The organism is Streptomyces sp. NPDC020490 (assembly GCF_044335305.1).
In the GTDB taxonomy this organism is placed as follows: Bacteria; Actinomycetota; Actinomycetes; order Streptomycetales; family Streptomycetaceae; genus Streptomyces.
Genome location: NZ_JBIRUY010000002.1, coordinates 220282 through 277952 on the forward strand (window position 1 = coordinate 220282; position 57671 = coordinate 277952).

The 57671-nt window shown below is 73.7% G+C and carries 42 protein-coding genes (3 of these 42 cut by a window edge); 16 read left to right on the forward strand and 26 right to left on the reverse strand.

From position 1 onward, the window contains the following. Positions 1–7, reverse strand: the start of a protein-coding gene (locus tag ACH4ZX_RS04485; RefSeq protein WP_398267330.1) for a restriction endonuclease subunit S. It extends 1190 nt beyond the left edge of the window; the window shows 7 of its 1197 coding nt (coding positions 1–7); its start codon is at positions 5–7; its stop codon lies beyond the left edge, outside the window. Beyond that, positions 1–1622, reverse strand: partial view of a type I restriction-modification system subunit M gene (locus tag ACH4ZX_RS04490; protein ID WP_398267333.1) — the 5' portion only. It extends 1 nt beyond the left edge of the window; the window shows 1622 of its 1623 coding nt (coding positions 1–1622); the start codon lies at positions 1620–1622; the stop codon is cut by the window's left edge — 2 of its three bases fall inside, at positions 1–2. Before ACH4ZX_RS04490 ends, ACH4ZX_RS04485 begins: the two co-directional genes overlap by 8 nt. A gap of 17 nt (positions 1623–1639) precedes the next feature. Beyond that, positions 1640–3787 (reverse strand): hypothetical protein, encoded by a 2148-nt coding sequence (locus tag ACH4ZX_RS04495; RefSeq protein WP_398267336.1) that lies wholly within the window; start codon positions 3785–3787, stop codon positions 1640–1642. A gap of 240 nt (positions 3788–4027) precedes the next feature. On the opposite strand from ACH4ZX_RS04495, the gene ACH4ZX_RS04500 reads away from it, so the two are divergent. The 4 genes from ACH4ZX_RS04500 to ACH4ZX_RS04515 all read left to right on the forward strand — a co-directional run bounded on the left by ACH4ZX_RS04500 (position 4028) and on the right by ACH4ZX_RS04515 (position 9181). After that, positions 4028–4663, forward strand: a complete 636-nt coding sequence (locus tag ACH4ZX_RS04500; protein WP_398267339.1) for a hypothetical protein — start codon at positions 4028–4030, stop codon at positions 4661–4663. Positions 4664–4921: 258 nt separating this feature from the next. Further along, complete coding sequence (locus tag ACH4ZX_RS04505) at positions 4922–5566, forward strand: hypothetical protein (RefSeq protein WP_398267342.1); 645 nt, start codon at positions 4922–4924, stop codon at positions 5564–5566. A 170-nt stretch (positions 5567–5736) separates the two neighbouring features. Next, complete coding sequence (locus tag ACH4ZX_RS04510; RefSeq protein WP_398267345.1) at positions 5737–6498, forward strand: hypothetical protein; 762 nt, start codon at positions 5737–5739, stop codon at positions 6496–6498. A gap of 67 nt (positions 6499–6565) precedes the next feature. Continuing rightward, complete coding sequence (locus tag ACH4ZX_RS04515) at positions 6566–9181, forward strand: NACHT domain-containing protein (protein ID WP_398267348.1); 2616 nt, start codon at positions 6566–6568, stop codon at positions 9179–9181. Here ACH4ZX_RS04515 and ACH4ZX_RS04520 read toward each other — a convergent pair. The 7 genes from ACH4ZX_RS04520 to ACH4ZX_RS04550 form a co-directional block, all read right to left on the reverse strand. Next, positions 9170–11428 carry a hypothetical protein gene (locus tag ACH4ZX_RS04520; protein ID WP_398267351.1) on the reverse strand — a complete coding sequence of 753 codons (2259 nt, stop codon included), beginning with the start codon at positions 11426–11428 and terminating at the stop codon, positions 9170–9172. The two genes, ACH4ZX_RS04515 and ACH4ZX_RS04520, sit on opposite strands and share 12 nt — an antisense overlap. Positions 11429–11431: 3 nt before the next feature. Further along, positions 11432–13015, reverse strand: a complete 1584-nt coding sequence (locus ACH4ZX_RS04525) for a hypothetical protein (RefSeq protein WP_398267354.1) — start codon at positions 13013–13015, stop codon at positions 11432–11434. Positions 13016–13020: 5 nt separating this feature from the next. Next, positions 13021–14112: a hypothetical protein gene (locus tag ACH4ZX_RS04530; protein WP_398267357.1), complete on the reverse strand. Its 1092-nt coding sequence runs from the start codon at positions 14110–14112 to the stop codon at positions 13021–13023. A 26-nt stretch (positions 14113–14138) separates the two neighbouring features. Beyond that, a complete protein-coding gene (locus ACH4ZX_RS04535; protein ID WP_398267359.1) occupies positions 14139–16766 on the reverse strand; it encodes a hypothetical protein in 2628 nt (875 codons plus the stop codon). 69 nt (positions 16767–16835) lie between these two features. Next, on the reverse strand, positions 16836–18410 hold the full coding sequence (locus ACH4ZX_RS04540; RefSeq protein WP_398267361.1) for an Hsp70 family protein: 1575 nt from the start codon (positions 18408–18410) through the stop codon (positions 16836–16838). 117 nt (positions 18411–18527) lie between these two features. Further along, on the reverse strand, positions 18528–19022 hold the full coding sequence (locus ACH4ZX_RS04545) for a nucleotide exchange factor GrpE (RefSeq protein ID WP_398267364.1): 495 nt from the start codon (positions 19020–19022) through the stop codon (positions 18528–18530). Positions 19023–19701: 679 nt separating this feature from the next. Next, on the reverse strand, positions 19702–20625 hold the full coding sequence (locus ACH4ZX_RS04550) for an NADP-dependent oxidoreductase (RefSeq protein ID WP_398267367.1): 924 nt from the start codon (positions 20623–20625) through the stop codon (positions 19702–19704). Between the two features lie 155 nt (positions 20626–20780). On the opposite strand from ACH4ZX_RS04550, the gene ACH4ZX_RS04555 reads away from it, so the two are divergent. The 3 genes from ACH4ZX_RS04555 to ACH4ZX_RS04565 all read left to right on the forward strand — a co-directional run bounded on the left by ACH4ZX_RS04555 (position 20781) and on the right by ACH4ZX_RS04565 (position 26111). Continuing rightward, on the forward strand, positions 20781–21845 hold the full coding sequence (locus ACH4ZX_RS04555; protein ID WP_398267650.1) for a GlxA family transcriptional regulator: 1065 nt from the start codon (positions 20781–20783) through the stop codon (positions 21843–21845). A gap of 471 nt (positions 21846–22316) precedes the next feature. Then, positions 22317–22991, forward strand: a complete 675-nt coding sequence (locus ACH4ZX_RS04560; RefSeq protein ID WP_398267370.1) for a hypothetical protein — start codon at positions 22317–22319, stop codon at positions 22989–22991. Positions 22992–23456: 465 nt separating this feature from the next. Next, complete coding sequence (locus tag ACH4ZX_RS04565) at positions 23457–26111, forward strand: glycosyl hydrolase (protein WP_398267373.1); 2655 nt, start codon at positions 23457–23459, stop codon at positions 26109–26111. 587 nt (positions 26112–26698) lie between these two features. On the opposite strand, the gene ACH4ZX_RS04570 is transcribed toward ACH4ZX_RS04565, so the two are convergent. The 3 genes from ACH4ZX_RS04570 to ACH4ZX_RS04580 are packed head-to-tail and all read right to left on the reverse strand — an operon-like array spanning position 26699 to position 31187. Next, positions 26699–29326 (reverse strand): DUF2309 domain-containing protein, encoded by a 2628-nt coding sequence (locus ACH4ZX_RS04570; RefSeq protein ID WP_398267376.1) that lies wholly within the window; start codon positions 29324–29326, stop codon positions 26699–26701. Next, positions 29323–30957, reverse strand: a complete 1635-nt coding sequence (locus tag ACH4ZX_RS04575; RefSeq protein ID WP_398267379.1) for a proton-conducting transporter membrane subunit — start codon at positions 30955–30957, stop codon at positions 29323–29325. The genes ACH4ZX_RS04570 and ACH4ZX_RS04575 overlap by 4 nt, the downstream gene beginning before the upstream one ends. Next, the gene (locus ACH4ZX_RS04580; protein WP_398267382.1) at positions 30954–31187 is read right to left on the reverse strand and encodes a hypothetical protein; all 234 of its coding nucleotides are present in this window, start codon (positions 31185–31187) and stop codon (positions 30954–30956) included. The genes ACH4ZX_RS04575 and ACH4ZX_RS04580 overlap by 4 nt, the downstream gene beginning before the upstream one ends. 291 nt (positions 31188–31478) lie before the next feature. On the opposite strand from ACH4ZX_RS04580, the gene ACH4ZX_RS04585 reads away from it, so the two are divergent. The 6 genes from ACH4ZX_RS04585 (at position 31479) to ACH4ZX_RS04610 (ending at position 36159) form a co-directional block, all read left to right on the forward strand. Continuing rightward, complete coding sequence (locus ACH4ZX_RS04585) at positions 31479–31799, forward strand: helix-turn-helix transcriptional regulator (RefSeq protein ID WP_398267385.1); 321 nt, start codon at positions 31479–31481, stop codon at positions 31797–31799. Further along, positions 31796–32671 (forward strand): DUF6671 family protein, encoded by an 876-nt coding sequence (locus tag ACH4ZX_RS04590; RefSeq protein WP_398267388.1) that lies wholly within the window; start codon positions 31796–31798, stop codon positions 32669–32671. The genes ACH4ZX_RS04585 and ACH4ZX_RS04590 overlap by 4 nt, the downstream gene beginning before the upstream one ends. Positions 32672–33202: 531 nt before the next feature. Next, on the forward strand, positions 33203–34039 hold the full coding sequence (locus tag ACH4ZX_RS04595; RefSeq protein WP_398267391.1) for a DUF4397 domain-containing protein: 837 nt from the start codon (positions 33203–33205) through the stop codon (positions 34037–34039). Between the two features lie 380 nt (positions 34040–34419). Next, complete coding sequence (locus ACH4ZX_RS04600; protein ID WP_398267394.1) at positions 34420–34821, forward strand: class F sortase; 402 nt, start codon at positions 34420–34422, stop codon at positions 34819–34821. Beyond that, complete coding sequence (locus tag ACH4ZX_RS04605) at positions 34818–35438, forward strand: RNA polymerase sigma factor (RefSeq protein ID WP_398267397.1); 621 nt, start codon at positions 34818–34820, stop codon at positions 35436–35438. The genes ACH4ZX_RS04600 and ACH4ZX_RS04605 overlap by 4 nt, the downstream gene beginning before the upstream one ends. Next, complete coding sequence (locus tag ACH4ZX_RS04610; RefSeq protein WP_398267400.1) at positions 35422–36159, forward strand: anti-sigma factor; 738 nt, start codon at positions 35422–35424, stop codon at positions 36157–36159. Before ACH4ZX_RS04605 ends, ACH4ZX_RS04610 begins: the two co-directional genes overlap by 17 nt. Positions 36160–36670: 511 nt before the next feature. Here the strand turns inward: ACH4ZX_RS04610 and ACH4ZX_RS04615 are convergent. The 5 genes from ACH4ZX_RS04615 to ACH4ZX_RS04635 form a co-directional block, all read right to left on the reverse strand. Then, complete coding sequence (locus ACH4ZX_RS04615; protein WP_398267403.1) at positions 36671–37075, reverse strand: hypothetical protein; 405 nt, start codon at positions 37073–37075, stop codon at positions 36671–36673. A gap of 236 nt (positions 37076–37311) precedes the next feature. Then, on the reverse strand, positions 37312–38505 hold the full coding sequence (locus tag ACH4ZX_RS04620) for a VWA-like domain-containing protein (protein WP_398267406.1): 1194 nt from the start codon (positions 38503–38505) through the stop codon (positions 37312–37314). A gap of 11 nt (positions 38506–38516) precedes the next feature. Further along, positions 38517–39722 (reverse strand): sigma 54-interacting transcriptional regulator, encoded by a 1206-nt coding sequence (locus ACH4ZX_RS04625; protein WP_398267409.1) that lies wholly within the window; start codon positions 39720–39722, stop codon positions 38517–38519. Then, positions 39719–41518 (reverse strand): ankyrin repeat domain-containing protein, encoded by a 1800-nt coding sequence (locus ACH4ZX_RS04630; RefSeq protein ID WP_398267412.1) that lies wholly within the window; start codon positions 41516–41518, stop codon positions 39719–39721. The genes ACH4ZX_RS04625 and ACH4ZX_RS04630 overlap by 4 nt, the downstream gene beginning before the upstream one ends. Then, on the reverse strand, positions 41515–42648 hold the full coding sequence (locus tag ACH4ZX_RS04635) for a gala protein (RefSeq protein ID WP_398267415.1): 1134 nt from the start codon (positions 42646–42648) through the stop codon (positions 41515–41517). Before ACH4ZX_RS04635 ends, ACH4ZX_RS04630 begins: the two co-directional genes overlap by 4 nt. Before the next feature lie 557 nt (positions 42649–43205). On the opposite strand from ACH4ZX_RS04635, the gene ACH4ZX_RS04640 reads away from it, so the two are divergent. Then, a complete protein-coding gene (locus ACH4ZX_RS04640; RefSeq protein WP_398267417.1) occupies positions 43206–44411 on the forward strand; it encodes an RICIN domain-containing protein in 1206 nt (401 codons plus the stop codon). A gap of 40 nt (positions 44412–44451) precedes the next feature. On the opposite strand, the gene ACH4ZX_RS04645 is transcribed toward ACH4ZX_RS04640, so the two are convergent. From ACH4ZX_RS04645 to ACH4ZX_RS04660, 4 genes are all read right to left on the reverse strand, one after another. After that, positions 44452–45099 (reverse strand): thymidine kinase, encoded by a 648-nt coding sequence (locus ACH4ZX_RS04645; RefSeq protein ID WP_398267420.1) that lies wholly within the window; start codon positions 45097–45099, stop codon positions 44452–44454. Between the two features lie 52 nt (positions 45100–45151). Next, positions 45152–46369 carry an alkaline phosphatase family protein gene (locus tag ACH4ZX_RS04650; protein ID WP_398267423.1) on the reverse strand — a complete coding sequence of 406 codons (1218 nt, stop codon included), beginning with the start codon at positions 46367–46369 and terminating at the stop codon, positions 45152–45154. Then, a complete protein-coding gene (locus ACH4ZX_RS04655) occupies positions 46369–46956 on the reverse strand; it encodes a DUF5998 family protein (protein ID WP_324785150.1) in 588 nt (195 codons plus the stop codon). Before ACH4ZX_RS04655 ends, ACH4ZX_RS04650 begins: the two co-directional genes overlap by 1 nt. Before the next feature lie 102 nt (positions 46957–47058). Next, positions 47059–49899 carry a GNAT family N-acetyltransferase gene (locus tag ACH4ZX_RS04660; RefSeq protein WP_398267426.1) on the reverse strand — a complete coding sequence of 947 codons (2841 nt, stop codon included), beginning with the start codon at positions 49897–49899 and terminating at the stop codon, positions 47059–47061. A 188-nt stretch (positions 49900–50087) separates the two neighbouring features. On the opposite strand from ACH4ZX_RS04660, the gene ACH4ZX_RS04665 reads away from it, so the two are divergent. Beyond that, the gene (locus tag ACH4ZX_RS04665; RefSeq protein WP_398267429.1) at positions 50088–50369 is read left to right on the forward strand and encodes an HPr family phosphocarrier protein; all 282 of its coding nucleotides are present in this window, start codon (positions 50088–50090) and stop codon (positions 50367–50369) included. A 1350-nt stretch (positions 50370–51719) separates the two neighbouring features. On the opposite strand, the gene ACH4ZX_RS04670 is transcribed toward ACH4ZX_RS04665, so the two are convergent. From ACH4ZX_RS04670 to ACH4ZX_RS04685, 4 genes are all read right to left on the reverse strand, one after another. Continuing rightward, a complete protein-coding gene (locus ACH4ZX_RS04670; RefSeq protein WP_398267432.1) occupies positions 51720–52415 on the reverse strand; it encodes a GntR family transcriptional regulator in 696 nt (231 codons plus the stop codon). A 237-nt stretch (positions 52416–52652) separates the two neighbouring features. Continuing rightward, positions 52653–53417, reverse strand: a complete 765-nt coding sequence (locus ACH4ZX_RS04675) for a M23 family metallopeptidase (protein WP_398267435.1) — start codon at positions 53415–53417, stop codon at positions 52653–52655. Positions 53418–53814: 397 nt separating this feature from the next. After that, entirely contained in the window at positions 53815–55203 is a 1389-nt protein-coding gene (locus tag ACH4ZX_RS04680; protein WP_398267438.1) for a M16 family metallopeptidase, read from the reverse strand. Beyond that, a complete protein-coding gene (locus ACH4ZX_RS04685) occupies positions 55200–56588 on the reverse strand; it encodes a M16 family metallopeptidase (protein ID WP_398267653.1) in 1389 nt (462 codons plus the stop codon). Before ACH4ZX_RS04685 ends, ACH4ZX_RS04680 begins: the two co-directional genes overlap by 4 nt. Before the next feature lie 330 nt (positions 56589–56918). Between ACH4ZX_RS04685 and ACH4ZX_RS04690 the strand changes: the two genes are divergently transcribed. Beyond that, positions 56919–57671 carry the beginning of a DNA topoisomerase (ATP-hydrolyzing) subunit A gene (locus ACH4ZX_RS04690; RefSeq protein WP_398267441.1) on the forward strand. Its footprint extends 1704 nt past the window's final position, so 753 of the gene's 2457 nt are visible here — the first part of the coding sequence; it begins with the start codon at positions 56919–56921; the stop codon falls past the right edge of the window.

Genomic DNA, 57671 nt, shown 5'->3' on the forward strand with positions numbered 1-57671 from the left:
CAGACACCGATTCCCCCCAACTGCTCGCGCACCGTCTTCTCCAACTCCGCCGACTTGTCAAACAGCTCGTACAGTTCCTCGGTCAGCTTGCTGATTCGGTCGACAACAGCCTCCGTGTCCTCCTCCTCCGCCTCGACGGCCCCCACATACCGCCCCGGCGTCAGTACATACCCGTGCTCCCGTACCTTCTCCAGGTCGGCCGAGTAGCAGAAGCCAGGCACGTCCTCGTAGGTCAGCCCCGCCTCGCGCGCCGAAGCCGTGCCACGCCACGCGTGATAGGCGTCGGCGATCTTCCGGACGTCGGCCTCCGTGAAGATGCGTTCCGTGCGGTCGGCCATCTCGCCCACTGACCGGGCGTCGATGAACAGGATCTCGCCCCGCCGGTCGTCCAGCCGTCGCGCGCCCTGCGGCGACTTGTCCTTGGACAGGAACCACAGGCACGCCGGGATCTGCGTCGTACGGAAGAGCTGCGACGGCAGCGCCACCATGCACGCCACCAGGTCGGCCTCGACCAGCGCCTGCCTGATCTCCCCCTCCCCGCTCGACTGGGAGCTCATCGAGCCGTTCGCCAGGACGATGCCGGCCGTTCCCCTCTCCCCCAGCTTGGAGATCATGTGCTGGAGCCAGGCGTAGTTGGCGTTGTTCTTCGGCGGGACCCCGTACTTCCACCTCGGGTCGGTCTCGTCCCTCGCCCAGTCCTTGATGTTGAAGGGCGGGTTGGCCATCACGTAGTCGGCCTTGAGGTCCGCGTGCTTGTCGTCGGCGAAGGTGTCGCCCCAGCGGGCGGCGAGGTTGCCGTCGATGCCGTGGATGGCGAGGTTCATCTTGGCCAGGCGCCAGGTGCGCTCGTTCAGCTCCTGGCCGAAGATCGAGATGTCGGTCTTGTGGCCCTTGCCTCGGTGCGCCTCGATGAACTTGGCCGCCTGGACGAACATGCCGCCCGAGCCGCACGCCGGGTCGTAGACCCGCCCCTCGTACGGCTCCAGGATCTCGACGATCAGTCGGACGACGGAGCTCGGCGTGTAGAACTCGCCGCCCCGCTTGCCCTCCGCCCGCGCGAAGTTGCCGAGGAAGTACTCGTACACCTCGCCCAGCAGGTCCTGCGCCGGCTTGTCCTCGCTGCCGCCGAAGCGGGCGTCACTGATCAGGTCGACGAGTTCACCGAGGCGCTTCTGGTCGACGCGGTCCTGGTTGAAGATCTTGGGGAGGACGCCGGTGAGGGAGGCGTTCTCCCGCATGATGGCGTCCATCGCCTCGTCCAGGAGCTTGCCGACGCCCTGGGCCTTGGCGTTGGCGGCGATCCAGGACCAGCGGGCGGTCTCCGGGACCCAGAAGACGTGGGCGCCGGTGTACTCGTCGCGGTCCTCCAGGAAGTCGTCGAGACGGTCCTCGGAGATGCCGTCCTCGACGAGTTCCTTGGCCAGTTCGGTGCGGCGCTCCTCGAAGGCGTCCGAGACGTACTTCAGGAAGATCAGGCCGAGGACGAACTCCTTGTACTGGGCGGCGTCGATGGAGCCGCGCAGTTTGTCGGCCGCCTTCCAGAGGATGTCCTGGATCTCCTTGGCGGTGGAGGCGGTGAACAGCTCCGCCTGATCGGCGGGCTTCTTCTGGCGTGGAGGCATCGGGTGGGCCGTCTCCTTCAGTGGGTGTCGTTGTGCGGGAGGTGCTGGATGGTGAGCGTGCCGTCGGCCATGCCGGCCGCCATCACGCGGGTCAGGTCGTCGAGCGCGGCGGTCTGCTCGCGCAGCAGCGCCGCCCGGTTCTCGATCTCGGTGAGGACGGCCTCGTACAGGTCGGCCTCGGCCCGGCTCAGGTCGGGGACGACCAGGTCCTCGATACGGCGCGACGCGCGGACGGCGCCGCTGGTGCGGGCGTGTTCGGCGGCGGCCGCCCGCAGCAGCGCGGCCAGCACCCGGGGTCGTACGGGCGGGTCGGCGTCGGGGTGGACGCGCAGGATGCGGGCCGGGGCCGCGACCAGGGAGACGCCCTCCGTGTCGACGTGGACGCCGAAGTGCGGGTGCGCGGTGACCACCAGGTCGCCGGGCTCGGTGAACTGGGCGTGCTCGTAGGCGGTCAGGAGGATGCCGCGGTCCATGCGGCGGCTTCCGATGCGGGCGGTGCCGAGGATCTCCTCGGGGGTGAGGACCGGGTAGTGGCCGTCGGGGGTGAGGTGTTCGGGGGCGAAGCGGTGGCCGGGGCGGCGGCGCAGGCGGCGGGTGCGCAGGAGGCTGCCGACGGACGTACGGCGTACCGGCCGGCTCTCGGGGCGCAGCTCCGCCTGGGCGTGCAGCCGGAGTTCGGCGTCCCGCGCACGCTCCTGAAGCTCGCTCAGGTGGCGTTCCAGGTCCGCGATGACCGCCGGGCGTTCGACGACCGTCCGGGTGTGGCGGGCGGCGAGCGTGCGGTGCTGCGGGGTGAGCGCGGCGCCGGGGCGCTCGTCGAGGTGGGTGCCGAGGACGATGGCGGCGTGGCGGGGTTCGTGGCGCGGGTCGGGGGTCCAGCCGGAGGTGCGCCATATCGCGATGTCCTCGGCGAGGCCGTCGAGGACGGGCCCGGTGAGCGGCTGGGCGGAATAGTCGGCCAGGAGGACGAGGCCGGTGCGCTGGTCCTCGGGGACGCGCGCGAGGACCCAGACCGCCGTGCGGTAGCCGGGGCGGTAGGCGTAGGCGCCGTCGGGGAGGCTGATCGCGGCCTTGAGTAAACCCGGCTTCAGGAAAGAGCGGCGCAGGCGGTCGGCGTCACCGTGCCGGGCGAGCGGGCCGGTGAGGACGTCGGCTGGGCCGAGGACGACGGCGACGGCACCGGGGCCGAGGTGGTCGGTGAGGGCGGCGACCTGCTCCAGGACGGCTACCGGGTCGCGGGTCTCGGCGGCCTCGTAGGGCAGGGCGCAGACGAGGAGGTCCGGGGAGCCCCACTCGTCCTCTTCGGCGGACAGCTCCTCGCCCTCGGCGACGTCGAGCCGGAACTCGTACACCCCGCGCACCAGCATCCGCCGGCGCACCAGGCGCACCCGGGCCGGGTCGGGGTCGGCGGCGAGGTAGACGTGCGCCGACTCCTCGGGGGCGTGGTCGTGCAGGGCGGCGGGGAGGTCGCCGGTGCGGGCGTGCGGGACGGCGATCACCGCGCCCTCGGCGAGGGTGTCGACGCCGGACAGGGCGACGAGGGCGCGGACCACGGCCGGGGTGGGCTCGTCGGCGGCCAGGTCGCGGGAGCCGAGGCGGTGGCAGGCCTGGAGGATCCAGTCGAAGGCCTCGGCGGGGTTGTAGGCGGCGTCGATCAGTTCGTCGGCGAGGGCGGCGAGGGCCGGGCCGGTGTGCTCCGGGTCGGGCAGGGCGCGCAGCTCGGAGAGGAGGAACCGGTCGTCGGGGTCGAGGTCGGCGGCCCGTTCCAGGACGGTGTTCCAGGGGCGGCCGTCGGCGACCGGGGCGTCGAGCTGCTGGTGCAGGCAGACCAGCGAGGTCAGCGCGCCGACCAGCACGGACGCGGGCAGCGACGGGGTGCGCCAGGCGGCCAGGGTGTGCAGGGCCAGCTCCGCACGGAGCCGGCGCGGGTCGGTGTTGCCACGGCCGGTCGACGCGAGCCAGTCGACGACGGCGCGGGCGTCGAACAGGGGGCGTCCGTCCTCGTGGGCGACGGGCACGGGGAAGTCGGAGTGGCGGCGGGCCCAGGTGGTGGGCACCGGGCGCTTGACCTGGGCGAGAGCGGCGATCTCGGCGTATGTCATCCGCCAGGTCGGCATCTCGGGCAGGATGGCGGAGGGCGTCTTCGCGGCCGTGTGCGTGGTCATCGGACGTGTCCCCCTTCTCCCCTTGCTCCCCTTGGGTCGTCGACACCCGGCGTTGCCGCCTCCGTGTCTCGTGGTCCCCCCGTCTTCACGGGGAGGCAGCAGCAATCTACAGCGAGCCGGGAAGTCGAGTGTGAACTCGGCTGATAATACGGGTTATCAGGGTCTTCATCGCCGTCGCCCCGGAGCAGCGGGCACCTTGTGGTGACCGCCAGCCACGACACCGAGCGAAGGATCGCCACGATGGACCACACGCCGCCCGTCCCGCCCAGCACTCCGCAGCCCTCCGGGCCCGGCGGCGCACCGAGCTGGAACGCCGCACCGCCCGTGCCGGGCCCGCCGGCCGGTGTCGGTCCGTATGCGACGGGGCAGCCGACGGGGCCGAAGCCGTCGCGCCGCAAGGCCTGGCTCACGCACGGCGCGACCGCGTTCGTCGCGCTCATGGTCGGCGTCGGCATCGGCAACGACGGGGACTCCGGCGGTACGGACGACTCCGCCGCCCCCGCCCCGGCCGTCACCGTCACCAAGACGGCGGCCGCCGAGAGCGGCGGGGGCGCCGAGCCGAAGCCGGCCGTCACGGTCACCAAGAAGGTCACGGTCAAGCCGAAGCCTGCCAAGAAACCCGGAGCGGCCACCACGGTCGAGGGCGACGGCCAGTACCTCGTCGGCGAGGACATGCGGGCCGGCACCTACAAGACCGCCGGGCCGGACCCCGACAGCCTCATCGAGAACTGCTACTGGGCCCGCACCAAGGACGCCTCCGGGGAGTTCGAGGCGATCATCGCCAACGCCAACCTCCAGGGGCAGGGCCGCGTGACGGTGAACAAGGGCGAGTACTTCGAGACCAACGGCTGCCAGAAGTGGACCAAGGTCGGCTGACCGGCCCCCGTACGCCGCCGCGCTCGTGGGGGGACGCGGCGGACCACGGGCGGGGGGGGGGGGGGGGGGGCGCCCCCCCCCCCCCCCCCCCCCCCCCCCCGGGGGGCCGCCCCCCCCCCCGCCCCCCGCGGGGGGGGGGGGGGCCGGGGGCGCCCCCGGGGGGGGGGGCCGGGGGCCCCCCGCCCCCCCCCCCCACCCCTCCACTCGCCTGCCGCATCCCCGTACCGCCTCGCCTTCGTGCAGAGAGGAAGCCCCGCGATGTCCACCCCGGAGCAGCAGCCTCACACCCCTCCCCCGGGACCGGATCCGGCCCCGGACACGGTGACGGAAACGGTCTGGGAAGCGGCCGCAGACTCGGTCCCCGCCCTGCCCGACCACCCGCCGGCCATCTCCGTCTCCCGCTGGTCGCGACTGTCGCGCGGCGCCGTCCTCGTGATCGGTGCCGGTCTCGGGGCCGCCGTGGTGGGGGCCTGCTGGACGGGGGTCTCACTCGTCGGCGGCGAGGAGGCCGGCGCGCCCGCGGCCGGTGCGGGCGGTCCCCGTTCCGCGACCGCCGGACGGGCCGAGGGGGCGGACGGGCCGTTCAGCACCGACGGGACCCTCACCGTCGCCGGGATCGGTGCGGGTCTCGACGCCGGGGAGTTGTGCTCCGGCACCGGCGGCTACTCCGACATCGGCTTCGGCACGCAGGTCACCGTCACCGACGCCGACGGAACCCTCGTCGCGATGGGCAGCCTGGGGCTCGGGGAGAAGACGGAGCAGGGCTGCGAGTTTCCCTTCACCGTCGACGACATCACGCCGGGCTCGAAGTTCTACACGGTCGAGATCTCCCACCGTGGCGGCCTCACCCAGACCGAGGAAGAACTGCGCGCGGGCGGCCTCGCGTTCACCCTCGGCGACTGAGCCGGATCACCCGACGCCGTCGGTGGCACACGACCCCGTGGCCGACTGCGCCCTCATGGACGGTGCCCTCGGGAAGGCCCGGACTATGGTGGCTGACCATGCGGTCAGGACAGCCGTCGGGCGGCGGGGGTGGTGGGAATCGGGCGAAGGCCGTTGCGGTCGCTGCGGCCATGGCCGTGATCGTGGTCGGCGGTGTCGCCGGCTCGCTGCTCCTGGGGGACGGCGACGCCGGCGGCGGCAGCAGCACGAAGGCGTCGGCGGGTGCGCCGCACAGTGCGACGGCATCGGCGTCCGGCGGCGTGGCGGAGAAGCCGACCGTCCCGGGGTGGAAGGTCGTCGTCAACCCCGAGTGGGGCACGGCCTTCGATGTGCCGCCGGACTGGGACGTCAGGTCGCCGGGCCTGTTGCTCGGCTTCGACGACCCCAAGGCCGACGACGGAGGGCCCGAGAGCGGGGGCAAGTTCCTCATCGCCATGAGCGCTCCGGCGATCTACCGGGACAACCTGTGCCTGTCCGACACCGACAAGGACGGGCGCGTGGAGAGCACCGCGCTGGCGGTGGCGGGCACCAAGGGGGCCAAGGGGGCCAAGGGCACCGGCGATGCCGCCCTGCGCCAGGCGCGCGCGTGGGTGTACGCCGGTTACACGCAGCCCGACAGGAAGAGCATCGTCTCCGGCAGGACGGCGAAGCCGTACACGACCAGGTCCGGCGTCGAGGGCAGCATCGCCTGGGCCCGGTCCGAGAACACGCCCCAGAAGGACAAGTGCGCGACCGACGGCAAGGCCGTCGCCTTCGGTTTCCGGAACTCCGCGGGTGGCCTCGTCGCGTGGTGCCTGTTCGGCGCCAGGGGCGTGAAGGGCGAGCTGCCGGACTCGACGGTCATGAAGATCCTCAGCACGGTGCGGCTGCACGGGAAGCCGACGGAATCCTGAGCCGGCATCAGTGACGGCGTGGTGACGATGAGTACAGTGGGAAGGGCGACGACGGGGGCGGGCGTAGATGTCGAGGCAGACGGGGTCGGGCGGTCGGCCGGAGATCACCAACACCGCGGTCGACTGCACTGCCGAGTACCTGATCCAGATCGGGATCCTCCAGGGCGACCTCAACATCAGCCTGCGGGTGGACGCTCCCGATGACGACGCCCCGCTGGCGGCGGCCGAGCGGAGACTCGCGCGCAGCCTGCTGTACCGCTGGCGGGCCGAGGCCGACGCCTGGGACATGACCGACCCACAGCCGCTGCCCGTGCGCTGGACGCCCAGCCACCGGGTGACGTCCGCCGGGGAGTACATCCCGGCGGGCTCCGGTACGGACACCATCGCCGGGGCGTTCCTGCGGCTCGGCCCCCGGCGGCGGCTGGTCGTGCTCGGCACCGCGGGGTCCGGCAAGACCGTCCTGTCCGTGCTGCTCACCCTCGAACTGCTCGCCCGTCGGCTCACCCAGGGCGAGCACGAGGTACCGATCCCGCTCGTGCTGTCGCTGGAGTCCTGGGACACCCGGCGGCAGTCGCTGACCGAGTGGCTGGTGGACCGGCTGCACCAGGACCACCCCGGTCTGCCGCCCGTGGACGGCGTGCACCCGGCCCGCCGGCTGGTGCTCGACCGGCGGGTGCTGCCCGTCCTCGACGGCCTCGACGAACTCCCCCGGCACCGCCGCGCCGAGGTCCTCGACGTCCTCAACTCCGGCCTCGGCGGCGACGGGGACGCCGTGCTCGTCTCCCGCACCGCCGAGTACGCCGAACTCGACGGGCAGGGCAGGGGCCTGCGGCACGCCACGGTCATCGAGTCGCTGCCGCTGCGCCCGGACGAGGTGGCCGACTACCTGCGCAGGGCCCGGCCGCGGGCCCGCGCCGACGCCTGGGCCGGTCTGCTGGACACCCTCCGCGCCCAGCCCTCCGCACCGGTCTCGTGGGCCCTGACCAGTCCCCTGATGGTGTGGCTGGTGCGCCGCTCCTACGAGCAAACTCCGGCCGATCCGGGCGAGTTGGCGGACCGGGGGCGTTTCCCCACCCGGGAGGCCGTCGAGGCGCACCTGCTCGACCGGATCGTGCCCGCCGCGTTTCCGGCCCGGCCGCCGGAGCCCGGCCGGCTGCACCCGCCCCGCGCCTGGGACACCGAACGGGCCGACGCCTGGCTGTCGTACCTGGCGCTGCTGCTCAGCCGCCGGGAGGAGTCCGAGCTCGCCTGGTGGCGGCTGTACGCGGCGCCGTTGCCGCGGCTGCTCGCGGTGCCCGCGCTGATGGCGGCCGGCATCCTGCTCTCGTTCGTCATCCGGGCGCCCATGTCCGGTTATGCGCAAAGCTCCGGGCTGGGCGACATCAGTGTCACGACCGACGTGATGTTCGGGGTCGTCCTGGCGGCGCTCGCCCGGTCCGTCACCGCGGGCTGGTTCGGCCAGCGGCTCGCCGAGCCCCGCCGCAGCGCCAACCCGCTGCTGTTCATCCACGCCCTGCGCTCCGTCGACCGGCACGCGCGGGTCGGCCCGCAGGTCCGCCTCGCGGCGCTCACCGGCGGCCCCGCCCTCGTCGTCCTCCTCCTCGGGCTGTACGCCTTCTGGACGCCGGACCCGGCCCTGGTCATGCTCGCGATCGGTACCGTGCTGCCGATCCTGCTGATGGTCGTGTACGCGGCGCCCGCCGACACGGTGGACGCCGCCACCCCCGGCGAACTCCTGCGCGGCGAACAGACCGCGCTCGTCACGACGGTGACGCTCGTGGCCCCCCTCATCGGCGCCGGCGCCGGTTCGTTCTTCTGGCTCGACCCGCGCGGTTCGGGCAGCTGGTGGCCGGCGTTCGGGGCCTGGGCCGGTGCGTCCGCGATGTTCGTGCTGCTCAGTCCGTGGAGCCGCTGGATCCTCGCCAAGTGCTCGCTGGCGGCGACCGGACGGGTGCCCTGGGCGCTGATGACCTTCCTCGGGGACGCGCGGACGGCGGGCCTGCTGCAACTGTCGGGCGGCACGTACCGGTTCCGCAACCGCAGGCTCCAGGAGCATCTGGCGGAGCGGCGCGCCCGGGAGCGCGGCACGGCGGCCGTACCGGAGCCGCCGCGGGTCCCCGCGCTCGCGGACGCGCGGCACTTCACCGTGCAGAGCACCGCGGACCGTTACCACCTCCGTGGGCGCTCCCGCAGGCTGCCGCTGGCCCACTGGGCGGTGCTGGGCCCGCTCATGGCCGTCTTCCTGGTGCGCTTCACCGTGACCGGTCAGTGGCACCAGCTCCCCGCCTGGGCGGCGATGCTGTTCCTGCCGTTCCTCGGCGTCCTGGTCACCGTGATCGGGTTCCTGATGCCGCGCCGGCGGATCGAGCTGGAGGTCACCCGGGACGGCGTCACCTCCGTCACCGGGCGCAGGCGCCGGTCCTACACCTGGCGGCACGTGGAGGAGATCACCGTGCGCCGGGTGATCTTCCGGGGCCGGGACGCGGGCTTCTACGCGCTCCAGGTCCGGCCGGCCCCCGACGCCCCGCGCCCACCGCGCCGCTCCCGCCTGGGCGACGGCTGGTACCTGGTGCTGCCGCTCGGCCTCACCCCGCAGATCGACGACCGGCTCGGCAGCGCGCTGGCCGGGTTCGCCGGGCCGCGCTGGACGCACGGGACAGGGCCCCGGCCCTCAGCAGAGTGACTCGGACGCTCCGGCGGCCGTGAGCAGGGCCAGGCAGCGGGACGTGACCGTGTGCCCGTCCTCGGTGGCGTCGACGGCGTAGGCGGCCGGGGCGTGGCCCGTAGCGTCGCCCGGTGCCGTGATCCGCCAGCGCGCCTCGTACGTGTCCTGGGCCCGCAGCACGCGCGGCGGGCGTCCCACGAGCGTGGCGTGCCAGCCCGCGGGCAGCAGGGGCGGCCGTACGACGATGGCGAGGTCGCGGGCGGTGGTGTTCTCGACGCGGAGCCGTCCGCCGTCGGCCGGGTGCAGGCGCAGGGCGTCGGAGCTGGTCCAGCGGATGTTGAACTCGCGCAGGCGTTGCTCGTTCTTGTCGTCCTTGTCCCACGAGGAGCCGACACCGATGCGCAGCGAGTCGACGGTGTGCCGGTAGGGGATGTCGTAGCCGTACGTCCTGGCGAGGCCGTACTTGCCGCCTCCCACCGTGCGGGCGTGCCAGTCACCGGAGTCGAGACTCCAGACGGTACGCGCGCCGACCTGGCCCTCGAGGTCGAACCGCGGCGAGAGGATGCCCTCGACGGTGTCCGGGTCGAAGTCGACCGAGACCTCGCTCAGCGGCAGCGACATCCCGAAGTCGACGCGCAGCCAGTTGTCGGTCTTCGGCGCGCCGGTGACCGACCAGTATCCGGTGTGCCCGGGCAGCGCCGCCGAGGGCGGGTGTCCCGGGTCCGCGTAACTGGCGCTCAGTCGCGGCCAGTCGGGGGTCGCGGCGGCCATGAGGTCGACCTGGTGTACGGAACTGGTCAGCGGATGGCGCCACTTGTCGTAGGCGGCGGGCAGACCGAGCAGCGCCCGCGGTGGCAGGGCGCCCGCCTGCAGCAGGACCAGGACGAGCGGCACGGCCACGAACCCGGCGAGGTGGGCGAGCAGCAGTCCGTGGCGGGGCACGCGGTGGCGCGGCAGCCGCACCACGGCACCTCCGGGACGGCGCACGGGCGGTGGGGCGACGGTCCCGCCCGGGCCCGGGGTGCCGCGCGTCCCGGCCAGCCACTGCGGGACCCCGGCGAGCGCGGAGGCCGGGACGCAGCGCACCGGGATGCCGGTGGCGTCGAGGGCGCGCAGCAGATGGCCGCCGTCGGCCGCCGCCAACTCGGCGCGTACGGCGGTGTCGTCGCCCTGGGCGGCCCGGGTGTACAGCAGCGCGAGACGGCGTGGGCGGCGGCGCGCGGGCAGGGCGTTCACGACGTGCAGGACGCGGGTGACGGCGTGCACGGCGGCGCTGTGCGCGGCCGGGTCGTCCACCACCAGCAGCAGCCCGTCGGCCCGGCCCAGGATCTCCAGCCGGGCCACCGACTCCTGGCTGCGGTAGGCGTCACCGGACGGGTCGAACCACAGCAGGGGCGAGCGGCCCGCGCGTACCAGCGGCGGTTCGCTCCCGGGCGGGGCGCCCAGTGCGGTCAGGCCCTGCCGGTGGACGCCGGTGCGCTGCGCGGGCGGGCCGCCGACGAGTACCACCACGCGGGCCCGCTCGTATCCGGCGGGCAGCGGGTTCCGGCAGTGCGGGCAGCAGGCGTCCAGGCGGCGGACGCCGAGGACGGCGGGGAGGCGGGTGCCGCAACGGCAGCGGTGGTGCAGCGCGCCGTACCGGTTCGGGGTCAGCGCGGCGTGCCGGGCGCCGCAGCGGGGGCACAGGCGTACCGGCAGCTCGACGGTGCGTCCGCAGTCGGCGTACGGGCACGGGGCCGGACCGGGGCGCAGTGCGCGGCCCGCCCGGTCGACCGCGGCCCAGATCAGCCACCACAGGGCCCACAGCGCGCGGCACAGGGCCCAGCACAGGAGCGAGGAGAGCAGCGGGAGGATGCTCAGCGCGGTCGCGGTCAGGACGGCGGCGGTCATCGAGACGACGAGGACCGGGGCCATGACGGCCGTGAGGAAACGCTGTCCCCAGGTCGGGCCGTGCCGCGACTGGCGGGCGAACCCTGCCACGCAGTGTTCCACGAACCGCTCGGCGTCGCCGACCAGCCGGGTGTGCTCGTCGAGACCGTCCCACCAGGCCGCGCGCAGGTCCCGCAGCGCGGTGACGCGGAAGTAGGCGGGGACGGCAGGTTCGCCGTCGGGGGCCGCCGCGACGGCCGCGGCCGTACCGAACGTCCGCCAGACGATGCCCAGTTGGGACAGCACGAGACGCGGCAGGGTCACCAGCAGACCGTGGGCGACGGTCAGCGCGGCCAGCAGGACGATCATGATGAGCAGAGCGGCGGGGTTGGCCACGGCTCACTCCCTCTCCCGGGCGTGCCCGCGCCGCCACGGCAGCGGCCGTGGTCCCCGTTCCCGTTCCCGTTCCCGTTCCCGCTCGGGCTCCGGCTCCTCGGCGTGCACCAGGTCTCGCAGCGCCTCGTAGGTCTCCGTCTCCTCCCACAGTCCCCGCCGGTGGAGCCGCAGGATCCGCAGGCCGGCCCGGCGCGGCTCTCCGGGGGCCCGGCGCAGTGCGTGCAGCGCGGTGCGGGGGGCTCGGGCGAGCAGGTCCTGTTCCTCGCCCGGCGCGCCGTCGGCGAGGGAGGCGAGGAAGGCGCACGCCTCGGCGTCCAGGACCTCGGCCCGCGACTCGGCTGCGGCCGCCTCGAGGGCGGTGAGCAGCCCCGCCAGGACGGCACCCCGGTAGGGCTCGGGCAGCGGCGCGAGCGCGGCCCGCACGTCGCCCAGCGGTGCCGTCAGGGTCGCGAGGTGGCGTTCGGCCGCGTCCCGTACCCGCTCGGGCGGGACACCCGCCGCCTGCGGCCGCAGCTCCGCCACCGCCCGTACGAAGCCCGCGAGGCCGGAGTCCGCGAAATCGGAGTCCGCGAATCCGGAGTCCGCGAATCCGGAGTCCGCGAGGCCGCAGTCCGGCGAGTCCCTCCCGGTCGGTTCCCCGATCGGTTCCCCGGTCGGTTCCCCGGCCGGTGCCACGGCCGTGCCGTCCGGTGCGAGCAGTGCGCAGGCGGCCCGCAGCCGCCGTACGCCCGCCCGGGCGCCCTGGTCCGGAGCCGCGTCCCACAGGTCGGCCACGGCGTCCACCACGTCCAGCCGCCCGCCGGCCCACGCGCGCGCGAGGAAGCGCGCCGTCGCGCACGGCTCCGGAGCTCCGTCCTGCCGCAGCCCGTCGAGATCGAACACCGGGGCCGGCGCCCGCCCCGCCGTTTCCGGCCGCGTGCCGGTCAGATGACGGTGGTCGTCCTCCGGGCGGGCCGTGTACGTCGTGAACGTCAGCCGGGCGGTCAGGCCCGCCGGGAGGGTGTAGGAGACCGCGGCGATCCAGTCGACGACGCGTTCCGGATCCGCGGAGACCAGGCAGGCGCCCGCGCCCTCGCCGGCCAGTGCCCGCAGGGCCGCGGTGAGCAGCCGTTCCAGGAGGCGGACTCCCGTCTCACCGGTGGCGTCCAGCAGCCGGCGGACGCGGTCGGGGCCGACGGCGCTCCCGGGCACGAGTTCGGCGAGGTCGGGCAGGGCGTGGCCGTCGTCGGGCGCCGGGGACGGCGCCCGCTGCGGGGTGTCCCACAGCTCGACGGGGCGCAGGCCCGCCAGTTCCTCCGGGGCGGCGCACAGGGCGTGGCAGAAGTGGTTGCCGAGGCGTCCGGTGTAGTCCCGGCCGGTGAACCGGGTGCGGGTGAGGACGGCCGTGTCGTCGTCGGGGCGGTCGTAGGCGAAGGCCACCGGATGGTCGGCGGGCCGGACGGCGCCCGGCGGGGGCGTGTACCCGGTCAGGGGGCTCAGGACGCCGAGCGCGGGGCGGGCCGCCGGGGAGACGGCGGTGAAGCGGAAGCCGCCGTGCCGGCCGGCGGCCGACGGCGGGGCGGAGGTGTGGTGAGCCTGTCCGGCCATGCCGGTCATCCCCGTCCCCGGTCGAGGACGCCGAAGCGGTGCAGCAGCCACATCAGGGGGTCCTCCACGCGGTGCGGCCGGACGACGCCGCCGTGGCCGAGGCGGCCGCCACGCTGGGGCGCGGTGCCGAGCATGGAGAGGGCGAACAGTTGGTAGTCGGTGCAGAACCGGCGCAGCCGCGCGTCGAGTTGGTGTTCCTGCCAGCGGCTGAGCAGGGCCTGGAGTTCGGTGTGGACGGCGGCCCGGTCGTCGGCGTCGAAGACGGGTCCGGGGCGGCGGGTGCGGTGCAGGGCGGAGTTGTCCGGCAGGTGCGGCCACAGCAGGTCGGCCTTGGTGAGGGCGACGGCGACCGGAACGGTGACCTTCCCGCTGCCGCCCAGGTGGCCGAGCACCCGCGCCAGTACCTCGCCCGACCGGTCCGGCACCCCGTGGCCGCCGTTCAGCGGGGCGCCGGGCAGGTCCTGCGGGTCGACGAGGACGACGACGGCGTCGGCCGCGGTGAGGTAGCGCAGTTGCGTCTCCATGCGGTCCCGTGAGGTGAAGTGCTCGCCCGCGGTGTCGAGGAACACCAGGGTCAGCACGTGGTCGCGGGCGCGCCCGAAGCGGCCCCGCCGGGTGCGGCCGAGGCGGTGCACCAGGGGCCGGCCGCCGTCGTGCTCGGCGGTCTTGGGGACGGTGTGCTGCTGCTCGTACAGGTGCCGCTCGTAGCGTTCGTGGTAGTCGGCCATGGTGTCGTCGTCGCAGGGCAGCAGGGCCGCGTCGAGTTCGGCGCCGAGGCGGTGCAGCAGTTCGTGCACGAGGACGGCGATGTAGGTGCTCTTGCCCGAGCCGACGGGGCCCGCGAGCGCGACCAGTTTCCCGGGGGTGCGCAGATAGCCCTCCGGCAGCCGGCCCCCGCAGGCCGTGCAGCGCAGCCGGGTGGCGGTGCGGCCGCAGGTGCGGCACACCGCCGAACCGGCCCGGGGGTCGGCGGACGCCAGGCCCCGGTCCTCGGCGCAGGCGGCGGTGCCGCTCACGCAGACGTACGTGATCTGCGCCCTGGTGACGTTGCGGAAGCAGTGCGGGCACACCCAGGTGCGCCGGCGCGTCGGTCTCATGTCCCCTGCCTCATGTCCCCTGCCCCCTAGGTGATCCGGAGCGTGTGGTGCGGCGGGTCCCGCAGGACGAGCCCCTCTCCGACGGCGAAGCAGCGCAGCCAGCCGCCCGGACCGCGGGGCAGCCGCGCCGACAGCCGCACGTCCCGCCCCGGGCCGAGCTCCGCCCCGGCGAGGTCCGCGAGGACGTCCCCGTCGCCGGGCTCCAGCGGCCAGAGCGGGCCGTGCGAGCACACCAGCAGCAGCCGTTCGGCCCGTACGGGGGCGGACGCGGTGAACACGGCGGTGACCGTGCGCCGTCCGGGCATGCCGTGCCGCCGGAGCCGGTAACCGGCGTCGGTGCGGGCGGGCAGCACCGCCGTGCTGGGCGGGCCGTAGGTGCGCTGCCCGCCGAGCACGGCCACCGGCCGGACCTCGACCTCCACCCCGGCGCCGTCCGCGACCGGCAGCCGTACGCCCGCCTCGTGCCGGTAGGCGGCCCGGCCGACGGTGCGCCGCCGCTGGTCCTGCTCGCCGGGGGTCCGCCAGCTGACCTCCACCTCGTCGCCGGCGTCGGGCGGCCAGTCGAGGACGACGGCCACGCCCGTGCCGCCGTGCCGGGTGAGGGTGAGGGCGCCGAGCGGCCGCACGGCGGCGACCGTGTGCGCTCCGGTGACGGCGCGGTCCCCGGCGACGGTGACCGCCTGCACCACCGTGGGCCGGTCCGGTCTGGGGAACCGCAGCCCCTCCGGGGCGTGCTCGGCCGTGATCGGCCGCCCGGGCAGTTCGGCGGTGCGCAGCCGGGTGCCGGGCGGCCACGGGGGTGCGTCGCCGAGGGCGTACAGGCGCACCTCACCGCCGGACGGCGGGTCGAAGGAGGCCAGGAGGCCGCCCTCCACGGGGCGGATCTCCAGGTCCGTGACCGGTTCGGGCGGCCCGAGGGGGGTGGCGGTGAGCGAGACGCCGCCGGTGCGCACGGGCCGCCCGTCGTCGGGGTGGTAGAGGACGTGGACGCGGTAGCGGTACGCCGTGCCGTTGGTGAGTCCGCCGTCCGTGAAGCCGTCGCGGCGGGCCGCGACCCGTACGGGCTCGCCGTCCGGCCCGACGCGGACGACCTCGACGGACCGGGCCTGCGCCGGGCAGGTCCAGGCGGCGGTGATCGCGCGGTCCTCGGGGCGCAGTCGCACGCCGCTGACGTCGGGCCAGTACGTGACGGGGCCGCACACCGCGAGCGGCGAGGGCGCGCTGTCGGGTTCGGCGGCCCGGCGCACGGCGACCGCGTAGTACAGCGGGACGCAGGCGGGGGCCGAGCGGTCCGCGAACGAGGTGGCCCGCGGCGACGGCAGCGGCAGCCCGGTCCCGTCGGCCGGGTCGTGCGGCGGGCGGCGTTCGGCGCGCCGCAGCACGTACTCGGGCTCGCCCGCCGTGGACGGGCTGGGCCGCCAGGTCAGGATGACGCCCGTGCCGTCGGGCGTGGCGGTCAGGCCGGAGACCGGGCGGACCGTGAGGGCCCGGCGCACCGCGTCGGCGCCCGGCACGTCGCGGGCGACGGCCTCCGCCCGTTCCAGCAGTTCCCAGGCCAGGTCGGCGTCGCGGGCCGGCAGCCCCCGGGCCCGGTCGACCAGGGCGCGGGCCTCGGCGAGCTTGTCGCGCACGTGGGCGACCAGGGCGCGGGCCTCGTCGGGCAGCGCGTCGGCGGGCAGGCGGTCGGCGACGGCCGCCGCCTCCGCGAGCCGCCCGTCCGCCGCCAGCCGCGCCAGCCGTGCCTGGAGCGGGTTCCCGGCCTCCTCGTGCAGCACCGCGAACACCAGCCGCCGGGCGTCCGGTACGGCGATCGACAACTCCCCGGTCGCGTGCGCGAGCAGGGTGGCCGGGGTGGCGCGGGCGGCGAGCCGCTCCCGCAGCGGCGCGGCCACCTCGTACAGCCGGACCTGCGCGAGGCCCTCGGCGCCCTGGTCGGCCAGCACCCGGCGCACGGCGGCGGCCACGGCCTGGGCGGCCGTGTGCGCGGCGCTGTGCGGCAGCCGGCTCCAGCGGCGGGCCGCCGACTCCACGGCCGCGGCCTCGACGGGCGGCGCGTCGAAGAGGCGTACCGGCTGCGGGGTACGGCCGCCCGGGGCGCCGGTGGCGAGGAAGTCGTCGAGGTGGCGCAGCCTCAGCACCTCCAGGTGGCGGCCGCAGCGGGCGTAGGCGGGGTGCGGCACCTGCCTGGGCAGCGGGTCCGGTTCGGCGATGCGCAGCCCGAGGCCGGGCAGCAGGTCCCGGGCCTGTGCCTCGCCGACGCGGTGCGCCGCGGCGGCTTCCGCGAGGGTGACCTCGGTGAGCAGGCCAAGCCCGGCCGCGGCCTCCCGCAGCGTCGCGTGCAGCGCCGCCTGCCCGGCCCCGGCCTGCCGGTCGTGCTCGGCCACGGCCGCCCGCAGCGGGCCCAGGTCGCCGCCCGCCGCGGCCTCGAACAGCGGCCGGTGGATGAGGTGCCCGGCCTCCAGCTCCTCGATGACCGGGCGGTACTTGAGGCGGGCGCGGTTGCGGCGCCAGCAGGCGCGGACCGCGGCGACCGTCTCGGTGACCACCGGCCCGTCCAGGCGTCGCGGCAACTGGTAGCGGGTGCGCAGGTCGTCGGTCACCGGCAGTCCGGCGTCGAGCACGTCGCTCCGGTAGCGCTGCTCGTCGAACGCCACGCGTGCCTCCCCCGTCCTTCCCGGTCCTTCCCCGGTCCTTCCCCGGTCCTTCCCCGGTCCTTCCCCGCGTCAGCTGAAGCGCTGGCGGCTCAGGGCGTCCCGTGCGGTGGCGACCGCGTCCGGTGTCATGCCCCCGATCTGCACGGTCAGTTCGAGCTTCTCGCCGGTCTCCTTCTCCACGGCGACGACGCCGAGAAGCCCGGAGGAGTCCAGCGTGTAGACGCACTGGATGGGCCAGTTCTCGGGTTTGCCCGGCGGAATGGCGAGATTGCCCTCGGCGACACAGGTGTTGTGTGCCAGCTCCTCCGACTCCTCCACGCCCGCCTGCTCCATCACCCGGATGCGCACGCTGCGCTGCCCGGCGTGCGTGGTGTAGAACTCGTCGGTCACCGACACGGGCAGCGGGTCGTTGGCGTGCACCAGGTGGAAGACGTAGTGCCGGTCCGTGCCCCGGTCCACGAGCTGGATGCCGTAGCCGCGCGAGGCCACGGTGGAGATCTGGTACGGGCGGTGCGGCAGCCCCGTCTCGGGCAGGTCCGGCATCTGCTCCGCGGGGAGTTCACCGCTGGAGACGATGTACGCGGCCCGGTCCAGGGCGTAGATCGCGGCGCCGCGGGCGACCGCGAGGTCGGGGTTGTGCAGCCTGGGTTCGAAGCCGAACTGGGTGCGCAGGGCCTCGGCCACCGCGGGCATCTTGGTGGCGCCGCCGACCAGCAGCACCTCCTCGAAGTGCGACACACCGCGCTCGGCGGCCAGTTCGACCGTGCGGCGGGTGATGTCGACGGTGCGGTCGAGCAGGTCGGCGGTGAGTTCCTGGAGTTTCTCCCGGGTCAGCTCCACCGCTTCGACCTTGCCCTGGTGCATGACGCGGACGGTGTAGCGCTCCCGGAAGGACAGCGACTTCTTCGCCTCCTCGGCGTCCTTGCGCAGCTGCGTCTCGGACTGGGGGTCGGACAGCGGGTCGTCGACGTCCGGGAAGCGCTCACGGAACCGCTCCACCAGGTGCATGACGATGCGGTCGTCGAAGTCGCTGCCGCCCAGCTCCTTCGCGCCGTCCGTGCACAGCACGGTCAGTTCGTGCCCCCGCAGGGTGAGCACGGTGGTGTCGAAGGTGCCGCCGCCGAGGTCGTACACGAGGACGGCCCGGTCCTCGCGCGCCTCGTCTCCTTCCAGGGCCCCGTAGTCGAGCGCGGCCGCGATGGGCTCGGCGACCACGTCGAGGACGCGCAGGCCGGCGATCTCGCCCGCCTTGCGGGTGGCGTCCCGCTCCGCGAGCCCGAAGTAGGCGGGCACGGTGATCACCACGTCGCGCACCTCCTCGCCGCCGGCGGCCTTGGCGTCCTCGACGAGTTTGCGCAGGATGCGGGCGGAGATCTCCTCGGGGGTGTAGGTGCGGCCGTGGAACTCGCGCGGCACCACATCGCCCATGTCCCGCTTGACGAGCTGCACGACGTGCTCGGGGTCGAGGACAGTGGCGTCCTTGGCGCTCTGTCCCACCACCACGCTGTCGGCGCTCTCGAAGTAGACGACGGACGGTGTGGTGTCCGTTCCTTCGAGGTTGCGCAGCACGGTCGGTCTGCCCACGTCGTCGATGCGTGCGACGCACGAGTAGGTGGTCCCAAGGTCGATGCCGTAGACGGCCATACGGTCTCCCGCCGCCGGGACGGCCGCGCGTCACGCCCGCCCCGTCTGTCGTTCCGCCAGTCGTCAGTTGTGAGCGCTGTAAGCCGTGCCCGTCGAGCTCACCGGAGCCGGAGTCGTTCACGGGACGTCCGGTTCCCACCGGGAGACCACGACGTCGGCCTTGCGTACGACCCGCTCCCCCTTCACGAACCCGGCCGCCACGACGCGCGCCACCGTCCGGTCCGCCTCGGGCCCGTCGGCGGCGGCCCGGCCCACCGGACGCTGCAACGCCATGTCGAACGCGTCGCCGGGCCGGGGCACGTACCGCTCCACGCCGGTCCTGGCGACGGTGTCCGCCGCCTCGTCGGCCAGCGCGGTCAACAGGGTCCGCAGCGCGTCGGCGTCGAGCGGGCCGGTGACGTTCTCGGCCTGGCGCAGGATCTGATCGTGGAGCCGGATCAGCGAGTGGCGCACGAGGTCCAGCGCCATGTCGATCTCGCCCCGGCGCAGCCGCTCGACCTCGTCGTGCAGCCTGGTGACGATCTCCTCACGGCGCTCGGCGAGCTGCTGCTGACGAGCGAGCGCTGCGGTGAACTCGCTTGCCAGCGCACAGGGTTCAACGCATTCCGGCACATCGCTCACAGTAGACCAAGGACGCACGGCGCGTCAGCAGACCCTGTCACGATCGCCTGCCGGGTCCGCGCCATCGCGTTGCCCGGTCCGCGCCCGGGCCCCCGCTCCACCAGCCGGCGATGCCCGACCGCGTCAGCCACCGGGCTTGACGGAACCATGGACGTCCCAGCGCCTGGACGACGGTGTTCAGAGTGCCCCCGGAGACCGTGTTGTGCACGTCGCACGTGCCGGTCCGGATACCCTCCAGGGCTTCTGCTTCCCGCCGCCAGGCCTCGAGAGCCTGGGCGAATGCGAGATCCTGCCGGGGCAGGGCGAGCCAGTACCTCTGCCGGCTCGACAGCACGTTCCGCGCTGGCAGGCTCGGCGAGAGGGGTCAACTCACCCTGGCCGCCCGGCCCTCCGTCCGAATGCCGTGGTCAGACCAGGTCCCGCGGGGACGTCCACATCTGCTCCCCCGCCGCGCCCGCGGTGCCGCGGCCAGGGCCATGAGGCGGGGGGTCATCACGTCCACGAGGGCCTCCACCGTTTCCCGTGCACAGGTCGCGTCGGGCGTAAAGCACGGTGGACGCAGGACAGGGACGAGGCCGCCCCCATGGTGCGCCGCCCGCGATCCCGGTCCTGCCGGCAGGTCAGGAGCGCACCCGGCCGCCGACGAACTGCGGCCTGCCTGGGCGGCGGATCAGAGGACCGTCAGGACGATCTTGCCGGTGGTGCGCCCCTGCTCACCGATCTGGTGCGCCTTCGCGGCCTGCGCCAGCGGCAGGACCGTCTCGATCACCGGCTTCAGTTCGCCCCGCTCCACCAGGGCGGCGATCTCGCGCAGGCCCCGGTGGTCGGGCTCGACCAGCACCCACATCGCCCGCACGCCGTCCCGGGCGGCGGGCACGTCGTCGGGGCCGGTCAGGGTGATCAGCCGGCCGCCGGCCCGGAGGACCTGCAGGGAGCGCTCGGCCGTCTCTCCGCCGATAGCGTCCAGGACGACGTCCACGCCGGTGACGACGTCCTCGAACCGCACCGCGCGGTAGTCCACCACCTCGTCCGCGCCCAGCCGCCGCACCAGGTCGTGCTTGCCCGCACTGGCCGTGCCAATCACGTACGCGCCGCGAGCCTTGGCGATCTGCACCGCGAAGTGCCCGACCCCGCCGGCCGCCGCGTGCACCAGCACCCGCTCACCGGGACGCACGTCGGCGGCGTCCACCAGGGCCTGCCAGGCGGTCAGTGCGGCCAGCGGCAGCGCCGCGGCCTCCGCGTGGTTCAGGCCCACCGGCTTCGGGGCGAAATGCCGGGCCGGCGCCACCACGTACTCGGCGTAGGCACCCGCCTGACGAGGGAACAACGGCATCCCGAAGACCTCGTCACCGGGGCGGAACATCCCCACGCCGGGTCCGACGGCCTCGACCGTTCCGGACACGTCCCAGCCCACCGCGGGCACCGCGCCCCACTCGATGAGAAACCCGCCGGCGCGGGTCTTCCAGTCCACCGGGTTCACTCCGGCCGCGTGCACCCGCACCAGGACCTCCTGCAGTCCGGGCCGAGGGCGCTCGATCTCCCGCTCGACCAGGCTCTCCGGTCCGCCCCATCGCTCCACAACCACCGCACGCATGTTGCCCATCTCTCCCTTTCGCTTCTTTCGGCCGGCCACCGGGAGGTCCCCGGCGGCGGCTCGGTCCACAGTGCGGCACCCCGGTCCGCGATGGTGTTGGCCGTTTGGCCATCATGTGACAGGATCTGGCCATGAGCGAGACGCGGTGGGCGGCCATGGAGGACGGCGTTGACCGGACGGAGGGTGCGTCGCCCCGGCGGCACCGGATCGCCGTACTGGCCCTGCCCGGGGTCCCGCCCTTCGAACTCGGGATTCCCTCCCGTGTCTTCGGCAACGCGGCGGACGCCGAGGGCCGCCCGCTGTACGACGTCACCGTCTGCACCTGCGACGGCGCCCCCGTGCCGAGCGACGCCGGTTTCGCGGTGCAGCCCGCGGCCGGACCCGAGGCCCTGGCGGCCGCCGACACCGTGATCGTCCCGCCGACGCACGCCATGCGCGAACTGGGCAGTGGCGGTCCGCTCCCGCCGGAGGTCACCGCGGCCATCGCGGGCATCAGGCCCGGCACCCGGCTGGTGTCCATCTGCTCCGGTTCCTACGTGCTCGCCGCGGCCGGGCTTCTCGACGGACGACCGGCCACCACGCACTGGAACCTGGCCCCGGAGTTCCGCCGGGCCTACCCGAAGGTCAAGGTCGACGAGGACGTCCTCTTCGTCGACGACGGCGACGTGCTGACCTCCGCGGGCGTGGCCGCGGGCATCGACCTGTGTCTGCACATGATCCGCCGAGACCACGGCGCGGCCGCCGCGAACCGGGCCGCCCGGATGTGCGTCGTACCGCCCTGGCGGGACGGCGGACAGGCCCAGTTCATCGACCGTCCGGTCCCCGAACCCACCGTCGCCGACACCACCGCCACCCGCGCCTGGGCACTGGAACACCTCGGCGAGCCGCTGACGCTCACCCAGCTCGCCGAGCACGCCCGGATGAGCCTGAGGTCCTTCACCCGGCGCTTCCGGGACGAGGTCGGCATGACACCGGTGCAGTGGCTCACCGCACAACGGCTGGAACTGGCGAAGCAGTTGCTGGAGATCACCGACCTGCCGATCGACATGGTCGCGCACCGGGCCGGATTCGGCTCCGCGAACTCCCTGCGCGCACACATGCGCACCGCCTTCGATGTCTCACCCGCCGCTTACCGCCGCGCCTTCAGCCCCAAGGGCCCTGCGGGATCCCGCAGTCGAGGCCGCCGCGCAGCGCAGGGCCGCCTCACGCGCTCCGGGTGACCGCGAGCACCGGGGCCCCGTGGCCGTGATCACCGGGCCGATCACCGCGGTCATGAGTGTTCCGGCCCCGTCCGGACCGCAGCCGGTCTGCGGCTGTGCCTGAGATGCCGGAAAGGTTCCGGCTCGCAGAGCGAGCCCGAGCCCGCCCCGGTCATCTCGCCGTCGAACCGCCTGCCGAACCGGAGTTGGCCCTCACCTGCGACACCGCCGGGTGACAGATCGGCCTCCACGGTCGCGGCGCGGCGCACCGCACCAGGCGACCCGCACAATGCCGCCCCGGGCGCACCGCCTCCCGTCCGCCGGTTGTGGAGCGTGGTCGCCGGGCGATTCGTGGCCAGGCACACACAGGGTCATCACGGGTCGGCAACGAGCCCCCATCGGCCGCAACCGCGAGTGGCTTGACATCATCCGTCCCTGCGACAGGGATCGGGTCGGCCCGGCAGGTCCCGCGACCAGAAGAAGGAGTCCGTCATGGCAACCGCTGGCAAGGTCACCCGGCACAGACCCACCGCCGCTCTCCGCACGACCGCGGTGAGCGCGTCCGTCGTCGCCGCCCTGGCGTTGTCTCTCACGGCCTGCGGGGGAGACAGCGGTACCACCACGTCCCCGGCCACCGGTCACGCGGCGACGACCGGGGCCGGTTCCGGCGGCGGGGCCGGCGCCACAGCGGCCGGGAGCAAGCCCGCCGGATCGACCACTGCGGATGCGAGCGACGCCAAGCCGTCGTCCTCCTCAGCCACTTCAGCCCCCACCGCGCCGCCCGCACCCGCCGAGCCGGCCGCCTCCAGCACCAGCGGCTGCGACCACAGGATGCCGATCTCGCCCGACGAGATCGCGGTCTACCGCTACACCCCCGAAGGCGGGTCACTGAACCTGATCGTCAGGTACGGCAACTGGGGTTGTGCTCCGGCGGATTCCGACGGCGCCCCGTTCGTCACCGTGGGCAAGGAGACGTACCTGCCGATGGATCAGGCCGCGTACATCACCGCCACCAACCCCATCGTGGAGAGCACCGAGAACCAGCACATCGGCGTGCAGGAGTTCCTCGACTGGCTCGAAGCGCACCCCGACAGCGGGCTGGTCTTCAAGTACCACCTCGACGGCGAAGGGGCCATCGACCGCCTCGACGAGGTGTTCACCCCCTGACCTGTCACAGGACAGCCTCCCGGCTTGTGCCGCCCGCTCCACGGGCCGGGACCCGCCCGTGGCATCGGCTGCCGGCGCGCACGCACCGTTCCGAAGCCACGGTTCGTCGCGCGGTGGCCGGCCTGTGTCCGGCTGTGCGCAGGTGGCGCCAGAGCCCGGCGGGGCGACGGTGGGGTTCGAAGCCCGAGCCGTGGAGGAGGGAAGTCGCCGGGGTGTGGGCGATGGCCCGTCAACACCGGCTCGCCGGGCCGCGCTTGACGGGAGCTGTGCCCTCGCTGCGGCGGGCAGGCCGGACGGTCGACGCCGCTGTTTTCGAAACCATTACCTTGGTCGGGCCATAAAGTTGCTGTAAACGTCTGGGATCGAGGGACGTCGCGGGAGTACGTTTCCGGCGCTCGGCAGTAGGAGATCAAGTGCGGCCACAGGGGCAGCCACGGCCTACGCCGGAGAAGCCGGAGACAGTCCATGCTTGTGCATTCCGCACGGCGCAGACCGCGCCGCGGGGCGGAGGGCAGCGGGCGGGCGGCGCTCGCCGCCGCCGCAGCGGCACTCCTGATAGCGGGGACGGGACCCGTCGCCGCGTACGGGTTGGACGGGGACAAGGGAGCGGGCCGCCACGAAGTGGCCGGCGAGGAGTCCCACGAGCTGATGGAGTCCCTTGACACGTTCAACGAACCAAGGCTTTCCCCCGGTGGCCGGATCACGCCGGGCGCTTACGCCGATGCCTGGGCCCACATCCAGAACATGCCGGTGAAGAACGGGAATTGGAGCGAGGTGACCACCTCGCCGTACAACGCGGACGCGTTGCACTACCGCGACCGGTCGGCCTCCAACTCCGGTGGCGGTGCGGGTCACTCGGCGGGCCGCATCGCCGCCCTGGCCACCGACCCGACACACCGGGGCGTGGTCTACGCGGGCGCAGCCGGCGGCGGTGTGTTCCGCTCCACCGACGACGGCAGGACCTGGACGCCGATCGCGGACCGGCTGCCCGCCCTGTCCGTGGGGGCCCTCGCGGTCGCGCCCGACGGCTCGCTGTGGCTGGCCACCGGCGAGGCGACCACCGCATCCGACAACTACCTCGGCAGCGGCGTCTACCGGCTCGCCGACCCGGTCACCGGCACCTTCAGCGACAGCGACAAGGTGGGCGGCACGGAGCTGGACTCGGCATCCATCCACACCGTCGCCTTCGACAAGGCCGCCGGTTACGTCTTCGCGGCCTCTTCGCACGGCCTCTTCCGGCGCCCGTTGTCGGCCGGACAGTCCACCGTCTGGACGAAGGTGCTCGCCCCGTGCGCGGGCATCGGCATCAGCGGGGTGACCTGCGGGGTGGACAGCCACTACGCCGACATCGCCAACGACATCGCCGTACAGCCCGGCAGCGACGGCACGAGGCTGCTGGCCAACGTGGCCTGGCGCAGCGGCGCCGACTACAACGGCTTCTACTACTCCGAGGACGCCGGCACCACCTGGAAGCGGGCCAACCCCACCGGTGCGATCAACCCCGCCGAGATCGGCAACGCCGCCTTCGCCTACTCGGCTGACGGCAGCAGACTCTACGTCTCGATGGAGTCCCCCAAGCTCCTCAACAAGTCCTCCGGCGCCGGTGTGTACTCGGTCCTCGCCGGCGTCTACGTCAGCCGGAGCGGCGACGCCAACGGCTCGTTCAAGCAGATCGCGACCTCCTCGTCGCTGTCGACCAGCGGCTCGGCGATGAAGGTCAACGAGATCGGAACCGGCTACCAGCCCGGCTCCCAGGCCTGGTACGACCAGGTCATCGCGGTCGATCCCAGCGACCCGGACCACGTCTACCTCGGCCTCGAGGAGGTGTTCGAGTCCAGGAACGGCGGCGCCACCTGGAAGGCGATCGGCCGTTACTGGAACTTCGGCATGACCTGCTTCTCGTACGACCCGGCCGCGAACTCCTGTGACGGCGACGTACTGCACTCCGACCAGCACGCGCTTGCCTTCTCGCAGTGGAAGGACGCGGACCCGGAGGTGTTCGTCGGCAACGACGGCGGCGTCTACGCCCGCCCCACGGCCCAGACCACCCCCGGCTGGCGCAACCTCAACGAGTCGGGCACCCTGCGCAACCTCCAGTACTACTCGGTGCGCGCGGGCAGGATGCCAGACGGCAGCGGCGAGGCCGTCTGGGGCGGCCTGCAGGACAACGGCGTCTCACTGCTGGCGCCCCAGGGCGCCACCTACCAGGGGCAGCAGCTCAACCCGTACGGCGAGATGGTCTCCCCGTTCGGTGGTGACGGCGGCGACCAGCTGGTCAACCCTGCCAACGGCTGCCAGACGGTCGGAGAGTACGTCGACCTGGCGCTGCAGATCACGAACAACTGCGGTTACACCGCCAGTGACGACGGCTCCGAGGACGTGATCACCGACATCGCGCCCGGCGACCCGGGTGCCCGCTTCATCGCCCCGTTCAGCGCGGACGAGACCGACCCGAACGGCCTGTGGGTGGCAGGGGGCCAGTACGTCTGGGGCAACAGCAGGACCTGGCAGAGCACCTCCGGAGCCGACTGGACCAAGCTCTACGACCTGGGCGCCGGCCGCTCCGCCTCGGCGGTCACCAGCCGCGACCACGTGACCTGGGCGGCCTGGTGCGGCCCCTGCTCCTCGGTCACCGACTCCTTCGGGCGGGGCATCGCCACCAACTACGGCGGCAGCTGGCACCAGGTGGATCTTCCCGCCGCCTTCCCCAACCGTTACATCTCCGGTCTGACCGTCGACCCGTCCGACGCCTCCGGCGCAACGGTCTACGCGGTGATCAACGGCTTCTCACGGCACTGGAACGAGGGACCCGGCGCCGGCTACGGCCACGTCTGGAAGACCACGGACGGCGGAAAGACCTGGAACGACGTCAGCGGCGACCCGGCAGCCGCGGACTCCTTCCCCGACGCCCCCGCCAACGCAGCGCTCGTCACCAAGGGGGGCACGCTGGTGGTCGCCACCGACCTGGGCGTGTTCACCAGCACCTCGGCGGGCCACTGGGCCCGTCTGGGGGCCGGCCTGCCCACCTCGCCGGCGGTCTACCTCTCGTCGAGCCCGGACGGCAGCCGGATCTACGTGGCAACGCACGGCCGAGGCATCTGGAGGACACCAACGCCATAACGCCACACCGGCCTCCTCCGCAGACCCGGCTCGTCCGGGTGGCAGCGCCCGGCCCCCGACGGTCAAGAACGCCGTGGGCCGGTCCGGGGCTCGCGTGACCTGACGCCGGTCTCCCCGGCCCGATCGCGGGCCGGGAGACCGGCGTCTTCGCATGGGGTGGGCGCACGGCTCCGATGCGGCCGACCGAGCGCAGCGGAGACCGCATCCGAGACGGTGCCCGGACTCATGCACCACGCCCTGGAACTCTCCGGCGGGCCGGGTGGCCGTTCCCCGGGGCTGTCGCACCGGGCGCACCATGCCCGCCGGCGGGCGCCTCGCCCCGTTCGCCGGCCGACCGCCGGCACGGCGCACGTCCATCTCCACGCCGGAGCCGCTCCGGGTGGGCTGCCGGCCCCGTCCGTCATGGGCTCGGCACGGCCGGAATCGAAGTGGTACTCCGGCCCGGCCGGACGGGGCGTGCAGGTGAGGTGCGCATGCGGTCCTCAGCCTCCGCGGTGCCCCGGTCCGGCGGCAAGGTGTACGCGGTGCTACGGGTGATCGGGGTCCGGACGGCATCGGCGGTGAGTGGACGGCGATGCAGGTTCCGGTCAGGCCGGGGCGGTCCCGGACAGCGTCCCCGAGGGGCTCCAGGGCTGCCAGCCGTCGGGGCCACGGCGGTGCCAGGGTTGATGGGTGTGTGTGCGGGCGGCGAGCGTGATCCACCCGTGGCCGATCAGGTGGCGCAGGATCTGATGGCGGGCGATGAGGGTGTCGAGGCGGTCGAGGGGGGCGTGGACGAGGGTGAGCAGGCGCTGGGGTTCGTGGCGCAGTTGGCTGCCGTCGCTGAGGGACTGCCAGGGAAGGCCGGCTTGCAGGTCGCTGGTGGCGCCGGCCAGGACGCCTTGGCCGGCGCCGGTGATGTTGTGCAGGGCTTTGGTGCCGGCACCGAAGGTGTGGAGGTCGACGGTGGCGAAGTAGTACTGGCTGTTGATCCACTGAGCCACGACGAGGGGGGCGGTGAGGATGTTCTCCAGGACCGTGCCGTCGCCGTCGCGGGTGTGGTCGTAGTCGTGCAGGAAGACGCGTCGTTCGAGGTCGAGGCCACGGGTCAGGGCGCGGGGGGCGATGACGAGGGCGGCATTGCCGGCCAGGCCCCACTCGGGGAACGGCTGGGCCCAGTCAGCGGCGCGGGTGGCGACGTGGCGGCGCGCGAGCCGGGGGCCGGGCCGGGTCGGAGCGGCCGGCAGGACGGTGCAGCGTTCGGCGGCCAGCTGGGTGCCCGCGCGCTCCAGGTCGGCGGTGAGCCGGGCGGCGTCCGTCTGGTGGGTGGCGGGCAGCAGGTGGGTGTCCAGGAGCGTGACGTGGTCGGTGGTGGTGTCGTGTTCGGCAGCCAGGAAGTGGGTGGTGCCGGGGATGGCGATGCCGTGCTCGGCGAGGTCGGCGCGGACCTGGGCATGGTTGAGGAGGGCGGCGGCGGCGCGGGCGTTGGGTCCGCCGGGGTGACCACCGCAGGCGCCGCAGTCCAGCGCGGCCTGGTAGGGATTGTTGGTGGTACGGGCGGCATGCCCGACGAAGACGACCAGGCGGGCGAAATCCTGGGTGAGGCCCATCAGGGTCAGCACGGTGCGCGCGGTGTGCAGGCGCTGGTCGCGGGTGAGGTTGTCGATGGTGATGTCGGTGACGGCGGGTGGGGTGAGGCGGCGGGTGATCCGTCTCAGGGCGTGCGTGGTGGCGCGGGGGGCCAGCGTGCGGGCGGCGGCCAGGGGCCCGGCGGCCCAGCCGGTGGCGTCGGCCAGTGCGAAGGGCGCGGCCGGGTGATGTTTGGCGGTGCGCCAGGCCTGTGCGGCGGCCGCGAGCACCTGGCGGCCGGCCAGGTGGCGTCCTGCTCGGCTGTGGTGCCCCGGGGCGGGGCGCTCGGTGAGGTCGTGCTGCGGGGAGGCGAGGGCGGGGCAGTGGGTGCGGGGGGCTCCGCCGGCCAGGTCGCTGAAGCGCAGCGCGACGGCGAAGAATCCGGCGAAGCCGAGCGTCTGGTAGGCACCTTGCTGCTCGAGGTGGCGGCGCAGTCCTTCGGAGCGGGGATCGATGCAGCACACCACCTGTGCCACAGGACGGTCACCGTCCTGCTGGTGGGTCAGGGGACGGTTCAGGGCGGTCAGGAGCCGGTCTCGGTAGTGGCCTTCGTACGCCTCCAGCCACACCAGGGCCCGCCGGGTGAACGGCAGGAGGGCGAGCAGCCCGGCCAGGCGGTCCTGTGCGTTGCGGCCGTAGGCGGTGATGCCGAGGTGGGGCATCAGGTGCGCGGCCCGCTGAGCGGGCGTCGGCTGTCGCGGACCGGCGTTCCGGCAAGGTGCTGCCGCGATGTAGGCGGTTCCGTAGGGGAACCGGGGGGCGAGCAGGGCGGCTTCGACGCCGGTGCGCAGTGCCAGGTAGCCGACCAGGTCCGAGGCGGCGTCGGCGTGCTGTTCGGCGTGGCCGCGCAGACGGGCCGCCCAGCCGGGCAGGCAGGCCAGGTGTGCCTGCAGGTAACCCATCCGCTCGGCCTCGGGCACACCGAGTTCGTCCAGGGCGTTCAGCAGGGCCTGTTCGGGCTGGTCGGCCAGGTGGCGCAGGCGGGCCCGGGCAGTTCGGGGCAGGTGGGGGGTGTGGGGAGCGAGGGCGTGCCATGCGGCGTACAGGCCGAGATGGCGGCCGGGCATGGGCCAGGAGGCCTGGCCGTCGTCGAGGTAGGCGGCCAGGTAGGTGATGATGTGGGTTTCCAGGAGCGCGGCCGCCTGGGGGTCGAGGCGCTCCAGCAGGGTGCGGTTGGTGCGCTGCGGGTGAGGGGGCAGCAGGCCGTGGTGGAGTTCGGCCAGCAGCACCGTCTCAGGCTCGAGGCGCCGCCCGGACAGGCTGATCGCGGGTCCGTCGAGCGCGGTGGGCGCGTGGCTTGCCAGGGCGGCGCGCAGGTCGGCGTCGGTGATCCGGCCGCGCCGCCAGGCGGCGCGCAGCCAGGTCTCGGGGGGCAGGGCGCGGGCGCCCAGCAGGATGCCGGCCGTCTCAGCCGCCTCGGCGAAAGGCTTCTCCGTCAGGCCGCCGAGCGGGTTGACGGCAATGAAGTCCCGCAGCGGCCAGTTCGGAGGCAGGATGCGGGCCGCCTCGGTGACGTCGGCGAGCAGCCGTCGGAACGCCGACTGTGCGACGGCCGGCTGCCGGGGCGTGGGAGAGCCGGGGGCGGCAGGGGTGGGGGTGGTGATCACGGGTGGACTCCTTCCGACTGGGTCGCCAGGACCCTCACCGAGGCAGGCGTGGCGCCGGGCACGGTGGGCACCGGCGTGGGCACGGGAACCGAACCGGGTGCCCGGAGGGCAGGTGCGGCGGTCAGTGGCGGCTGGCCGGCGGCCAGGACGGACGCGTACAGCCGGTCCTGGAGGCCGGTCCGGCGGTGCGACCGGGCGGGCAGAAGCGCCGCCGCGGCGAGCAGCACGAGGATCGCTGCCAGCGTCCAGGCCGGCGCGGCGGCAGGACCGGCCGGGGCGAGCGCGGGACCGAGGCCGCGGGTGAGGGCGGTCAGCACCGCCAGATAGCCGCCTGCCAGGGCGGGCAGGCCCACCAGGAGCAGCACCACGCCCGTGAGGGTGCTGCGGCGGCGCAGCCATCCCCAGGCTGCAGCGGCGGCGGTGACGACGGTGAACGCCAGCAGCACCCCGGCGCCGGACTGCTGCTGCGGGTGCAGCAGGCGCGCCGCGAGGATGATGGCGAGGGCCGCCGCTGCCGGCGCGAGGCCGGCCAGTACGGCCGCGCGGGCACGGCCGATCGGGGCGGGGGGCGGCTCCTGCAGGCGGCGGACGTGAGCGTGGGCAGCCGAGCCCGAGCCGAGGAACAGGTTGGCCTTGAACAGGCCGTGGGCGATCAGGTGGGCCACTGCCGCGGCCAGCAGGCCCATGGCGCAGCTCAGCAGCATGAATGCCATCTGGGCCATGGTGGAGTGCACCAGCGCACCCTTGACGTCCGGCCGCACCAGCATGATCAGCGTGGCGGCGACAGCGGTGACGGTGCCGAGGGCGACGGTCAGCCAGGTCGCCCACCAGTCGGCCGCGACGACGGGGTGCAGGCGGATGAGGAGGATGCCGCCGGCGTTGACCACGCCGGCGTGCAGCAGTGCCGACACCGGGGTCGGGGCGGCCAGGGACGCGGGCAGCCAGCGGTGCCAGGGCAACTGTGCGCAGCGGGCGGCAGCTGCCACCACCAGCAGGCATCCGACCACCGCCCCGGTCACGCCTCCGGCTGCCGGGGCCGGATCGGCGGCCAGGAGGCGGAGATCGTTCTCGCCGCCCGCAGCCAGATGCAGCACGACGGCGGTCCAGAGCGCGGCATCCCCGTACAGGACCATGCGGGCGGTGCGCCGGGCCGCCTCGCGGGCCGCGGGGGCAGGCCGGTACAAGCCGACCAGCGCCACCAACGCCGCCCCGGCCAGCGACCAGGCCAGCGCCAGGGCGGGCAGCGAGGCCGCGGTCACCATGGCCGCGGTTGCCGCGGTCAGGAACCCGGCCCGGGCGGCGAAGCGCCGCCCGGCGGGGTCGCCCTGCAGGTGGCGACGGGCGAAGACCTGCACGACCGCGCTGACCGTGCACACCAGTACCAGCAGGGTGACGGTGAGCCGGTCGGCGACCAGCCCGACCCACAAGTCCCTGCTCACGCCGGGGCGGGCCGTGGCGACCGGGCCCTCGACGGCGACCACGACGGCGAGTGCTGCGGCGGCCGTGGCGGCCAGGGCACTGCCCGCCACGGCGAGGCGGCAGGCCGCGCTCCGAGCCCGGGGCAGCAGGCCCACCGCCGCTGCCGTGGCAGGCAGCAGAACGGCCGCCGGCAGCAGAACGGCGGCGCTCACGCGTCCACCCCCGAGTGCGAGACGGGCGTGATGTCGTCGGCCGGCGGGACGTGCTCAAGACAGTGCGGCAGCAGGGCCCGGCCGTCGAAGCCGCCGATGCGCACGCGCACGAACGAGTCGCGGACCACGCAGTACAGCGACCGTCCGCGCTCCAGTTCGCCGGTTATGTAGGCGCCTATTTCCCGTGCGGCGCGGCGGCGTCCGCCGGAGGGAGAGACGGCGATCACCACGTCCGGTGGGGGGCTGGCCCACTTGTGTGCCCATCGGGCGGCCTGCTCGTCCGCTGCGGCGGACGAAGCCGCCCGGATGACATCCTCTGCGGTCCAGCGGCCCGGCGACTCCGGGCTTTCGTGCCCGGTCGGCGCAGGCCGGCGGCCGGGGCGGGGCGTTGTGTCAGGTGCGGCCATGAGAACCTCCAAGCTCACAGGACCAATGTTGCCGGACTCAAAATACATGACACAGATGTCCTGTAAAGCGAAGTGTGATTCACGAGACAGGGGAAGTCGGGTACATTGGCGGGCATGCCGCACTGGACGTTCCTGACCAACCACGCCCATGTGCTGCTGTGCGTGGTGCGTGACCCCGAGGCCCGGCTCCGGGACATCGCCGACACCGTCGGCATCACCGAGCGGGCCGCGCAGCGGATCATGACCGATCTGGTGGAGGCCGGATACCTCGAACGCACCCGGCAGGGCAGGCGCAACATCTACCACCTGCACCCGGGCCTGCCCCTGCGCCACCCGATGGACCGTGAGACCGCCATCGGGCAACTCGTCTCCGTACTCACCGGCATCGACCACGAGCCCCCGCCCGGCCCCGGCGCGACGGAAACCATGCCGTGAGCGGCCACGGTGCGCACCACCCCTACAGCGGGACGAAGGCGGCCATGGCGACGCGCCACGGCAAGCACCAGGTCGTCGGGCCCGCCCTGGCCGAGGGAGTGGGGCTGCGCCTGGTGCTGGCCGAGGACGTCGACACCGATCAACTGGGCACCTTCACCGGCGAGATCCCCCGCCGGGGTACCCCCGTCGAGACGGCGTTCCGCAAGGCCCGACTCGCCCTGGAGGCAACGGACCTGAACTGCGCGGTCGCCAGCGAGGGTTCCTTCGGCCCGCATCCGGTGGCACCGCTGCTGCCCTGCGGGCAGGAGTTGCTGGTCTTCCTCGACGCCGAACGCGGCCTGCGTGTCGTCGAGCGCAGGATCACCCCGACCAACTTCGCGCACCACACCAGCACCGGCCTTGATGCGCCGACCAAGGCGTTCTGCGACCGTGTCGGGTTCGGGTCACACGCTCTGATCGTGCGCCCCCACACCGCCGTCGAGGACCGGTCCCCACTGCTGCACAAGGGCATTCAGGAGCCTGCGGCCCTGGCGGAGGCGATCGCGGAGTGCGCGGCGGCCTCGGCATGCGGCCGCGCCCGCCTGGAGACCGACATGCGTGCCCACCTCAACCCCACGCGCATGCAGCAGATAGGCATCCTCGCCGACGGCCTCGCCGCCCGGCTGGCCACCCTCTGCCCGGCCTGCGCCGCCCCGGGTTACGGCGTCATCGACCGCGAAGGCGGACTGCCCTGCGGTCTGTGCGGCACACCCACCGAATGGCACCGCGCCCTCGTCCACGGCTGCGCCCGCTGCCCTCACCGCGCCATCCACCCTCGTGACGACGGCCTCACCCGAGCCGATCCGGCCCACTGCCCCTCCTGCAACCCCTGAGCCGCAGGCCGTGTCCTTGGCCGGGCAGCCCCCCGGCGGGCGGCGGCCCGTGGAGCACCGTCATGAACCCGATGACGCAGCCTCCGTCGCCGCCGGTGGCCACGTCGTGTCCCACACACCGCCGAACGCCCTGGGCACCGGTTCCGCCGCAGCACTCGCGGAGCATCGCGCCGAGGGACCACCATGCCGCCCGGACCGTCCAGGCGGATTTCGCCCTGGTTCCGGCGAACCGCACCGTCCCCCCGTCGTGATCGTCGGCGACCCGCCTCGCGCCCTGTGCGCCCTCGTCCGGCAGGCTGCCGCCCGCCCTGACGAGCCGTCATCGCATCGACCCGCCCCGCAGGCAGGGCGACCACCCAGGACCTCGCAGCCCACCTTCTCCCCGACCGAGTGCGGCGCACACCACGGGAAGCCGTACGTATGACGGAGTGCCGAAAAAACATGCCGATCGAGTGAAACCAGATCCCCGGTCCTGGCGGAATCCGTTCTCACAGACCCGAAGACCTCTCGACCGGGAAGGGGAAGACCGCCATGACCACTCGTGCTGCGGGCGCAGCCCTGGCCGCAGGCATAGCCGTCACCTTGTCCGTCACCGCGGGTGCTCCCGCACTCGCCCGGCCGCAGGCGGCCGACGGCCGGCAGGCCACCGTCTCGGTCCTGCACGGCGTACCGGGCCTGACGGTGGACGTGTACGCCGGGGACAAGGAGCTGATTCCCGACTTCAAGCCGGGCACGCTGACCGACCCGATGAAGCTGGACGCCGGCTCCTACGACATCAAGATATTCAAGGATGGTGAGGGTCCGGACGGCACGCCCGCCATCGAGAAGACCGTCGACGTGCCCGCCGGGGCCAATGCGACCCTGGTGGCGCATCTGACGGCCGACGGCAAGCCCGCACTGGACGCGTTCGTGAACGACACCTCGAAAGTACCGGCGGGCAAGGCGCGGCTGACCGTCCGACACGTCGCAGCCGCTCCCGCTGTCGACGTCCGGGCCGGCCAGAAGCCGGTGTTCAAGGGGCTGACCAACCCCAAGGAGGCCACCGCAGAGGTTGCCGCCGGCACCGTGTCGGCCGACGTCGTGCTGGCAGGCACCGACAAGGTCGCGATCGGCCCCGCCGATCTGAACCTCGCCGAGGGCACCAACACCGTGGTCTACGCATGGGGGAGCGCCGCGGACAAGAACCTGGCGCTGAAGACGCAGACCATCACCGGCATGCACTCCGCCCCCGGTGGCGTCCCGGCCGGTGAGACCGGGCAGGCCGCGGCACACAACGAGAGCCTGCCGCTCGGCGCACTGTCGCTGGGCGCGGTCTCCGTTCTCGGCATCACCGGTCTGCTGCTGCGACTGCGGTCCAGCGCCCGCTGAGTACACCGAAGCGCCGATGGTGCGGAGGGGTGCCGCCGCCACCCGGCGGCGGCACCCGGCGTCTTACGGCAGGAAGGACTCTTTGAACGATGGGCAGGACTCGGTCACGTCGTGCCGTCGTCCTGGGGCTGGCAGTGGCGCTGGCAGGGCTCCTCGTCTCGGCCCTGCTCGTCACGGATGCCTGGCGGGACGATACGCGTTCCGGCGCCGACGACTTCGGAGTGGTTCCGGCCGGCAGCGCAGCACCGGGGCCGCGAGCGTCGCACACCGCTCCGGCGGTTTCCCCGGCCGGCGCCGGGGCGACGGAAGTTCCTTCGCCCGCCCCCAGCGCGCCCGAGCCCTCGGAACTCTCGCTGCCGAGGCTGAAGGTACGTGCTGCCGTGGACCCGGTGGGCGTCGACACCGACGGCCAGGTGAAGGTTCCGGGCGACCCGAGAAGGGTCGGCTGGTACCGCTTCTCCCCCGCGCCCGGTTCAGCCGAAGGCTCCGCCGTCCTGGTCGGCCACATCGACGCCAGGGGACGCGGACTCGGCGTCCTGGTCGCCCTGAACGAGGTCCGGCAGGGCGACCGCGTACTGATCGAGCGATCGGACGGCAGCACGGTGGAGTACCGCATCACCGCGCGTCGCACCATCGGCAAGAAGGCCCTGGCCGGCTCAGGTGTGTTCCGCCGCGACGGCCGGCCGGTGCTGACACTGATCACCTGCGCCGGCCCCTATCTACCCGACCAGGGCGGTTACCAGAACAATCTGGTCGTCACAGCCGTGGAGGCACCGAAATGACGGCGAGCTGGGGCGGCTCCGAAGTTCTCGCGGCCGGTGTCGCCGCCGTGACCGCCGTTTCCGACGACCACCTAGCCGAGGGGTTCGCCGCCGGTGACGAGTCGTGCCTCAACGAGGCCTACCGCCGCTGGGGGGCGCTCGTCTTCACCGTCGCCTCGCGCAGGCTCGGGGACACGGAGGAAGCGAAGGACGTCACCCAGCAGGTCTTCGTCGGAGCGTGGAACGGACGCAAGAGCTTCGATCCGCACCGCGGATCCCTGAAGACATGGATCATGGGCATCACCCACAAGAAGGTCGCGGACGCCCTCATCCGCCGCTCCCGGCACGTCAGAGACATCGAAGCGCTCACGGTCGCGGCAGCGGCGGCAGCGGCCGCAGGCCGCCAAGCAGCAGGCCCGTCGGAATCGGTACTGGACTACGTTCTGCTCACGAAGGAACTCGATACGCTTCCCGAGCAGCAGCAGACCGTGCTCAGAATGGCGTTCTACGAAGACCTCACTCAGTCACAGATCGCCGAGCGCACCGGTCTGCCGCTGGGCACGGTCAAGAGTCACACACGGCGCGGACTGATGCGTATGAAGAACCGGTTGGAGGTGGACGGTGAAGCACACCGATGAGGAAACCCTGGCACTGATGGCACTCGGTGAGGTGACCTCCCCCTCGGCCACGGCTCACCTGCACGAGTGCCTTCGTTGCCGCAAGGAACTCGACAGCCTTCGCCGGGTGGTCTCGGCGATGAGAACGCCCGTACCCGCAGAGCACGAACTGCTCCAGCCGCCGGACGGTCTGTGGAACTCCATCGCGGACGAACTGAACATCCCCACCCGGCACGGTCCGGCCGCGACGCCACCCGCACCCGGCGCGGCCGAACCTGCACGCCGAGCGGGACTGCGCCGCCTGGGCCGCTTCACCGTCGTACTCGCCGCCTGCGCCGCGCTGCTCGGTGCGGCAGCGGGTTCCACCGTCACCTGGTGGGTCACACAGACCAGCTCACCGGGTGCCACGCCCGCGACAGACGGAAGACGGCTGGCCTCACTGCAGGCCAGGGCCGCGGGCTATGCCCGCCTCACCGCCGACAGCCGCGGCCACCGCACCCTCGACATCACCGTCAAGGGCCTGCCCACGACCGTCGGGTACTTCGAGGTGTGGCTCATGGACCGCACCCACACCGCGCTGGTCTCCATGGGCGTCCTCGGCCCCGACGGCCACGCCACCCTGCCCGTCCCCGACAACATCGACCTCCGCGAGTACTCGGTCGTCGACGTCTCCGTCCAGTCCTACAACGGCAAACCCGACCACTCCGGGGACAGCGTCGTCCGCGGCCCCTACGCCGGCTGACAGCGGCCGGCAGGGCCCGGTTCCGGCCGCTATGGGACCGACCCCGCCGCCGCAGACGGAAGGCAAGGCGGAAGCCACGTTGCCGTGAACCGTGGACGCGATACGGACGGCCATGGGCGTGTTCGAGTCGCCCGGCGCCTCCGGCAACCGGACTGGCGGCTTCTGCCTCCGCGTCGATGCCGGAATCGCCCGGAGTGAGGACACCGCGGGCGAGCGTCCGCATGCCCCGCGCCCGGACGGTACCCACTGTTCGACCGACGGCCGGACCCGCTCGAGGATGTCCAGCCCCTCGTGGACCCGGCTGGGTTCGGCCGGCACCTGGGCGGCTCGAACCACCAGCGCGCGAGCACGGGATTGCCGATGCCGGCCGAGGCGAGGCTGTCGCCGCATCCCAGGAAGTACTCCACGGATCCCTGGAGGTCGCCCAGCGCCGCCCTGATGCGGGCCCGGGTCGTCAGGCAGGCGTGGTGTCCGAGGGTGAACCGGTCCGGACGCGGCCCCAGGCAGGCCGTCAGCCGCCGGCCTTGAAGGAGCCGTGGATATCGCGTACCTGGACGACAACGCCGTGAGCGCCTCCGGAGACATTGTTGTGCACGTCGCCACGGCCGGTGCCGGGGCCGGCGCCCTCCAGTGCCTCGGCCTCCCGCCGCCAGGCTGCGAGCGCCTCGGCGAAGGCGGGATCCTGCCGGGCACGCAGAGCCAGTGCCTCCGCCAGTTCCACGGCACGGTCCGCGTTGGAGGGCGCCTCGGCGAGGGCCGTCAACTCGCTCTCGTCGTACGGCTCTCCGTGCGACGGACGCCGTCTGACCAGGTTTCGCAAGGTTGTCCAGATCTGCTCCCCCGCCGCACCCGCCGTGCCCCCGGCAAGGGCCATGAGCAGTTCAGGCGCAATCGGATCCATGACGTCCTCCACCATCTCCGAAGCAAGTTGTGGGTCGAGCGTAGGGCACGGCCGCCCGTGGAGGCCCGAAGCCGGGGGACGAATCCAGCCGCGAGGCCCCTGGTTGACGTCGCCGACGACCACCTGGGCGCCCTCGACGACCGCCTCGCCGCCCACCGTGCGGGCGTTGTGCGTGCCGCGGACGTCGCACCAGCACAGGGTCGGACGGGCCGCGGCGGAGCGGCGGGTCCGACAGCCGTACGGTTCGTGCGTCAGCCGGTGGGGACGCGTACCGTCTCCACCCAGCGCGGGGGCTGCGGGGCGGCCGGGCCTATCAGGGCGGCGATGAGACGGCAGGAGGGGGTCTCGTCGGGCCAGGGGGTGAGGCCGTCGGTGAGGACCACGACGATGCTCGGTCGGTCCCGGGCGGCGAGCGCCGCGTCGATGCCCACGCGCATGTCCGTGCCGCCGCCCCCGCCGAGGCTGATCTGCTCGGTGGCCGTCACCTGGGAGACGGCGTGCACATCGGCGTCGCAGGCGAGGACGGTGACGCGGTTGCCGCGGACGCCGACCTCGCGCAGGACGCCGGTGACCTCTCCCAGGGCCGCGGCGAGTTCCGCGTCGCCCATCGAGCCGGAGGTGTCGACGACGACGGCCACCCGGGGCAGTGGACGGCGCAGGCTCGGCAGGACGACGCCGCGCAGTGCCGGAGTGCGGCGCGACGGGCGGCGGTAGGTGTAGTCGACGGCCCCGCCGGCCCACGCGGCGGCCTCCCGGACCGCGCCGGACAGCGCCTGCCGCCAGTCCACCGTGGGCTCCAGGACCTCTTCGGCCCAGCGGCGCCAGCCCGCCGGCAGTGTGCCGCGACCGCGCTGGTGGGCGCGCATCGCCTCGGCGGTCTGCCGGCGCAGTGCCTGGGCCTCGACCTCGCCGAGCGGCGCGGGCCCGGCGGATCCCGATCCCCCGAGTTCCCAGGGGCCGGGGCGGCCGTGGGCCCCGGAGCCGCAGTCGTGCCGGCGCACATGGGGCGGCAGTTGCCCCAGGTAGGTCTCGAAGATCTGGCCGTCGGGCAGGCCGAAGGTGCGGGGTTCGACGCGTCCGTCGGGCAGGCGCAGGCCGTCCGCGAGGAGGTCGTCGTTGATCTCGCAGTCCTGGGCCACGTTGACGCGGTACCGGTCGCGCTGGTCGGCGGCGGGGAGCCGGTCGGCGCGGCCGTGGTGGTCGCGCAGCAGGTGCGCCGCCTCGTGCACCCACACGCCCGCGAGTTCCTCCACGGGCGTCGCGTCGACGAAGGCGGGCGACACGTAGCAGCGCCAGTGCCGGTCCACGGCCATCGTCGGGATGTCGGGGCAGGGCACGACGCTCAGGGCGTACAGGGCCGACGCCAGGTAGGGCCGGTCGCTCGCCGCGCGGTAGCGGGCGGCGAGCAGTTTCGTCGAGTCCAGGTGTCCGCGGGACGCCGCCATGCCCGTGCGCCTCACCGGCCGCCGGGCAGGGCCCCGGACATCTGCAGCAGTTCCAGGAAGCCGTCGATGCCGGGTGGCACCGGCCAGTCGAGTTCGCGCATCGCCGCGAGGTCGGTGGCGGCCCGCGCGGCGACGTCCGGCACACCCGCGTCCACGGCTTTGGCCAGTACGGCCCAGCCGGCCTCCCAGCGGGGCCGGGTGGGTTCGCTCTGGATGGCGGCGACCACCGCGATGAGGAAGGCCAGTTGGCGGTCGCCGCGGTCGGGCAGGGCGAACGCGTCGGGATCGGCGAGGACCCGTTCGGGGTCCGGCAGATCGAGGTGGTCCAGGTACGACAGCAGTTCGATGCCCGCGCCGTCCCCGACGGCGCCGGTGAGCGCGGCGGCCAGCGCCTCGCGGCCGGCGCCGGTCGCGTACCCCGTCGCGAGCAGCCGCAGCGCCATGTCCCAGGTCCGCGGGGACGGCCACGACCGGCCCCGGCTCTCGGCGTCGGCGGGTATGTGGTGGACCAGGCCCGGCCGGGCGGTGAGAAAACCGGAGACGGCGCCGCGGGCCCGCGCCACGGCACCGGGCACCTTGGCCGGATCGACCGCGGGGACGGCCGCCTCCGGCCAGGTCCCCGCCATGCCGCGCGCGACGGTGCGGGGGTCGTGGGTCCAGTCGAGGTGGACGAAGCGGTTGGCGAGCGGAGGGCTCAGGTGCCAGCCGTCCGCCGCGCTGGAGGGCGGGTTGGCGGCGGCGACGATGCGCACCGCGTCGGGCAGCACCAGGCTGCCGACCCTGCGTTCGAGGACGACCCGCAGCAGCGCCGCCTGCACGGCCGGTGGCGCGGAGGAGAGTTCGTCGAAGAAGAGCAGGCCCTGTCCGGCCCGGCTGAGCCGGACCGCCCAGTCGGGCGGGGCCATCGGTACGCCGGTCACCGCCGGGTCGTCGCCGACGATCGGCAGTCCGGCGAAGTCCGACGGCTCGTGCACACTGGCGATGACCGTCTCCAGCACCAGGCCGAGTCCGGCGGCCAGTTGCTCCAGGCCGGCCGACTTGCCGATGCCGGGTTCACCCCACAGCAGGACGGGCTGATTGGCCGTCACCGCCAGTGCCAGCGCTTCCAGTTGGGGGTTGGCGGCGGGTTCGGTCCGGTGGGCGCGCAGCCTGCGGACCAGGTCGTCCGCGGCGGCCAGCGGTCCCGGCCCGGTGCGGGGGGTGGGGATGGTGCTCACAGGTCCTCGTCCTCGCCGTCGTCCTCGTCCCCCTGCTCCTGCTCCCGCTCCTTCTCGTCCAGCCACTCGTCCACCCAGTCGGAGCCGATGCCCGGATGCTCCTCCTCCACGCGCTTGCGCAGGAAGGCCAGGTCGTGGCGCTTGTACCGGCGGACGATCTGGGCCAGCGAGAGCTCCGAATTGTCGACCACGTCGATCCGGGCACCCGCGGCGAGCAACGCCTCCACCAGGGCCCTGGAACCCCCGTCGTTGACCGCCACGTACAGCGGGGTGCGGTACCGGTGGTCCACGGCCTCGAGGTCGAGTCCCTCCGCGAGCAGCCGGGGCAGGAGTGCCTCGTGGTCGAGCAGGTGCAGCACATGGAGCAGCGTGCGCCGGGCGGCGTCGCGTACCCGGGGGTCCATGCCCGCGTCCAGGAGTTCGAGCACACCGTCGGTGTCGCCGTGCTGGGCGCGCAGGAACAGGTCCTGCCGCTGGGCGCGCAGCGCCTTCGGCAGCCGGCCGCTGCCCGACATCCAGGTCTGCTGGACGGCGAAGCACCCGGAGACGGCGCCGCCGAAGGCGCGCAGGGCCTGCTCGCGTCGCTGTTCCTCGTCGTCGTGCGGCATGTGGAGCAGGTGGCCCGGGCGGAAGGCCACCTCGTGCCATTCGCCGCGGCACCTGACCCGGACGGGGGCGGGCGCGGCGGGACCGGGCGGGCCGACGGGGCCGACGGCGGGCCCGAGCGCGGGGAACAGCGCCTCGCGGACCAGCGGGTGCAGGTGGTCCGGCTCGACTCCGCCGACGCGCATCAGGTCGAGGTCGGGCAGTCTGCGCCAGAGGGCCTCGGCCAGGAAGGGCAGGTCGCCGGCCTCGTTCCGGCCGACGGCCCTGATGCGCAGCCCTGCTGGAGCCGACGGCGCCGGCTCCAGCAGGAGGCTCGTCCGCCAGTCGACGCCGATGAGGAAGCGGTCCCCGACCCCCTCGTCCGCCAGTCGTCGGATCTCCGGCTCCAGGCGGGTGTGGTCGAGCGCGAGCCTGCCGACGACTTCCCCGGGGTCGACCCGGTACCAGGCGGGGCCGGTCGGGGGTGTCAGGTCGAGTTCGATCCCCACGGCGCTCAACGCCGCCGGGACGTCGCCGTTCTGGTGCAGGAGGGTGACCCACTCGGACCGTGCCGCCGGGTCGTCGTGGCCGGGGTCGGCGGTGGGCAGCTCGTCCGTACCGCGCGGCGTGCCGTCGGGACGGAAGAACGGCGGGCGGTCGTGGCCGCCGCACCGCGGGAGCAGCGCGGCGGTGTGCCGCGCGTCCCACAGGTGCCGGGCGTACCGCCAGTCCTCGGCGCCCTCCTGGAAGACGCCGGCGGCCTTCTCGTCCGCGACCGTCTCGAACCGCAGGGTGAGCCGCTGCGGGCCTTCGAGCATCGCGGGCGTGGTGAGGTGGAGGTACGGCGTGGAGCGCCGGCGTTCCCCCGCCCGCACCGGGCGGTAGCGGGCGAGGACGACGGTGCGGCCGGTGACGATCGTGGTCCGGCCGCCCAGCGCCCTGGGCAGGTGCCAGCGCACCAGGTCCGGCACCAGGTGGCGCAGGTCGTCCTCCAGGGCCGCGGCGACGTCGTGGCCGCAGTGCTCGACGACCTCGGGCAGGTCGATGGCGACGTCCACGCCGGCCGCCGCGCACGCCCCGCGCCAGTCCCCGGCCGCGCGGCGTCCGGCCGCCCGCTCGATCATGCTCCGGGGCACCGCGTAACGGCGGATCCGCCGTCGGCTCGCCGCCTCTTCCGGTGGGAAGCAGGGGAGTTCGGAGCGGGGGCTCACCGGTAGACACTTCCTATCGCGCGCAGGTCCGGGTGGGCCCCGGCCGCGGGCCGCAGGCACTGGGTGAAGGATCGCTTGACCTTGCGGGGCAGGCCGGGTCCGAGACCGACGTACTCCAGCGGTGAGTCGTCCGGTACGGCTGCCAGCAGGGACTTCGCGCCCCGTCCGGTGAGCCCGGTGTGGCAGAGCTCCAGCCGGCGCAGCGGGCTGCCCGGCAGCGCGGCGGCCAGTGCGCGGGCGCCTTCGTCTCCGGTGGCGTTGGCGGGGGCGCCGAGGCTGCGTTCGGACCTCGGCCGGCCGAGGTCGAGCGCCTCGATCCCGGCCAGGGCGCCGGCGAGGGCGCGGGCCCCGGCGGGGCCGATGCCGTTGCCGCCCAGTGCGAGGCGCACGGGGCGCCGGGCGTCGGCGGCGGCCGCGAGGACGGCGGCGCCTTCGTCGCCGAGGTGGTTGGCGGGCAGGTACAGCTCGCGCACGCCCGCGTCGCGGATCAGCGCCGCGAGCAGGCCGGCGGTGTCGGCGGTCAGGCCGTTCCCGCCGAGGAAGAGGCGTTCCACCGGGCGCGGGCGGCCGGTGAGGGCGTCGAGCAGGGCCCGCAGCCCCTCGGCGGTCAGGCCGGTGTTGACGAGGTCGAGGGTGCGCAGCGCGGTGTTGCGGCGCAGCATCGCGGCGAGCGCGAGGGCGCCTTCGTCACCGACCGGGTTGCGCTTGAGCCACAGGGCGCGGACGGTGTCGTCGTCCGCCAGCGCGTCGGCGAGCGCGGTGACGCCTTCCGGACCGATGCGGTTGCAGCCGAGGTACAGGGTGTGCAGGCCGTGGCCGTCGACGAGCGCCCCGGCGACCGTGGACGCCCCCTCGTTCCCGATGGCGTTGGTGCCGAGCAGGACGTGCGCGGCGTGCGGCGAGGAGGCGGCGACCGGCATCAGGCGGGCGGCGCCGGCCGCTCCCAGTCCCTGTTTGCACAGGTCGACCCGCCCGTCCGCGCGCACGGTGCCGACCGGGAAGGCCTCGTCGGCGGTGACCGGCCGTGCCGACCTCAGCCGGGCCAGCAGCGGGTCCAGCCGGGACGGATCGACGATCGGGATGTCCGGATGTTCGATCGCCGGGCAGCGTACGGGCGTCGGCTGCGTCATCACCACTCCACCGGTTCCTCGCCGGTGCCCGGCTCGCCGAGGGCGGCATCGCCCTCCGCCCGCCCAGGATGGACCGACGCCAATCGACTTTCCTCCACGACAAGGGCGGCAAGGCTGGTCGGATTCGAACCGACGTCCTCCAGCTTGATGCTAGGGCGCGACGACCTCTGCGCTACAGCCTTGCCGCGGATGATCATAGCCCCATCCGCTTCCGCGCTGATCGGCTTTCGCCGAACACCGGCACCCTTGGCGGGCCGTTCGGGAGCCGACCCGCCGAGCGGGCTTCAGAAAGTGAACGCGGTCGCGCCACTTGACACTCCGTCAGGCTCACTGGCTTCATGTTTTGTGGTGTGAGTCAGCCGGGCAAGCCCCCATGCCGCGTAGTGGTTTCCCCTCGGAGACGGGCACGACAGGCCGTCTTGACCCCAGCACCCTCATTTCATTTCCGGAAGACGCCGATGTCGGCGCCAGCACATGGGAGCGCTCCCAGACTCTCCGAGTCCGTCCCCCCACCGTCCGGGTGCCACAGAAGCCACCCGGCGAGCGAAAGGATCCCCATGACCGGATCGCGCCCGAATCGGCGCCGTGGGAACGCGGTTGTCGCGTCCGTCGTGGCCGCCCTGTTCCTGGTCGCCCTCTCCCTGACCGGCGCTTCGCCCGCGTCCGCGAGTACCACCCTCTGCGGCAAGACCGACAGCATGAAGGTCTCGGGCGGCAAGTACGTCGTCCAGAACAACGAGTGGGGTGACTCGATCCCCCAGTGCATCGATGTGTCGGACGACGGCTTCAAGGTCACCACCGGCTGGCACGACGTGGGCACCAGCGGCGCGCCGGCGGCGTATCCGTCGATCTACGCCGGCTGCCACTACGGCAACTGCTCCAGCGGCAACGGCCTGCCGCTGCAGGTGTCGGCCTTCGGCAACCCGCAGTCCAGCGTCGACTTCTCCACCGCCGACGGGCAGTGGGACGCCGCGTACGACATCTGGTTCGACACCAGCCCCAACCCGTCGGGCCAGAACAACGGCGAAGAGATGATGATCTGGGCCAACCACTCCGGGTCGCCCACACCGTTCGGCACCAAGGTCGGCACGGCCTGGATCGAGGGCGCCAACTGGGACGTGTGGTACGGCCGTCAGAACAACGGCATCGCCTGGAACACCGTCTCCTACGTCCGCCAGCAGCCCACCGACGCGATCACGGTGAACATCAAGGACTTCACCGACGACTCGGCCGGCCGCGGCTACCTGTCGAAGGCGTGGTACATGACCAGCGTGCAGTTCGGCTTCGAGCCCTGGGTCGGCGGCCCCGGTCTGGCCGTGAACTCCTTCTCCTACGACTCCAACGGCTCCGGCTCCGGCGGGGGCGGGGGCGGTACGTCCGGCACGATCGTCGGACAGCAGAGCGGCCGCTGCCTGGACCTGAAGGACTGGGGCACCGCCGACGGCACCCCCGTCCAGTTGTGGGACTGCGGAACCGACTGGAACCAGAAGTGGACGCGGAGCGGCGGCACCCTCGTCAACCCGCAGACCGGCAAGTGCCTCGATGTGGCCTCCGGTTCCACGGCCAACGGCAGCAAGGTGCAACTCTGGTCGTGCAACGGCACCGGCGCCCAGCAATGGCAGTTCAACACCAACGGCACTGTCACCAACCCCCAGTCGGGCAAGTGCCTGGACGCCGCCGGCTCCGGCAACGGCGCGACCCTGCAGATCTGGGACTGCTACGGCGGCGGCACGCAGCCCAACCAGGTCTGGACACTGAGGTAGCGCACCGGCCGGTGCCCCTCAGGCGGATGTGACCGGGGCCTCAGGCGGATGTGACCGGGAGCACGTCCGGGGACAGGGCCGCGGCGCGGGCCGTCGCCGCGGTCATGCGGCGGCGGTGGTGCCGTCGGCACAAGACCTCGTAGCCGACGGCGTCCGACTGGTTGACGTCGCCGACGACCACCTGGGCGCCCTCGACGACCATCTCGCCGCCCACCGTGCGGGCGTTGTGCGTGGCGCGGGCGCCGCACCAGCACAGGGCCTCGACCTGGAGGACCTCGACGCGGTCGGCGAGTTCGACCAGCCGCTGCGAGCCGGGGAACAGCTTGGTGCGGAAGTCGGTGGTGATGCCGAAGGCGTAGACGTCGAGGCCGAGGTCGTCGACCACACGCGCCAGCTGGTCGATCTGCTCGGGCGCCAGGAACTGCGCCTCGTCGGCGATGACGTAGTCCGCGCGGGCGCCCTGCGAGAGGTGGTCGACGAGGTAGGCGTACAGGTCCGTACCGTCCTCGACCTCCACCGCGTCGGTCACCAGGCCGAGGCGTGAGGACAGTTTGCCCTCGCCCGCGCGGTCGTTGCGGGTGAATATCATGCCCGCGAGGCCGCGCGCCGAGCGGTTGTGCTCGATCTGCAGAGCCAGTGTCGACTTCCCGCAGTCCATCGTTCCGGAGAAGAACACCAGCTCGGGCATGGGGAGTTGACGCCTTTCGGTGACGAAGGGTGCGAAGGGGGTGTGCGGCGGCTCAGGAGCGTACTTCGAGCAGCGGGACCAGCTGCTCGGCGGGGGTCATCGAGCCGTGGTTGCCGACCATCGCCGACTCCTTCGGCTCCCGCTCGGAGGCGATGATCAGCACGTCGTCGCGGGCGGCGGCGACCACGTCGCCGATGCGGGCGTACACCCGCTCGTCGACGGCCGGGCCGAACCAGCCCGCCGCGATCGCCTCGTCCCGGGAGGCCACCCAGAACTGCTCGCCGAGCACCTCGCGCCAGCAGGTCAGCACGTCGCTCTCGGCGCCCGGCACCGCGTAGACGTGCCGGGCGCGGCCCTCGCCGCCCAGCAGGGCGACGCCGGCGCGCAGTTCCCAGTCCGCGTCGAAGTCGATGCGGTGCTCGTCGTCGAAGGGCACGTCGATCATGCCGTGGTCGGCGGTGACGTACAGCGCGGTGCACGGCGGCAGTTGCTCGGCCAAGCGCTGGACGAGCCGGTCGACGTGCATGAGCTGGCCGCGCCAGGTGTCGGAGTCGACGCCGTAGCGGTGGCCGGCCCCGTCGAGCTCGGAGTAGTACGTGTAGACCAGGGAGCGGTCGCCGGCGGCGAGTTGCGCGGCGGCGACGTCCATGCGCTCCTCGCCGGTCAGCCGCCCGTGGAAGGCGCCGCCGCTGAGGGCGATCTTGGTGAGCGGGGTGTTCTGGAAGGCGGGCGACGACACCTGGGCGACGTGCGCCCCGGCCTTCTCGGCCAGCTGGAAGACGGTGGGGTACGGCTGCCAGACGTGCGGCGCGGTCCAGGGCTGCCAGCGCAGCTGGTTCATCAGCTCGCCGGTGGCGGGGTCGCGCACGGTGTAGCCGGGCAGGCCGTGCGCGCCGGGCGGCAGGCCGGTGCCGACGGAGGCGAGGGAGGTCGCGGTGGTCGCCGGGTAGCCGGCGGTGATCGGACGGCCGGTGCCGCCGCGGGAGCCGGCCAGCAGGGAGGTCAGGTAGGGGGCGTCCTCCGGGTGCGCCCTGAGCTGCTCCCAGCCCAGGCCGTCGACCAGGAACACGCAGTTCCGGTCGGCGGGGGTCAGCTCGGTGATCGCGGCCGTCATGCCGGGTACGCCCATGCCGGCGGCCAGCGTGGGCAGCAGGTCGGCGAGGGAGCCGCTGCCGTACTCGGGGCGCGGCGCGGAGCCGACGGCCAGAGGTTCCGGGTGCTGGTCCCAGGAGGCGGGGCCGGGTGCGGCTGCCGGGGTCGGGTGGGACATCAGCGGGTGACGTCCGCGGTCGCCTCGGACAGCGCCTGCGCGAAGGCGAGGGCCTGGCGGACGGTCTCGGGGCCGTCGCCCGCCTCGCTGACGCGGAGGCTGAGGTCGTCCGCCGTGGAGTTGCCGGTGTAGCCGTGGTCGGCCTCGCAGTCGGGGTCGCCGCAGGCGGCGGGCTCGAGGTCGATGCGGGAGACGGCGCCCCAGCCGATGGTCAGGACGACCTCGCGCGGCAGGGTGCCCGGCGTGTACTGCTCCGGGTTGGCGACCACGCGGCTGACCACGACGGACGAGATCCGGCCGAGCTTCACGGACTCCGTGGAGGTGGTGGCGTACGGCGTCGGCGAGGTGCTGTCGGCCGCCTGCTCGTCGGTGTGGCTGACGACGAAGCGGTTGCCGGTGAGGACGAGCACGGTCACGTGCCGCCGCACCTCGTTCTGGTCGAACGTCGTCTCCTGGTGGACCAGGTACGACCGGATGGGCTCGCCGCCCACGGCGGCCTCCACCGCCTCGGCCACGAGGGCCGGGTAGTAGCCGCTGCGCTCGATCGCCGCTCGCAGCCCCTGGGTCGTCGTACTGGTCTTGGCCATGCGTCCATCCTACGGGGGCGCACTGACTGCGAGGCACCGCTCACAGGTGTCTCATTACCGGAGATCGGTACCGGCGATCAGGCCGGGGATCGGTCCTGGTGATCAGTACCGGGGAAGGGTGCGCGGGCCGAGGTCGTCGCGGGCGGGCGGCGGGGCGAGCCGGACGGAGGCGCCGAGGACGGTCAGGCCGTGGGGCGCGACGACGACCGGCTCCAGGGTCACCGCGACCACTTCCGGGTGGTCGTCGACCAGCCGCGACACCCGCAGCAGCAGTTCCTCCAGCGCCGGGGTGTCGACCGGCGTCGAGCCGCGCCAGCCGAACAGCAGCGGCGCCGTCCGGATCGAGCGGACCAGCGAGGTCGCCTCCCGGTCGGTCACCGGGATCAGCCGGTGCGCCATGTCCCCGAGCAGCTGGGAGGCGGGCCCGGCCAGTCCGAACGACAGCACCGCTCCGGCCGCCGGGTCGATGACGGCCCGGACGATGGTGTCGACCCCGCGCGGCGCCATCGCCTGCACCACCGGCCGCAGTTCCTCCGGCTTGCCGAAGAGCCCGGACAGCTCGGCGTACGCGCGCCGCAGTTGCTCCTCGTCCGCCAGGTCGAGACGCACCCCGCCGAGGTCGGCGCGGTGCCGCAGGTGCGGGGCGGTGGCCTTCAGGGCCACGGGATAGCCGAGGCCTTCCGCCGCCCGGACGGCGTCGTCCGGGGTGAAGGCGGGGACGGCGCTGCGCACGGCGATGCCGTAGCAGGCGAGCAGTTCGTACGTCTCCTCGGTCCCGAGGGTGAGCCCCTGGCCGCGGCTGAGCATGCGGTCGATGATCCTGGCGGCGCCCTTCTCGTCGATGCCGTCGAAGTCGGGGACCTTGCCGGGCTGGGCGGCCTCGCGCCGCCACTGCGCGTACTTCACGGCCTCGCTCAGCGCCCGTACGGCACGCTCGGCGGCGGGGTAGGCGGGGATGAGGCGGGTGCCGGTGTCGGGGGCGGCGGCCTGCTGGGCGGACGCCGGGGCGGGCAGCTGCTGGGAGGGGCGCGGGCGGCGGGCGCCGGGCGCCTCGGGGGACGTCCGCGGCGCGGTGCTCGCCGCCGCGGACAGGGCCTCGGCGAGTCCGCCGAGCTCGACGTGCACGACGAGCACCGGCTTGCCGGGGACCTGTTCCGACGCGGACTTGAGCGCCTGCGCCAGTTCCGCGTCGGCGTCGGCACCGGTGGCCGACGCCTCGCCGATGGCGGGTATCGCGGTGACGACGACCGCGTCGCACGCGTCGTCCTCCAGCACCTTCAGCAGGGCCGCGTGGAAGTCCGCCGCCGAGGCCTGGGTGGTCAGGTCCAGCGGGCGCAGCGGACGCAGCCCCTCGGAGAGGCAGGCGTCGTAGGTCAGCAGACCGAGCGACTCGGAGTTGCCGAGGATGGCCACCCGCGGACCGGCCGGCAGCGGCTGGCGGGCGAGCAGCAGGCCCGCGTCGACCAGCTCGGTGATCGTGTCGACGCGGATCACGCCCGCCTGCCGCAGCAGCGCGGACACCGTCGCGTGCGGCAGGCGCGTCGCGCGGACGGCGTGCCCCTGCGGTGCGCTGCCCGCGCCCTGCACGACGACCAGCGGCTTCACGGCCGCGGTGCGCCGGGCCAGGCGCGTGAACTTGCGCGGGTTGCCGATGGACTCCAGGTACATCAGGGCGACGTCGGTGTCGGGGTCGTCGTACCAGTACTGGAGCACGTCGTTGCCGGAGACGTCCGCGCGGTTGCCGGACGAGACGAACGTCGACACGCCGGTCACGCCGGTGACCCCGCCGCCGCGCCGCTGCAGCCGGGACAGCAGGGCGATGCCGATGGCGCCGGACTGGGCGAACAGGCCGATCCGGCCCGGGCGGGGCATCTCGGGGGCGAGCGAGGCGTTGAGCCGTACGTCCGGGGAGGTGTTGATGATCCCGAAGGCGTTCGGGCCGATGATGCGCATGCCGTACGCGCGCGCCTGCCGGACGAGTTCACGCTGGCGCTCGCGCCCCTCCGGGCCGCTCTCGGCGTATCCGGCGGAGACCACGACCAGCCCCTGCACGCCGTGCTCGCCGCACTCGGCGACGACGTCGGGGACGTGCTCGGCGGGCACGGCGACGACCGCGAGGTCGACTGGCCCCTCGATCTCCCGCACCGAGCGGTGGGCGGGGATCCCGTCGAACTCCTTCTGGTCCTCGGCGAAGGCCCTGTTCACGGCGTGCAGCGCACCGGTGTACCCGGCGTCGCGGATGTTGTCGAGGATGCTGCGTCCGACGCCTCCCGGAGTGCGGCCGACGCCGACCACGGCGACCGAGCCGGGCACGAGCAGCCGCCGTACCGACCGCGCCTCGGCGCGCTGCTCCCGGGCGCGCTGCACGGCGAGGGAGCGGTCGGTGGGCTCGATGTCGAACTCCAGGTGTACGACGCCGTCCTCGAAGCTGCGCTTCTGCGTGTACCCGGCGTCCGTGAACACCTTGATCATCTTGGTGTTGGCGGGCAGCACCTCGGCGACGAACCGGCGGATGCCGCGCTCGCGGGCGACGGCGGCGACGTGCTCGAGGAGGGCGGAGGCGACGCCGCGCCCGTGGTGGGCGTCCTGGACCAGGAAGGCGACCTCGGCCTCGTCCGCGGGGGAGGTGGCGGGCGTGCCGTCGGCGCCGATGCGGTCGTAGCGTACGGTGGCGATGAACTCGCCGCCGACCGTGGCCGCGAGTCCCACCCGGTCCACAAAGTCGTGGTGCGTGAAGCGGTGGACGTCCTTGGCGGACAGTCGCGGGTAGGGCGCGAAGAAGCGGTAGTACTTCGACTCGTCCGACACGTGCTCGTAGAAGCTGACCAGGCGCTCCGCGTCGTCTGCGGTGATGGGGCGGATGCGTGCGGTGCCGCCGTCGCGCAGCACGACGTCGGCCTCCCAGTGGTCGGGGTATTCGTGCCGGTCCGGCGAGGTCTGCATGGGCCCCAGAGTACGGCTCGCTTCTGACGACGGCGCGAGGCACTCTGTGGTGAACCGCCGAGGAGGACGGTCGGGCCGAGGCCGCGGTCCGAAGGTCACTCCGGGGAGGGTCGGACGACCCCTCCTGGCACGCTCCCCGGTGTGGGAAACTGGTCTAGACAACCCTGAGAATCGAAGGGCAGCATCACATGGCTGAGCGCCGCGTCAACATCGGCTGGGCAGAGGGCCTCCACGCCCGCCCCGCCTCCATCTTCGTCCGAGCCGCCGCGGCCACAGGCGTCCCGGTGACGATCGCCAAGGCCGACGGCGACCCCGTCAACGCGGCGTCCATGCTGGCCGTCCTGAGTCTGGGCGCCGAGGGCGGCCAGGAAGTCGTCCTCGCCTCCGACGCCGACGGGGCCGACATCGCCCTCGACCGACTGGCGAAGCTGGTCTCCGAGGGCCTCGAGGAACTCCCCGAGACCGTCTGACCCCAGCAGGACCACACGGAGCCGCGCCCCCCGGGAGTGGGGGCGCGGCTCCGCCGCATCACGGCCGAGGGCGGTCCGCTCCCCCGTCACACGGGGCGAGGACGGACGCCGCCGCCGCCGTGACACCGGCGAGGGCGGGCGGCCCCGCCGCGGGAGCAGGCGGACGGCGTGGCCGCCGCCCGGGAGGGGCAGGGGAGGTCGGCTCCGCCCTGGGAGGAGCGGGCGCGATCGGCTCCGCCCTGGAGCTCGGGCGGACACGGTCGGCACCGCCCTGGGAGCGGGCGGACACGGACTGCCCGGACTGCCCCGCCACTGCACGGCCCGAGCACGGCGCGCCCGCACTGACAGGGCGCGGGCCGGCACGTCCGCCCCCGCCGCCCCAAGCCGAGCGCGCGGCTTGCCCGCGCCCGGACCGGGCTGCGGCAGGCTCCGCCCCGGCACGCAGCCGGCACGACCACCCCGCCGCCACACAGCCCGAGCACGGCTCGCCTCCCCCTCGCGGGGACGGGCACAGCCGACCTCGCCGCGCAGCACCCCGGACCGGACAGCCACGTCGCCCCATCCGCCGGACGCATTCACCCCCGCCCCGTGAGCCGAGCCCGCCGCTTCCCCGCGGCCCGCACCGAACGCGGCAGGGTCCGCCCCGGCACGCGACGGGCACGAACCACCCTGCCGCCACACAGCTTGAGCGCGGCTCGCTCCGCCCTCGCAGGGGACGAACACGGGTGACCCCTCCCACACGGCGGACCGAACCGGACCGGACAGCTACTTCGCCCCACCCGCCGGGCGCGTCCAACCCCGCCGTCCAAGCCGAGCGCGAGGCTCGCCTGTCGCCGGACCGAGCGCGGCGGGCTCCCCCGTCACCGCGGAACGGGTGCGCGCGGCCCCGCCGCCGCACGAGCTGGGCCGCGGGGCTGCCGTCGCTGGGGCCGGGCGCGGCGGCCCCGGCGTTGCGGCGGCCGGGGCGGCCTCGCCGTGACGCAGGACGGGCCCGCGCAGTTTCACCGTCCCCCGCGGGCGCGCGGCGCTTCGCGACCTCGCGAGCCGGGCGTGCGGCTCCGCCGGCTCGCGGCCGGACGCGGCCGATCCCGAGCCTGGTGCGGGCCGGGTCCGGACGGCTTCGCCACGGAACGGGCGGCCGCGTGGCACCGGCGGGTGCGCGTGGCGCGGGGCGGGTGGGTGGGATTTTCGTGCACGGGCCGGAGGCCATTGGCGGGCGGGTGATCGGATGGCGGTATTCGTCGCGCGGGCATACGGAAGGCGCGCGGGTGGGAATTCACGGCGCGCGCGCAAAAGGGCAGCAGAAATAGGGCCCGGCGAAATATCTGTTCTTTGTATACGGCGCGCATGTTAATGCCGCAGCCCAGACATGTTTACGGGATGTTGCGAGTTCCTCACACGGTCGGCGCGGTCCGCCCCGCCGCCGAATCGCAGCCGGTGCGCGGCGCGGGAGCGCTCGGCGTGCAGCGCCGTGACCGCCCGCGCGCGCTCGCCGTCGCCGCGTGCCACCGCGTCGACGATCGCCCCGTGCTCCGCCCAGGACTCCATCGGGTCGGCCGGCGCGTCCACCGCGTACATCCAGGAGATCTTCTGGCGCAGCTGGGTCAGCATCGAGGTCAGCGCGGGACTGCAGGCGGCCTGGGCGAGCGTCTCGTGGAACCAGCCCCCCAGCGAGCGCAGATCCTCGCTGTTGCCCCTCCTGGCGCGCTCCTGACCCAGCCTGACCAGGCCGCGCAGCACCTTCAGGTGGGCCTCGGTGCGCCGCTGGGCGGCCCGCGAGGCGCCGAGCGGCTCCAGCAGCCCGCGCATCTCCAGCAGGTCGGCGGCCTCCTGCTCGGTCGGCTCCGCGACGCACGCGCCCGCGTGCCGCCGGGTCACCACGAACCCCTCCGCCTCCAGCGTGCGCAGGGCCTCGCGGACGGGGACGCGCGAGACGCCGTAGCGGCGGGCGAGGACTTCCTCGGTGAGCCGGCCGCCGCGCTCGTAGACACCCGCGACGATGTCGTCCCGAATGGCCGTGCACACCGAGTGCGCGGGAATGCGCATGACCGACCTCCGCATTAATCCCCGTGAAACGTCGACGATTGACGTGTGTTCAGTGACTCTAATGCAATGGGCCGGAATTTCCGACGGCGGACCGGAATCCAGGGATATTTTTTGGTCAACGGGCCGGACGGCCGGGGAGACGGAACGCCGAAAGCCCCGGCCGGTGGGCCGGGGCTCGGGTCGGAGCGAAGTTTGCGGCGGGGCGGACCCGTGGTCCGCCCTCAGAGATTCACGTCCTCAGAGGTTCACGCCGTGCCTGCGCAGGTAGGCGAGGGGGTCGACGTCCGAGCCGTACTCGGGGCTGGTGCGGGCCTCGAAGTGCAGGTGGGGTCCGGTGACGTTGCCGGTGGCGCCGGACAGGCCGATCTGCTGGCCCGGGGCCACCGTCTGGCCCACCGAGACGCCGATGGACGACAGGTGGCCGTACTGGGTGTACATGCCGTCGGCCATCCTGATCACGACCTGGTTGCCGTACGCCCCGCCCCAGCCGGCCTCGACGACGGTGCCGGCGCCGACCGAGTGCACCGACGTGCCGCTCGCGGCGTGGAAGTCGATGCCGGTGTGGCTGCCGGAGGACCACAGGGAGCTGCTGGCGCGGTAGGCGGTGGAGACGTACGAGTGCGCGATCGGCGCCGTGAACGCGTTGAGGCGCTCGCGCTCGGCCTCGCGGGCGGCGCGCGCCTTGGCCTCGCGCTCCTGCGCGGCCAGCGCGGCGGCCTTCTCGCGCGCGGCCTGCTCGGCGGCCTTCTCGATCGCGGCGTCCTCGGCGGCCTGCTGCTGGGCCTCCGCCTGGGCGTCGATCTTCTCGGCGACCGCGTCGCCGAGGCTCACGACGGGGAGCAGGCCGGTCCGCTCGACCGTGTTGTCGGCGGCGAGCGCCGGGGCGGCCAGAGCGCCGACGACACCGGTGGTCGCGAGAGTCGCCATGCCCGCCGCGCGCGCGGTGGTGCTCCTGAGACGGCTGGGACGGCGGTGCTTCCCGGTGGCGCAGGTGAACGCCATGTGGTGGCTGGTCCTTTCCTTCCCTCTCGCCTACCGGGTTAGCGGTGGGGGTCCCCCCAGGCCGTTGAGGCTCTGGGGGAGGGTTCGGAGCAGGAAGGTCTCCTACGGGCCCCCTCGCCGTGGGCGCGGGCGTCCGATTCACCCCAGGGACGTGGGTCCCCGGCTCCCCTGGCTCGCGCCGTACGGGGACTCGGCGATGGCTGTCCGGTGCCGCGGGTGCGGCGCACTGCCTGACGAACAGCCCGGACGACGCTAAACGGGCCGCCTTTCCATCCCCAAACGGAAGACGGCTTTTGTAGCGCATGCCACAGGGCAGACAGGCAACCTCTGCCTCAATTCGGGCACAAGAGGGCCCCGGTGACCCGTCGGTCACCGGGGCTCCCACGCGTGCGTGCCGCTACTCGGCGGGCACGACGGTCACTTCACCGATGCCGAGGGCCTCGACGGGCTCCTTGATCTGGGACGCGTCACCGACCAGGACGGTCACCAGACGGTCCACCGGGAACGCGCTCACGGCCGCCGCCGTGGCCTCCACGGTGCCGGTCTCGGCGAGCTGCCGGTACAGCGTCGCCTGGAAGTCGTCCGGCAGGTGCTGCTCGACCTGGTCGGCCAGCGTGCTCGCCACGGCGGCCGCGGTCTCGTACTTCAGCGGCGCCACGCCGACGAGGTTCTGCACGGCGACGTCGCGCTCGGCGTCGGTCAGGCCCTCCGCCGCCAGGGTGCGCAGCACCGTCCACAGGTCGTGCAGCGCGGGGCCGGTGTTCGGGGTGTCCACGGAGCCGCTGATGGCGAGCATCGCTGCGCCCGAGCCGTCCGGCGCGGACCGCAGCACCTGGGCGAAGGCGCGCACGCCGTAGGTGTAGCCCTTCTCCTCCCGCAGCACGCGGTCCAGGCGGGAGGTGAGGGTGCCGCCCAGGCAGTACGTGCCGAGCACCTGCGCGGGCCACACGCGGTCGTGCCGGTCGGGTCCGACACGGCCGATGAGCAGCTGGGTCTGGACGGCGCCGGGACGGTCGACGATGACGACGCGGCCGGTGTCGTCGGCGGTCACCGGCGGCACGGGGCGCGGCTCGGCCGCCGGGCCGGTCCAGGAGCCGAGGGTGTCGCCGAGCAGCGCGTCGAGGTCGATGCCGGTGAGGTCGCCGACGACCACGGCGGTGGCGGTCGCGGGGCGGACGTGCTTCTCGTAGAAGGCGCGTACGGCCGCGGAGTCGATGTCGGAGACGGTGTCCTCGGTGCCCTGGCGCGGGCGCGACATGCGCGAGTCCGCCGCGAACAGTTCCTTGGACAGCTCCTTGGCGGCGCGCCGGGACGGGCTGGCCAGCTCGTGCGGGATCTCGTCGAGCCGGTTGCGCACCAGCCGCTCGACCTCGCTGTCGGCGAAGGCGGGCGCCCGCAGGGCGTCGGCGACCAGACCGAGCGCCTTGGCCAGGCGGGAGGCCGGCACTTCCAGGCTCAGGCGGACGCCGGGGTGGTCGGCGTGTGCGTCGAGGGTGGCGCCGCAGCGCTCCAGCTCGGCGGCGAACTCCTCGGCGGAGTGCTTGTCGGTGCCCTCGGAGAAGGCGCGGGCCATGATCGTGGCGACGCCGTCGAAGCCGGCCGGCTCGGCGTCCAGGGGGGCGTCCAGGAGCACCTCCACGGCGACGACCTGCTGGCCGGGGCGGTGGCAGTGCAGGACCGTCAGTCCGTTGTCGAGCGTGCCGCGCTCGGGGGCCGGGAACGCCCAGGGCCTGGCCTCGCCCGCGCTGGGCCGGGGGTGGAACTCCATCGTGGCGAGCTCGGTCACTTGGCCGCCTCCTCGTTGACGTCGGTGCCTTCCACGGTGGCCTCGGCCTCCGGGTCCTCGGGCGGGTCCGCGGCCTCCGCGACCTCGGCGGCGACGGGCTCGTAGACGAGCACCGCGCGGTTGTCGGGGCGCAGGCGCGCCCTGGCGGCCTCCCGCACCTCCTCGGCGGTCACGTCGAGCACGCGCCGCACGGCGGTCAGGGCGAGCTGCGGGTCGCCGAAGAGGACGGCGTACCGGCACAGTTCGTCGGCGCGGCCCGCGACCGTGCCGAGCCGGTCCAGCCACTCGCGCTCCAACTGGGCCTGGGCGCGCTCCATCTCCTCGGCCGTGGGGCCCTCCTCGGCGAACCGGGCGAGCTCCTCGTCGATGGCGGCCTCGATGACCGGCACCTCGACGTCGCCGGAGGTCTTCACGTCCAGCCAGCCCAGGGAGGGCGCCCCGGCGAGCCGCAGCAGGCCGAAGCCGGCCGCGACGGCCGTGCGGTCGCGGCGGACGAGGCGGTTGTACAGCCGGGAGGACTCGCCGCCGCCGAGGACGGTGAGCGCCAGGTCGGCGGCGTCGCACGCGCGCGTACCGTCGTGCGGCAGCCGGTAGGCCGCCATCAGGGCGCGGGCCGGGACCTCCTCCTCGACGACCTCGCGCAGCTGCCCGCCGATGACGTCGGGCAGCGTGCCGTCGCGGGGCGCGGGCTTGCCGTCGTGCGCCGGGATGGACCCGAAGTACTTCTCGATCCAGGCGAGCGTCTGCTCGGGGTCGATGTCGCCGACGACCGACAGGACGGCGTTGTTCGGCGCGTAGTAGGTGCGGAAGAACGCGCGCGCGTCCTCCAGGGTCGCCGCGTCCAGGTCGGCCATCGAGCCGATCGGGGTGTGGTGGTAGGGGTGGCCGTCCGGGTAGACCATGGCGGTCAGCTTCTCGAAGGCGGTGCCGTAGGGCACGTTGTCGTAGCGCTGGCGGCGCTCGTTCTTGACGACGTCCCGCTGGTTCTCCATGGACTCCTCGTCCAGGGCGGCGAGCAGGGAGCCCATGCGGTCGGCCTCCAGCCAGAGGGCGAGCTCCAGCTGGTGGGCGGGCATCGTCTCGAAGTAGTTGGTGCGCTCGAAGCTCGTGGTGCCGTTGAGCGAGCCGCCGGCGCCCTGCACCAGCTCGAAGTGGCCGTTGCCCTGCACCTGCGCCGAGCCCTGGAACATCAGGTGCTCGAAGAGGTGAGCCAGGCCGGTACGGCCCTTGACCTCGTGGCGCGAGCCGACGTCGTACCAGAGGCACACCGCCGCGACCGGGGTCAGGTGGTCCTCGGAGAGCACCACGCGCAGCCCGTTGGCCAGGCGGTGCTCGGTCGCTGTCAGGCCCCCGGAGCCTGCCTGGTCTGTGGCCGTGTGACCCATGGGCATGTACGTCCCTTCGATCGCGGATGCGGTGCCTGCATCGCGGTTTTCCTGCCGGTCCTGCCACTGTATGCAAGCGGGCGGAGCCGGGGCGAAGTTCCCGGACGGCGTACGCCCACAGCGGATCGGGTTAGCCTGCGGGCAGCCGCGTCGGCGCGGCACCGGGTGCCGGCCGGACCGCCTGCACCGGGTCCCGGCGCACGCTGTCAGTCCCGCGGTCCACAATGGTCCGCGTCAGATCCCGTCAAACGCTCCAGCACGATTGAGCCGCAGGGGCGGCTACGCGCAGCCCCGCAAGCGAGCGACAGATACCAGGAGGAGCCGGCAGCGATGGCCCGCCGCAGCACGAAGACCCCGCCGCCCGACGACGCGTTCGAGGAGCGGATCCTCGACATCGACGTTGTCGACGAGATGCAGGGCTCCTTCCTCGAGTACGCGTACTCGGTCATCTATTCCCGGGCCCTGCCGGACGCCCGGGACGGCCTGAAGCCGGTGCACCGCCGCATCGTCTACCAGATGAACGAGATGGGCCTGCGCCCCGACCGCGGCTATGTGAAGTGCGCCCGCGTGGTGGGCGAGGTCATGGGCAAGCTGCACCCGCACGGCGACGCGTCGATCTACGACGCGCTGGTGCGCATGGCCCAGCCCTTCTCCATGCGCGTGCCGCTGGTCGACGGCCACGGCAACTTCGGCTCGCTGGGCAACGACGACCCGCCGGCCGCCATGCGGTACACCGAGTGCCGTCAGGCCGCGGCGACCAGCCTGATGACCGAGTCGATCGACGAGGACACCGTCGACTTCGCGCCCAACTACGACGGCCAGGAGCAGGAACCGGTCGCACTCCCGGCCGCCTTCCCGAACCTGCTGGTCAACGGCTCCTCGGGGATCGCGGTCGGCATGGCGACGAACATGCCGCCGCACAACCTCTCCGAGGTCGTCGCGGCCGCCCGCCACCTGATCCGCTATCCGAACGCGGATCTGGACACCCTGATGAAGCACGTCCCCGGCCCCGACCTGCCCACCGGCGGGCGCATCGTCGGCCTCTCCGGCATCCGGGACGCCTACGAGACGGGCCGCGGCACG

Excerpts from the sequence above, each read along its gene's own strand:
- ACH4ZX_RS04495 (WP_398267336.1), bottom strand. The coding sequence starts at position 3,787 with ATGACCACGCACACGGCCGCGAAGACGCCCTCCGCCATCCTGCCCGAG.
- ACH4ZX_RS04500 (WP_398267339.1), top strand. The coding sequence starts at position 4,028 with ATGGACCACACGCCGCCCGTCCCGCCCAGCACTCCGCAGCCCTCCGGG.
- ACH4ZX_RS04505 (WP_398267342.1), top strand. The coding sequence starts at position 4,922 with ATGTCCACCCCGGAGCAGCAGCCTCACACCCCTCCCCCGGGACCGGAT.
- ACH4ZX_RS04510 (WP_398267345.1), top strand. The coding sequence starts at position 5,737 with ATGGCCGTGATCGTGGTCGGCGGTGTCGCCGGCTCGCTGCTCCTGGGG.
- ACH4ZX_RS04515 (WP_398267348.1), top strand. The coding sequence starts at position 6,566 with ATGTCGAGGCAGACGGGGTCGGGCGGTCGGCCGGAGATCACCAACACC.
- ACH4ZX_RS04525 (WP_398267354.1), bottom strand. The coding sequence starts at position 13,015 with ATGGCCGGACAGGCTCACCACACCTCCGCCCCGCCGTCGGCCGCCGGC.
- ACH4ZX_RS04530 (WP_398267357.1), bottom strand. The coding sequence starts at position 14,112 with ATGAGACCGACGCGCCGGCGCACCTGGGTGTGCCCGCACTGCTTCCGC.
- ACH4ZX_RS04540 (WP_398267361.1), bottom strand. The coding sequence starts at position 18,410 with ATGGCCGTCTACGGCATCGACCTTGGGACCACCTACTCGTGCGTCGCA.
- ACH4ZX_RS04550 (WP_398267367.1), bottom strand. The coding sequence starts at position 20,625 with ATGCGTGCGGTGGTTGTGGAGCGATGGGGCGGACCGGAGAGCCTGGTC.
- ACH4ZX_RS04555 (WP_398267650.1), top strand. The coding sequence starts at position 20,781 with ATGGAGGACGGCGTTGACCGGACGGAGGGTGCGTCGCCCCGGCGGCAC.
- ACH4ZX_RS04560 (WP_398267370.1), top strand. The coding sequence starts at position 22,317 with ATGGCAACCGCTGGCAAGGTCACCCGGCACAGACCCACCGCCGCTCTC.
- ACH4ZX_RS04565 (WP_398267373.1), top strand. The coding sequence starts at position 23,457 with ATGCTTGTGCATTCCGCACGGCGCAGACCGCGCCGCGGGGCGGAGGGC.
- ACH4ZX_RS04585 (WP_398267385.1), top strand. The coding sequence starts at position 31,479 with ATGCCGCACTGGACGTTCCTGACCAACCACGCCCATGTGCTGCTGTGC.
- ACH4ZX_RS04595 (WP_398267391.1), top strand. The coding sequence starts at position 33,203 with ATGACCACTCGTGCTGCGGGCGCAGCCCTGGCCGCAGGCATAGCCGTC.
- ACH4ZX_RS04605 (WP_398267397.1), top strand. The coding sequence starts at position 34,818 with ATGACGGCGAGCTGGGGCGGCTCCGAAGTTCTCGCGGCCGGTGTCGCC.
- ACH4ZX_RS04615 (WP_398267403.1), bottom strand. The coding sequence starts at position 37,075 with ATGGTGGAGGACGTCATGGATCCGATTGCGCCTGAACTGCTCATGGCC.
- ACH4ZX_RS04620 (WP_398267406.1), bottom strand. The coding sequence starts at position 38,505 with ATGGCGGCGTCCCGCGGACACCTGGACTCGACGAAACTGCTCGCCGCC.
- ACH4ZX_RS04635 (WP_398267415.1), bottom strand. The coding sequence starts at position 42,648 with ATGACGCAGCCGACGCCCGTACGCTGCCCGGCGATCGAACATCCGGAC.
- ACH4ZX_RS04640 (WP_398267417.1), top strand. The coding sequence starts at position 43,206 with ATGACCGGATCGCGCCCGAATCGGCGCCGTGGGAACGCGGTTGTCGCG.
- ACH4ZX_RS04645 (WP_398267420.1), bottom strand. The coding sequence starts at position 45,099 with ATGCCCGAGCTGGTGTTCTTCTCCGGAACGATGGACTGCGGGAAGTCG.
- ACH4ZX_RS04650 (WP_398267423.1), bottom strand. The coding sequence starts at position 46,369 with ATGTCCCACCCGACCCCGGCAGCCGCACCCGGCCCCGCCTCCTGGGAC.
- ACH4ZX_RS04655 (WP_324785150.1), bottom strand. The coding sequence starts at position 46,956 with ATGGCCAAGACCAGTACGACGACCCAGGGGCTGCGAGCGGCGATCGAG.
- ACH4ZX_RS04660 (WP_398267426.1), bottom strand. The coding sequence starts at position 49,899 with ATGCAGACCTCGCCGGACCGGCACGAATACCCCGACCACTGGGAGGCC.
- ACH4ZX_RS04665 (WP_398267429.1), top strand. The coding sequence starts at position 50,088 with ATGGCTGAGCGCCGCGTCAACATCGGCTGGGCAGAGGGCCTCCACGCC.
- ACH4ZX_RS04670 (WP_398267432.1), bottom strand. The coding sequence starts at position 52,415 with ATGCGCATTCCCGCGCACTCGGTGTGCACGGCCATTCGGGACGACATC.
- ACH4ZX_RS04675 (WP_398267435.1), bottom strand. The coding sequence starts at position 53,417 with ATGGCGTTCACCTGCGCCACCGGGAAGCACCGCCGTCCCAGCCGTCTC.
- ACH4ZX_RS04685 (WP_398267653.1), bottom strand. The coding sequence starts at position 56,588 with ATGGGTCACACGGCCACAGACCAGGCAGGCTCCGGGGGCCTGACAGCG.